The following is a 57671-nucleotide window of genomic DNA, read 5'->3' as shown; positions in this document are numbered from 1 at the left end:
TTCGGGCGTTTTTCCAGTGGAATCTGCTTACACAGCTTTTCGGACAGCGTCGCACAGTACACCGCCTGCAGCCAGTATGGGGTGCCGCCACGCGGGCCGTTGGCCGGTACATTCAGCATCTGGCCCATGGCGGTACCCAATGCCATGTTTACCACCAGCTCAAAACCCAACACCCGGGATACGGCATCCTCAATGGAGCTGACTTCACCCGGCGCGGCATAGTAAGGCGATGCTGCCCAGCTCATCACCTGAGCCGACAGACTTGGATCGACGCGGACCACATCCACCAGATCCTCAATTTCGGCATCCGGGTCGGAGCGCAACATCAAAATCTTCTGGGTGGTTGGCGACATGGATGGCAGGCCGAGGGTATCTTCCAGACGCTGCTGGATACGCAGCTTGGTGAACTTCTTCACCGCACTGGTAATCACCGCTTCGTCCTCCCCCTGAGGTGCCTGCAGCGCAATCTCGGCGGGTGCAGTTGCCAACTTGCCGTGTTTCGCGTCTTTCAGCAGATCGGCACCCACCTCCCAGCGAGTGGAGGAGAACGGCTCATTCACCTGCAGCGTTGGATACTGCAGGCAGCCCTCATCCACCAGCAGCGGCAGCTGGGCCAGCTTGCGGAAACCATTGGCGGTCTGCACCGCTTCCTGACCGAAGAAACGCTCTGCATCTGCCCCCTTTACCGGTTGCAGCTGACGTCCCGTCAGTTTCCAGACATTGGCCAGATTAAGCAGGGTTGTGGCCGGTAACAGCGCCAGAACCTTGCCTTCCTTATCATGCATCAACACCAGACGCGCCAGACTGCCGTCTTGTCCCTCCGGTGCTGCTTGAACGCCTAAAGACAATGTTTTATCTCCAGCTAGGATTTATGTCTTGTAATCCATCCGGCTAATCCTCACCAGACAGAGCTACGAGTACCGGGAGAACAGGATTCCCGATCTATATATGACAAAGTGTTCGTTAACGCCTAACCTACCGTAAATACATAGCTTTCAGCAACGTATGCTGTGCTTTTTTAGCCATTTCCAGGAGGGAATCATGATCCGCCTGCTCTTTTTCTGCTTTTTAATTGTTTCCTCCCCGGTCTGGGCGCTAAACGAGGACCAGGCACCGGAATCAGCCACCGGTGAGCAACACAGCGAGGCAATTCAGGCACAGCAGTTTATGGCCGTCACTGCACACCCGCTGGCTACCGAAGTGGGCTACAAGATCCTCAAGAGTGGTGGCAGTGCAGCCGACGCGGCTGTGGCGATCCAGGCAATGCTGACCCTGGTCGAACCCCAGTCCTCCGGCATCGGGGGCGGCGCCTTCATGCTCTACTGGGATAACGAAAATAAACAGCTCTACGCCTACGACGGCCGTGAGACCGCCCCGTCCACCGCCGACGAAAACCTGTTTATCAAACCCGACGGCGATCCGATGAACTGGTACGACGCCCTGGTAGGTGGGCGCTCGGTGGGAACGCCGGGTGTACTGAAGATGCTGGAACTGGCACACATCAAACACGGTAAAACCCCGTGGCACCTGCTCTACGTCGATACGGTGAAGCAAGCCCGCAAGGGTTTTGAGGTCGGCCCTCGCCTGCACCAGCTGATCAAATCCCGCATCAACCCGGGTTTGGACCGCTACGTGGCGGCCCGCAAGTATTTCTTCACGCCCGAAGGCGAACCACTGCCTGTGGGCACCCTGCTGAAGAACCCGGTTCTGGCCAATTCGCTGGCCGGCATTGCCCGTAGCGGTGTCGGTTATTTTTACCTTGGCCCTCTGGCACGACAGATCATCAACTCGGTGCAGGCCGCTGACGACAACCCCGGCCACCTGAGCCTGGATGACCTGGCCGACTACCGCGCCCAGGAGCGAGATCCGATCTGCCTGCCCTACCAGCGCTACAAGGTGTGTGGTTTCCCACCACCGACCTCCGGCGGGGTGACTGTGCTGCAGATCCTGAAGCTGCTGGAAAATCAACCACTGGCCGAACTTGACCCACAGGGCGCCCAGTTCAATCATCTCTTCACCCAGGCGTCCCGCCTGGCTTACGCTGACCGCGCCCGTTACCTGGCCGATGCAGACTTTGTCGACGTGCCGGTTGAAGGTCTGCTGGACGAAACCTACCTGGAACGTCGTCGCCAGCTGATCAGCCCGGCCATGGACAGCGGCAAAGCCACCGCCGGTAATCCTCAGTCCGCGCCGGCACGACAGGACGACCAGTCGCCGGAACTGCCCTCCACCAGCCACTTCGTGGTCGTCGACAAGTGGGGGAACGCTGTCTCCATGACCACCAGTATCGAGATGGCGTTTGGCTCCACCCTGATGGCGGGCGGTTTCCTGCTCAACAACCAACTGACCGACTTCTCCTTTGTTGCCGAGAAGGACGGCGAACTGATCGCCAACCGCGTGCAGGCGGGTAAACGCCCGCGCAGCTCCATGTCGCCGTTTATGGTGTTTGATAAGAACGATCAGTTGATCGCCGCGATCGGCTCACCGGGTGGCAGCCGCATTATCAACTACGTGGCACAAAGCCTGCTAGTCAGCCTCAACCACAATCTGCCATTGCAACAGGTGGTGAACCTGCCTCATATCAGCAACCGCAACAGCACCACCGAGCTGGAAGAGAATAGCGGCGCCGCAGCGCTGGCGCCGGAACTGGAAGCGATGGGCCACACGGTAAACGTGCGCGACCTGAACAGCGGCCTGCACGGTATGCACAAGGATAAAAACGGTGTCTGGCACAGCGCCGTGGATAAACGCCGCGAAGGCAGTGCCAAAGGGAACTAAGGGATGGGGTACGCAGGTAGCAATGGCTACCTGCGCTGCCTAGTTGTTGGGATCTTAAGGACGAATGATCTTATTCACGGTTTTCAGAACACGGATCTTCTTCATCACCCGCGCCAGATGGATACGGTCTTTCACCAGCAGCTCCATATGCACCTTGGCCAGCTTGCCTTCGTGATCTTCGATGTCGATCTCTTGCAGATCCGCGCCCATTGAGGTTGCCACGGTGGCCAGCTCAGCGATAATGCCTCGGTGGGATTCCACCTGACAGGTCAGCTCCGCCACAAACTCATCCTTCAGGCCATCAAACCACTCCAGGTAGATACACTTACCCGGATCATCCCGCAGGTGGCCGATATTGCGGCATGCGGTGCGGTGGATCACCAATCCCTTACCGGCACTGATGTGACCGATGATCTCGTCTCCCGGCAGTGGACGGCAACACTTAGCATACTGCAGCACCATGCCTTCGGTCCCTTTGATCGACAACGGACTGCCGTGCTGGTCGCCAGCCTCTTCGTCCGATTCCGGACGCAGACGACGGGCCACCACGTACGCCTGGCGGTTGCCCATGCCGATATCTTCCAGCAGGTCGTCGAGCGATTTGAAACCCGCTTCGTCCAGCAGCTCCAACAACTTGGCCTGGTCAATCTCGTCTGCATTGGAACCGTACTTGCTGAGGAACTGGTTCAGCAGGCGACGCCCCAGGTCGATCGATTCGTGACGCTGCTGGTTCTTCAGGAAGTGGCGGATTGCGGTACGCGCCTTACCGGTCATCACGAAGTTCAGCCAGGCCATGTTTGGCTGGGCACTTGGCGTAGTGATGATCTCGACGGTCTGGCCGTTCTCCAGACGTTGAGACAGTGGCGCCAGACGGCGGTCGATACGGCAGGATACGCAGGAGTTACCGATATCGGTGTGTACCGCGTAGGCGAAGTCGACGGCAGTGGAACCGGCAGGCAGCTCAAGAATACGGCCTTTAGGTGTGAACACGTAGACTTCGTCGGGGAACAGGTCCTCTTTTACGCTTTCGATAAACTCCATGGAGTTACCGGCACGCTGCTGCATCTCCAGCAGGCCCTGTACCCACTTGCGGGCACGCTTGTAGGAGCCCACGGCGCTGTCGGAGTTGTCCGAGTCACCATACACCTTGTAGTGGCTGTGTTCCGCCACACCTTGACTGGCCACCGCATCCATCTCTTTGGTACGGATCTGCACCTCGATGGTGATGTTCTTGGCGCCAAACAGGTCGGTGTGCAGGGACTGGTAGCCGTTGGATTTCGGGATGGCGATGTAATCTTTAAAGCGGTTCAGCACCGGCTTGTAGAGGTTGTGTACCGCACCCAGTACGCGGTAGCAGTCATCTACGCTGTCGGTCACCACGCGAAACGCAAACACGTCCATGATCTCGGCGAACGACTTGTTCTGGGATTTCATCTTACTGTAGATACTGTAGAGGTGTTTCTCACGGCCGGAGACGGTGCCTTTCAGACCTTCCTGGCGCAGGCGTTGCTCGATCGTCTCCTGGATGGAGCTGATGATGTCCTTGCGCTGACCACGGGCCTGCACCACCGCACGACGAATGTACTTGGCACGCATCGGGTAATGCGCCTGGAACGCCAGGTCTTCCAGTTCCACCTGCAGATCACGCATCCCCAGACGACCGGCGATCGGCGCGTAGATATCCAGGGTTTCCTTGGCAATTCGACGCTGCTTATCCGGACGCATGGCCCCCAGGGTACGCATGTTATGCAGGCGGTCCGCCAGCTTCACCAGGATAACGCGGATATCCTCCGCCATCGCCAGCACCATCTTCTGGAAGTTGCTGGCTTGGGCTTCCGCCTTGGATTCAAACTCCAGGTGGGTCAGCTTGGACACACCGTCCACGATATCGGCCACCGACTCACCAAACTGGGAGTGAACCCCTTCGTAGGTCACTTCGGTGTCTTCGATCACATCGTGCAGCATCGCCGCCATCAGGCTCTGATGGTCGAGGTGCATGGTAGCTAGAATGCTGGCGGCTGCCAGGGGATGAGTGACGTACGCTTCGCCACTTTTGCGGCGTTGGCCATCATGGGCCTGCTCAGCGTAGAAATAGGCACGACGCACCTGCTGGATCTGTTGCTGATCCAGATACTCAGTTAAGCGTTCAGAAAGTGCGTCGATGGTCGGCATCACCCCTCCAAAATACTACCGTCAATGCTGAAAAGCACTTATTTGTCCGATAGTTGGAATGATGCCGTATAAAGCGGAGTTGGGGAAGAGTTAGTCTTCTTCAACTTCGTCCAGAACAGTTTTGTCGACGTGGCCTTCTGCAATTTCACGCAGAGCAACAACAGTTGGCTTGTCGTTTTCCCACTCAACTTTTGGTTCTTTACCACCGGTAGCCAGCTGACGTGCGCGTTTCGCAGCGACCATCACCAGCTCAAAGCGGTTATCTACATTATCCAGGCAATCTTCAACGGTTACGCGAGCCATGTTCAACCTCTAGTCAGGGGTTTTTCGAAAGACCGAGCATTCTACTGTTCAGATATTAGGCTGACAAGAGGCTCTGCAGCAATTCCTGATGTTTCTCAGCCTGTCGATCCTGCACCAAACGGCGACTCAGGAACACGGATGCCAGCTCGTTCAGCGCGGTATCGAAGTCATCGTTGATAATCAGGTAGTCGTATTCGCCATAGTGGCTCATTTCACCCACGGCCTGGGACATACGGTGATCGATCACGTCCTGGCTATCAGTACCACGGCCGGTCAGACGGCGGCGCAGCTCTTCCTGCGACGGTGGCAGGATAAAGACGGAGAGGCAGTCCGGCATCAGACGGCGTACCTGCTGGGCACCCTGCCAGTCAATTTCCAGAATCACGTCGTTGCCCTGTGCCAGTTGGTCCTCAACCCACAGCTGAGAAGTGCCGTACTTGTTGGTAAACACCTCGGCGTGCTCCAGGAAAGCACCCGCTTCGATCATGCTGTTGAACTGATCCATATCGACAAAGTTGTAGTCCTTGCCATCCACTTCGCCCGGACGCATGTCACGGGTGGTGTGGGACACAGAGACCAGCACACGGTTGTCACGCTCCAGCAGCGCCTTTACCAGACTGGTTTTACCGGCACCGGACGGGGCCGACACTACATACAGAGTACCTTTATCGCTCATATCGTTGCTCAATTGTTCGCGGGGCTTCAAGGCCGCAGGTTGCAAAGGGGGTATTATACAAATCTGGCCAGGCTTTGTTGGGGTTTATCACTCGGAAAACGCCCACCCTACACCTGACGTTAATGCTTCCAACTCTGCAATAAACGTACCCCGATAGCTCAACAAAACCCTCTTATCCCATTTCACCTTCCGGCTCTAAATTAATAGCCACCAATCCACTCGCCTTTTATCGGAGTTCCCTCCTATTTTCGCTAATGCGTGCACTAGTGTTTGATTTGGTCAAGTTGAAACGGGCACTGGTTTAAGCTGCTTCCACTACAGCAAGTGGCCATGGTGCTTGACCTAATTGGTACCTACGCAAGTTATGTTAGTTCTCCACCATTAGGCGGGCTAATTTGGCAAAAATAGAGCTCTTGCTACTGTCTCCACTCTTGAGCATGTCAAGTGTGAAGCTATTGAGATAGACCCCGGTCAACGGGTGGTGAAATACATCTAAAGTATCGCCCTGTGCATCCCAGATTAGAAGGTTCTCCACTAGGTTGGGTCTCGCCATGGACGGGTTAGCTGGCTGAGAGTCGCTTACCAGCACATACAACCCGTCGTCGTGCGGCTGCAGGTACGTATGGTGATGCTTCATCTTCTGCGACTTGGTCAGCGGATCGTGTATCGAACGGCCAGGTGACATTAGGTAAGGCAGCACATTTTGATCCGCCTTGGCCGAGCGTGTGATGGTGTAATCGCTGAACTTCACTCCATCGCGTTCAGCCTGCCCCTTTTCCTGCTCCTGGTAAGAGTACAAGTCCACCACATCAAGGTGGCTTGGGCCAATCAAGCGTGGCACGCGCACACTGTTGTAGGTGGTGAGCAAAACATCCGCAGAATGGTCATAAAGGTAAAAACTATTGTTGAACAGTTTATCCAGCCTCTCCAATGCAGGGTGTTCAACCGCCAGCCAGTCCAAGTCCCCCTCGGTTACCCCGGCATTGACCACGCTCAGTAGGTTGCTGTCCGTCGATAGCTCGATATGACCAAGCAATGTGGAGCCGTTGTCCGTCGAGCGAACTGCAAACGCTGTATAGCGACCCTTAGTTAGGTTAGGCAGAGGGATATGACGCTGTGTGAGCACGCTCTCTTTGAACCATAATTCGGTTTTGGTACGGCGGATCTTGCTATTCACCAAGTTGAACGCAGACTTCAGACGACTTCGGGGCTTTGCCAGATCGGCAGTATATTGTTCCGGATTGGCGTTAGACAGCTCTTCGATGTAATTGATCGCATCCAGTAACTTGCTGTCAACATTCATGCCTTGCAGGGCCACGGGCAGCGGCTTCTGCTTTAGCCACCCATGCAGGCGATCCAGTTTAAGCTGGGTGTAGGTATCCCAGCGCAAACCGGGTAGTTTCCGGTCAATATCATACACTGCAAAGAAGTTACCATACTCGGCAGCGCCATCGTCTAGTTGGCGGATGCTGTTACTGGCCTCATCTTCCACTGGATTGAGCACCAAGATCGAGGTGTTGGCCGGCAGATCGGAGAAACTTGTTTTCTGTGCCCGCTCCAATGAGGCCATGGGCCACAACTGATAACCGGGCAGCTGCGCAGCCAGGGCGTCGAAAAAATAGGCCTCTTGTGTGGCGCTGAAATCTACACCGTTATTCACCACCAGCAGTGTATTGGCCAGTTGCTGATCTAGGCCGGTGACAAATTGGTTAACCTCATGGGTGGCCTGGAACGGGATCGGCGTATGAGGGATCTCCAGTTCAGTGAGACGTTCGACCACGGCATTCATCACCACATTGTAGGTGTATGCCTGGCATTCGCCATAACCGCTACGTTCGCGGAAGAACTCCAGCTTACTGTCACGGGCATCGAGCTTGCGTCGGGCTTTTACCCTGCCACTATCGGTGTTGAACCACACCTTGTCATAATCTAGCGATAGGTGCAGCTCTTCAGCAGGCTCAACCAGGAACTTGCGCTTGTGCAGTGTGAACGCCAGTTCACGCTGCTCTGAGGCAAATACATCAAGCTCAAAAGCCTCCATCACCCCGGTACCACTTTTCTTAGCGATCGGTTGGCTCAGACGGGCATTGAGGTACATCACCGCGTTGAAGTACACCGGCGACACTGAGAAGCGATCAGTAGCTTGCTCCAGAAGTATCATCTTCAGGTGCAGACTGAACAAACCCTGGATCAGCCGTGTGAGGCTTTGTTCGTTGGCAGCCAGCTTCTGACACAACTGTTCAATGCGTGTCGACAGCGAGAGGTGGGCCGAAGTGTGCCTTGCAGCTGCCGGTGCCAGGTAAAAATATACGTGATGACCGCTGGGTAGGCGGTGCAGCTCATACTTCACGTCGTCTTGGGCATTGAGTCCCAGTGTCTGGCGTAAGCTCGCTTTCACCTCACTATGAACTCGTGAATGGAAATCTTGGCGTTTTTCTTTGCGCTCCTTGTTGAAGCGCTGCAATCCAAAGTCAATCGCATATAGATTGGAGATCGGCGCCAGCAAACGGCGGATGGTGGCCAGCGGCGCCTCTTCGAGCTGGATCAGATTGGTGCGAGCAACTGGGGTATCGGTCAGTGTGTGTAGGTTGGGGAACATAATCCTTAGTCCTCAGGGCGGCCCGTAGGCCGCCGGTTATCCTTAGGTTACCGTCCGAGCAGGGTGTCCAGCATCGGGTTGATGTGCAGGGTGGTGTCCAGCCTGGACTTGTCCTGACGTCGACGACGCTCGCGATCCAGTGGCTGATAATACTTGTGATCGGCCTGAAGCAGATTGAGGTAGTGGATGGTGTGATCAACATTCTCTTGCCACATCAGATTGTTCGGATTCTGGCTGTAGGCCGCGTTCAGGTAGACAAACTTGATGCGCTGGTAGCGACCGGCCAACGCCACGCGCACTTGTTCCTGTCCTGCCTGGTCTGCAGCTTGGCTGGCGATGTCACGGATCTGGCGGATCTTGTTATCGCTCTTCTCTAGGGTGTCTTCCGCCCGCGTCAAATCGTCCAGCTTGGTTGCCCAGCGTTTGACGTCAACACAGACCAGATCATCGCCCACCTCGATGAAACGGTCAAAGAATTCGTACACCAACGGCTCCAGGCGCTCAAAGACCTGCATGTCGTCGAGCGGCTGCACCCCGTAATGCGCCAGCACCCTGTCAAACAGGTATTCGCCAACATTACCTTTGAGTAACGGCACCAGCTTAGGATGCGGTACCACCCTGGCAAACGCTGTTTTCTGGATATCGGCACATTCTCGCATCAGATCACCCACCAGGTTTCCAAGGGTGAAATCGACATCTTTACTGTACTGCGGGAAGATGGTCAGTTCTGGGCGGTATTCACGCGCCCCGCCGGCAAAGTCGGACAAGGCTGAGTAATCAGGGTGAGCCAATCCATCTGGGCCGCGCTTGTGGCACAGCAGGATCGACTGGTTGCCCTGTTGGCGCGAGATGAACAAAGCGTCATGGATGGCCTGCATCTGACGGTTGGCAGCATAAAGAGGATGCAACTGCAACTTCTCCAGCCAACGCTCAGGATTGGCGAAAGAGTCACGATCACGGAACAGGTTACAAAGATCCAAGAATTCAAAGCCGCCGCCACGCACGCGATTCATCCAGTCGGTCTTCAGGACACGCTTGTGGACAGCGTCAATGCGACGACCGTTAGCCAATACCGATTGCTCAAATGTACGACGAACCTCTGGGCTGTCGAAAGAATGGTTCAAGCTAAGCTCTTCACAGAATTCTTTGAGGCGGTAGTTGAGCAGGGACATGCTCTCCAACACCACCTCGTTACCGGCGTCCTCGCTTAATCCTGCAAACTGGAACGCCACGTTGTGGATCACATCGCTGGGCAGGAAGATCTCAGTGTTTAGCAAAGTGTCACGGCGCTCAACCCTACCCACCGCCTGCACAATTACCTTGAACAAGCTCATACCATGCTCAGCCATCAGCAAACGATAGTTGTCACCTTGGGCAAAGTTGACGCTGAAGTCGGCCATCTTGTGGTCGACAATGTCATCCGCGAAGTGTTTGAGCACGCTGACGTAGTTGGGCAGAGTATTGAGGTTGGCGCCGTTGCCCATTACCTCGCTGTAAAACGACGAATTGATCAACACTAGGCGCTGGAAGTCGACATCTAGGCGCGGCATGTTTGCATCATCGATATCTCCATCGTGGTACTTGACGAAGTAATTGAGGCCAGTGCCTGCGCTGTTATAAGTGCTCATGAACACCAGCACGCTGTTGTCATCCTGGATATAGGTTTCCTGTTTTATGTCCTCGACATTGGCCAGTGGCGAGTCAAAGAAGACCAGACGGATGGTGTGCCCCCCCTGAAACGGAGTAAAGGTCAGGAGTTGGTCATGCTGCTTTTCATGCTTGCCGTCGCACTTGGAACTCATGCCGTACTGTTTGCGCCAGGCGGCCTGATGCTGACGGTAGGCGCGGGCAAAGGCGTTTTTAAAGCCGCCGGAGAGCGACAGGATCAGGCTGTTCTTGCCTTCGTAAGCGGCAAGTAGCAACGCCTCCAACTCTCGACAATGCTGGCGCTGCTTGTAGGGGTTGCTCAGAGCGTATTCCAGTGGCTCACGCAGCGCGCTGAAGATATCGTCGTACACCTTCCGGAAGGTCTCGCTGCGCTGGTAAGTATCGGTTAGCGTAGGCAGCTCGGCATCAAAGACCTTGAAGTGAGCGTCACGGATGCGGGCCCGCAGTTCACGAAGCTCCTTGAGCATGCTGATATCCGCTGGCTCGCGTTCGACTACGCGGTAGTCCAAATCGTGGGCGTAACGCTGCAGAAAATGACGGCTGAAGTTGCCGTTTTTGGTGTGGCTGAAGCCACTGGTGGCACTTAGACCGATCACCTTATTTTCAGTGCCGGTCAGCAGGCGCAGCAACATAGCTTCAGGCAACTCTTTCACCAAATCCATCTCGAATGCCAAGATCACGGTGCGCTCTGCACCCTTGTTGACGTAATTCAGCTCCGCCACTGGGGTCATGGTGAACACGGTTTTCGGTTGCAGGTAGGTATAGAAATGGTCAATCAGTAAGTTTTCATCAGTTGTGCGGTCAAAGATGTGGCGAACTTCACCAGCGACGTTGTTGGCGGCGTCGACAAACTGACCCAACGGGGTGTTCTGGCTACTTGCGTTATCTTGCCCACCGTTCTTCACCCAGCGCTTGAAGTGGCGGTTGGTGATCTGAGCGCAGGCAGCCAAGATGGCTGAGACCAGCTGGAACAGATCATGTAAAGTGGGGTTGGTATCGCTAGTGTCGCCCTCGACCTCGTAATACAACTCGGTGCGGGTGACGTCGCCCTCGCTGTTGCGCATGCGGATACGCTTGAGCCCCTCTTCGTTGACATACATCTTGGCGTTGAAGCTGAACACGTTACGGGTGATTGAAATGATGCGCTCCGCAGCGTCACCATTGACCTCAAACGCCCCCAGCTGGTCACGGAACATTTCCAGAACCGAACCCAGGGTAGTACCGGGTGACAGCTCGCACTTATCGGCCAGCAGCCCGCGAAGGGCGGTGATAAACTTTACCTTCTCCTGCTCGAAGGTCGTTTGCTCTTCGTGAGGCTTCCCCCGGCGCTCCAAACTAAGAACCGCGTTGTAAATGCGCCCAATGACCGAAAACACATGCGCCAAGTTGTTTTCTTGCTTGACCAGCGAGACGTGACAGCTTTCTTCGAGGCGAGTATAGGCTTCGTGCAGTTCGTCAACCACCACGGTGAAACGGATGTTGTTGCGGCGAAAAGGACAATCCGGATTGCGCTTGAAGTGCTCATTGCGCAGGTAGTCGACCTGCACTGCGTGGCTTTCCGCTGCCACGGAGCTGATCTGTGGTTCTTCCGGCTTAATCTTGCCACCAATCAACAGATCGAAGCCCACTGACTGAAAGAGCATGCCTTCACCCCGTTGGCGTGGCGCCAAACGGTAGGTCGAGGTGTCGAACTTGTTTGTTGTCATCAGCAGTACCGAAGGACGGAGCTGACAGACCTCGAACGGTAGTACCTGTTTGATGAGCTCGAAGTAGACCTCATGCGTGCTCATATTCGGTGGCATCTTGCCCTCGGCCAGGGCCTGTACGGTGTTGCGCAGGCGCTCGCGGCGCGCCTGGATCCCGCGGCTAACGTAGTCGCGGATTGGATTTTCAGAGCTATTGACCTGGAACAACGCCTTACAGGCAGATTCGATAGTGGAACGAAGACTGTTGCGGTAGTTCTTGAGCTGATCTTCCGCCATCTCCTTATCGTGGGTCGCGTCCAACGTGCCATAGGCAGAAAGGTGTTCTATCTGCTCTTTACAACGGTCGATCTGGGTCATTAAGTAGTTGAGAGAGCGCATCGCGGACTTGATGTAGGTGCTATTCCGCCCTCCCTCGTACCACTGGCTATAACGCTCACGGTTCTTCAGGCCAGAGGCCCAGTCCACAAAGTCGAGATCAGCGATGTCCTTGCGTGCCACCACACAGATGAGTTCACCGCCGGCGGCCAGGATCTTGTCTTTTTGGCTACGTTCGAGGTCAATTTGCGACTTCTGTGGCGACATGAACATCAGGTTGGTGAAGCCGCCCTCTGGGAACAGGTAGTCTGGTACCTGAGTTTCAGCAAAGCGTTCGATGTACTCGACATAGCCCTGGATGACGCCGTAGCTTTTACCGAAACCGGTGCCGTCGGAGCTGAAGATCACCTCTGCGCCGTCGCGCTCGTGCACATGGTACAACAGTGAGGCACGGGCGCGACAGAAATTGATGTCCTCAACTAGTTTGGCAGTCGGGGTTTGCTTCATGATCAGGTCGCTAAGGCCGTGGCTAACAGGTGCAGATTCGACTCGCTCACACTGGCGGTAGCGGTTGATGACCAGCTGATTGTGCTCAATGAGCACCTTTTCCACCTGCATCGGCACCAAAAACAAAGCTGCAGCGATCTCACCGATGGCGTCGGACAGCGGCTGGTGCGTGTCGCTAGCGGAAAATTGGTGCAATACCGCATTCACAGTCTCAGGATTCAACGCTCGCTTGAGCGCAGGCAATGTTACTGTGTAGTCATACAACGCCAGGTCGTCCACTAGCAAGCAGCGAAAACGTTGCTGGTTGGCGTCACCCGTTGGGCGACTGGCCATGGCCAGTATTTTGGCATCCTTGAGACGAAACAGTAGCGCCGCGGCATCCCGATGTGGCGAATTGAAGTCAGCATGTAGCTGCTGGCTGAAGGCCATGCCGGCATCCAGCCGGTTGTGTTTGACCAGCTCTGAAAAGCGCTGGCGTAGAAGGGTAAGGAGTTTGATATCTTCTTCGAGCGTCCATCTCATGATTTTCTCCGATACTCTTTTATTAAATTACGCCAAGTGATGTTCATTACTTCCTGCTCAGAGCCCCCAATGGCCGACTGCAAAGACTCCAGTAATGAATTGAAACGTAAGGCCTTTTTTGTTTCACAGCCAGTCTTGTAGCAAAATTCTGTTTTGAAATTGCGCCAGTTGTGATTTTCCTGTTTTCGCTCTACACGGCCAATAGCTTGTAAAAAAACATAGAACTTCGACTTGAGCTTTGAGTACTCCGTAGATTCAAAGTAGACAATAAATTTCCTGCTTGAGGGATATGCTTGGCGACAGGCTTCAGCCAATTGCGCATTGGAAAGAGTATAATTTCGGTGTGATTTCAACCGAACCGACAAATTCTGAACGAAAAGGGGATTGATATCGCACTGATTAGGGAATGAAAACCGCAATCCATTGTACGTATTAAACCCCCAAGCCACAGCAAGGTGATACCGAAGGGAGTGTAGTTTTATACCAACGCCCTTTTTTTTAAGCGTGGAAAGTAAAGATGAGCTAAAGCGGGAAAGCTCACTTACTGTTTTGATTTGCATTGGTCTATCCAACGCCAGATGAGCTTGGTTAAATCATCTGGCGATAACCAGATGCTATTGTTCATTGGAGGGTTCAGCCAAGCACTGCGGGTCTCACCCGGACGCGACCATTATGGCGGCAGTCGGCCAAATGCTACAAAATCTCAAAAGCAATCACAAGCCTGAAAGGGGAGAACGAGGAGCCTGGTTAGCGATGAGAAGTAGACACGGATTGGTATCATCGCATATGTCATCACTTCACCCTGAACAACAGGAAACAAGTGAGAGTGTTCAAATACAAAAAGCCCCTTAATATAGGGGCTTAATGATGCAGGTGGTCAGTTGAAAGCTGCAGAAATCTTTATTCTATATTCTGGATCTGCTCACGCATCTGTTCGATCAGCACCTTCAGCTCCACCGCGCACTGGGTGGTTTCAGCCACGATCGATTTGGAAGAGAGTGTGTTGGCTTCGCGGTTCAGTTCCTGCATCAGGAAGTCGAGGCGACGACCGATCGGGCCTTTCTGGTTCAGCACACGGCGCACTTCCTGCACGTGGGTGTTGAGACGGTCCATCTCTTCATCCACATCCGCTTTCTGCGCCAGGATCACCATCTCCTGCTCCAGGCGGCCTTCATCCAAGTCTTCTTTCAGCTCTTCCAGACGGCTGCGCAGGTTGTCGCGCTGGGCCTGCAGGATCTCCGGCAGTTTGCTGCGCACTTCAACTACGATCTCGGCAATCGCGGCCAGACGCTGTTCGATCAGGCCGTTCAGCTCTTTACCTTCGCGTTCGCGACCGGCGATCAGGTCATCCAGCGCGGTACCAAACAGCTTCAGGGCTTCCGTTTTTACCTGATCCATATCGATCTGGGCATCCTGCAGAACCCCTGGCCAGCGCAATACATCCAGCGGGTTCATCGGCTGGGTGTTACCGGACAGAGACAGCGCCGCCACTTCATCTGCAGCCGCAATCAGCTCCTTGGCAAACTCGGTATTGACGGTCAGCTGCTGGGCCTGGGCTTCCGGGTGGAAACGCAGGGTGCATTCCACCTTGCCGCGGCTCAGTTTCTTACGCAGTTGCTCACGCAACGAGCCTTCCAGGTCACGCAGGCTCTCCGGCAGACGCAGGTGAGGTTCCAGGTAACGATGGTTAACAGAACGAATCTCCCAGATCAGGGAACCCCAGGCATGCTCGGCTTCCTGCCGGGCAAAAGCAGTCATACTACGTGTCATATGGCTCTATCTCGATTAAAATGCAGGCTTCATTCTAACAGCCAAGCGTGCATGGCTGCCAACGGCGGTGTACGAAAATCAAGCAACGGTGATTAACAGGTATGAGCTCAAGCATCTCTGAACAGCTGCAAAACCTCGGTTTGAACAAGATCCGCCCGAGTGGTCGTGAACCGGACCAGATGCGTGAGGTGAAAATCACCCGCAACTTCACCTGCCATGCAGAAGGCTCTGTATTGGTTGAGTTTGGTAACACCAAAGTGATCTGTACTGCATCTGTCGACCGTGGCGTTCCACGCTTCCTGCGCGGCAGCGGCAGCGGTTGGGTAACTGCAGAATACGGCATGCTACCTCGTTCCACCGGCAGCCGTTGCGACCGTGAAGCGGCACGCGGCAAACAGGGTGGTCGTACAGTAGAGATCCAGCGTCTGATCGGCCGCAGTCTGCGTGCGGCACTGGACCTGAACAAGCTGGGTGAAAACACCATCACCATCGACTGCGACGTCATCCAGGCAGACGGTGGTACCCGTACCGCATCCATCACCGGCGCATACGTGGCACTGGTTGATGCAATCAATGTGCTGAAGCAGGACAAGAACGGAGCCATGAAAGGAAACCCGCTGAAACACGCAATCGCAGCTGTTTCCGTAGGGATCTACGAAGGTGAGCCGGTGCTGGACCTGGACTACGCGGAAGACTCCAAAGCAGAAACCGACATGAACGTGATCATGACCGGTCACGGTGGTTTCATCGAAGTACAGGGTACTGCAGAAGGCGCACCGTACACTCAGGATGAGCTGAACAAGATGCTGGATCTGGCCCAGAAAGGTATCCGTGAGCTGGCAGAGATGCAGCGTAAGGCGCTGGCAGAATAAGCCAATGCCGGACACAAAAAAGGGAGCTGATCAGCTCCCTTTTTTATTGCCTGAAATAGGTCAAATCAGATATCGATCGCGTAATCGATGATCACCGGCGCGTGCTCGCTGAACATCTGGTCACGGTATACCTGTACCGACTTCACGGTCTTGCGCAGGTTCGCAGTGGTGATCTGATAATCCAGACGCGCACCTTCGTTCAGCACGCGGGCACGGTTGTAGTCCGGCCACCAGGTGTACTGACGCTCGGCTTTATTGATCTCGCGGAACGCATCCACGTATCCCATCTCACCGACAATCTCTTCCATCCACTCGCGCTCGTTCGGCAGGAAACCGGACACGCTCTGGTTGACGTACCAGTTACTCAGGTCGACTGGCTTGTGGGCCACGTTGTATGTGCCACAGAAGATGAAGTCACGACGCTTACGCAGGGTTTTCTTCATGTGGCCGAGGAAGTGCTCCATGTACTCCTCTTTTACCGCCTGCGCCTCTTCACTGGCCAGACCGGATGGGATGCTCAGGGAGGAGACACTTACCTTGTCGAAGTCTGCCTGGATAAAGCGACCGTGGAAGTCACACAGTTCGAAGCCCAGGCCGGTCATGATCGCTTTTGGGACATGGCGGGTATAGATTGCCACCCCGCTGTAGCCGTCTTCGAATGCATCAAAAAAGTACGGGTAATAACCTTCCGGGTGGTACAGCTCGTCGTCGAGCTGATATTCCTTCGCACGCAGGTCCTGCAAACAAATGACGTCAGCGTCCTGCTGGACCATCCAGTCAAAAAAACCGTTTTTTGCAGCCTGTTCAATACCCTGAGTATTGAATGTGATAACACGCATAGATTAAGGATTCCTGTTACAAACAGCGCGCAATGAGAAGATTACAATTAAACGCGAATTGTATAGCGAAGTAAGACAAATTGAAATTTTCTTACCAAATTTGTCGGATATTCGGTCCATGATGGGCAAAAGTCTGCTCATTCGCTCTTACAACAAATTTCTGCTGCACTGCACAAAATAACATATCCCGACTTTAGTCGCATCCATTCTGATCTCTGGTATATTGCGCCAGATCAGTCCAATTTCAAGCCATGCACGCAGATGGTGCCAGGGACACTCCACTGGTAAAATCTGCAGCTGACATTAATCACCTGGCCGGAGAGACACATGCAGGATTACCAGCGCGAATTTATCGAATTTGCTATCGAACAGAACGTACTGCGCTTTGGAGAGTTCACCCTGAAGTCCGGGCGTATCAGCCCATACTTCTTCAACGCAGGCCTGTTCAACAGCGGTGTGGCGCTGGCGAAGCTGGGTCGCTTCTACGCTGCCGCAATCGAAGAAGCTGGCGTGTCCTTTGACGTTCTGCTGGGCCCTGCGTACAAAGGCATCCCGCTGGCAGCTACTACGGCTGTAGCGATGGCCGATCAGTACGGCAAAGATATTCCTTACGTATTCAACCGCAAGGAGAAGAAAGACCACGGTGAAGGCGGCAACCTGGTAGGGGCACCACTGGAAGGTGGCGTCATGATCATCGACGACGTAATCACCGCCGGCACCGCAATCCGCGAAGTAATGGAGATCATCGATGAAGCGGGTGCCAAACCGGCGGCAACCGTGATCGCCCTGAACCGTCAGGAGAAAGGCAAAGGTGAGCTGTCTGCGATTCAGGAAGTTGAGCGTGACTACAAGATGCCGGTGATCAGCATCGTGAGCCTGAACGACCTGATCGAGTACCTGGAAGAGAAAGGCGATATGGCGGATGAGCTGGCTGCAATCCGCAAATACCGCGAAGAATACGGCGTTTAAGCAAACGCGCTGATAAAGCTACGGGTTAGGGACGCACCGTCCTGACCCGTATCTGCCGGGACGCAGAATCCAACGTATCTGCGTTGCCGCCACACCGCCCTAGCGACGTTATGGTTGTGTAATCGACACCGCCAATTGGCGTTACGGTACAGGTCACATTCGCCGTACACCCTCGAATTCCGGCCGCATTAAAACTATACGTCGTATTCGCGCTATTAGTTGCCGCACAACCACCGTTCACCTGCGGGTGGATCAGCTTACTCAACTCCAGCTGGACGCCACTTTCTGCCGCCTGCATTGCACGTGTCGACTGAAACCCCTGTACAACAGACCGCTGGCCAAGTGTCAGCATCGACGCCATACCTGCTGCCAGCAATGCGCCAACCGTAATCATAAAGATCACGGTCACCAGGCCAAGCCCCTGCTGGGACTTAAGGGATTTGCTATCAGGGCGCATTTCTCACCTGTACCACATGCTGGATACGTACACTCTCTCCCGCGTCGCTCACTTGCAGATCAAACACCACCAACGCATTGCGTTGTAGGCTGATCTCCAGTGAGGCGAACGCCGGATTAGGGAACGCCGCTACAGTCGTAATATCCGTCGCCAAAAGCGCACGATTGGGCTCGGAGCTTGGTAAATCAGCGAGCATGGGTTGGTCGGTATAAAAATCTGACCCGCCATCAAAATAGTTTTCATAGCGGTAGAGATCACCGGTGCCAGTGTTCAGACAGTAACTCACCGGAGAGCCCACGATAAAGAATCGGGATGCAGGTGACTCAGTGGGGAATTGGTGGTTTCCATTTAAAGCTACAGTAATCTCCGTAGCTAATGCCTGATCAGCCGCAAACTGTGCAGGATTGCCCAGTTGCGCAATCATGGTGCTGGCCCCTACGGAGTACAGATTCGTTCCTGTAATTGGATATACAGCCACATAGAGAGGATCTCCGCTGATCGTACCTGCCCCCAGTGGAATGGCACTAAACGTGTTGCTTGCGGTTGCTACCGGCAGGTCATCATAGCTCGACGCACCCAGCACCGGAATGTACTCGATGCAACTGGCATTCGCATCGTTGCTAATGCGCACCGAGTTGGGCAACGCGTTGCGCAACTCACGTCCAATACGCTCAATGGCGAGCTGAGTGACATCTGCCATATTCTGGCGCCTGGAGGTATCCACATACCCCTCCGCAAAATTGGCGATAAACCGCACTGACGCCAGCGACATAATGCTAAGCAGCACAATCACAATCACCAACTCAACCAAGGTAAAACCGCTGACTTTCTTCATCAGTAGTTCCCTTTGTAGGCGGTAAACACAACGGGATTGGCGCCGCTCGCCGCATGCGGCGTGACCGTAACGGTTATCCGCTTCACCATCTGGTTGGTGACAATCTCCGTCGTATCGTAGGCAACAGCCACACTGACACCGTAGTTTGCATACGGGTTGTTATTGCCAGCAAAGATATCATCCAGCAGCGAAAGCGGGACTTCATTGAGACCATGATAGTCGTCCACATCATCGTAGTTTTCCCGGGTTTCGCCCTCACTGCCAAAACTAGCCTCTGCCGTGCATTGTGGCATTACCGCGCCATCAAAGGTGGTGGCGCCATCGTTGCTGCAGGGCAGCAAGCCATCGCTGGAGCTGTTTTCATCAAAACGCTTGGTCAGTATCTCTTCAATATAGGTCTGACCGATATAAGCGGTTTTTGCCTGCCAGGTGACATCACCGCTATGCTGCGCCGTGATGCTCCAGCCGTAAACAATTGCCACCAAGGCAATTGCCGTGATGGTGATGGTGATCACCAGCTCAACCAGCGTAAACCCGGCGTTAGCGGCACGTGCCTGCATAGGCAAATCCTGTCAGAGAGATACAAAGCTGCTGGCCGTTGGCGGTCAACTGCATACTGCTATTGAGCGCGCCGGTAGAATCGCCATCGTCAGCCAGGATCAGGTTACCGGACGGGTCGTAGCGTAGCGTCAATGTGTCGTTCAGGGCGAGGTTACCGGCGATGGTGCCGCCTGCAGAGAGGTTTGCACTGTAAGCTATGACCTGATCGGACGCGAGAGTTTCGCTCGTCTGTTGAGCCGAGTTGATATCTATGGCATACAGCCAGTTTTCAGCCGCACTGCGATTTAAGCGCCACTCAACGGTAGCCGAATTATGAGAAAGCGCGGTACGTTGCGCCAGACGGAGGGAAGTGAGAAGCGTGTCACGGAAGACCCGATCACGATAGGTATCAAACGTGGCAAAACGGGGGAAGGCTACCGCACTGAGAATACCCAGTAGCACCAGCACGGCAACCATCTCAATCAGGGTAAAGCCTCTTAATGTTAATCGAGAGGCTTTATCTAATCGATTCAGATCCATTAAGGAGTGCTGATATCGACCGCACCGCTTGCTGGGGTGTAGGTAATGGTGTGGTTAGCTGCTGCGTTGTACGTGTACACACAGTTACTATCATCTGCAGACCAGGTAACGATATAGTCAGATCCAGCAGCAGTAGCAACAGATGGCGCACCGTTCTGGAGAACATTCTGCCAAACAGTGACACAAGACGCCGCATCCGTAGCTGCCGGGTACATGTTGTTGTTAACGGTTACGTTAGTGCCATCATAATTCACGGTACCACCTGCCGCAGTCTCATCAACAACCGCCTGCGCTTTTACCAAACCGGCAGCGGAACGCAGCGCACCACCGGTGCCATTCACAGACGCTGCGTGCGCGTCATCCGTCACATTCAGGAATCGAGGCAGTGCAACAGCGGCAAGAATACCAAGCAGCGCAATCACTACTACTAATTCAACAATTGTAAAACCTGCTTGTTTTTTCATGGTTTTCTCCACTAAACCTAGGCAATTTCGTTAGTCTGCCATGCGCTGAATGAAGCGTGCATGACATAGATCCATAGTCCCTTTAATAATCCGAAATCCAGCTTGCTCAGGCGCTGTCCCGAATCCTTTTGACGTACTCTATCAGCTTCCCATCAAACGCCGCTAGCCCCTCTAACAGGTTTTGCTGACCGGTAACAAATTAACCACCTTTTATTGCAGTACTCAGCTCCCACAACGGCAGGAAGACACCCAATGCCAGTACCAACACCATGGCTCCGATGATCATAATCATGATCGGTTCAATGGCGGTGGCGAGATTTTTCAGGTCGTAATCGACCTCCTCTTCATAGAAGTCCGCCGCTTCCGCCAACATTTGATCCACCTGACCGGTTTCTTCACCCACCGCCAGCATCTGCATCACCAATGGGCTAAACATGCCGGTACGTGCGGCGGCCTGTGCGAACGATTCACCACGCTCGATACCCTGGCGCATACCGGCCACCTTGCGGCCGATGTATTTGTTGCCAACTGCACGGGAAACCACCATCAGCCCCTGCTCGATCGGCACACCCGCTTTCATCACCATACTGAAGGTCCGGGTGAAACGCCCCAGCACCACCCGGTAAAAGATACTGCCTACCAACGGGAAACGCAGTTTAGTCTGATCCCAGCTCAGCTCACCGGCTTCGGTCTTCTTCCAGCGCTTGAACAGGATAAACCCACCGATCAAGCAGGCGAGCATCCCGTGCCACCAGTTGACCATAAAATCGGACACGCCGATCAGGACTTCCGTCTGCCAGGGGATATCGCCCCCCAGGCTTTCAAAAACGGACTTAAAGGCTGGAATCACAAAGATATTGATCACCACCATCGCCACAGCAATGGTAAAAAACACAAACATCGGATAGCGGGTCGCCTGCTTGACGTTTTTGACCGTATTACGCTCCAGCTCCAGATAAGCGGCCATCTGGGCAAAGGCCGCATCCAGGCGACCGGTGTTTTCGCCCACATGCACGATGCTGGTGTAGAGGTCGTTAAAGATCTTGGGATGCTTGTTCATCGCCGCCGACAGGGTATTACCCTTGTCCAGGTCATCCGACAGGTCATTCACCGCGTCCTTCAGCATCTGGTTGCGCAGGCTGCCAGCAAGTCCACGCATCGCGCGTGTGAGCGGCACACCGGCTTTGGTCAGGCTGTACATCTGACGACTGAACATGATCAGTTCATCAATGCGGACCTTCTCCAGAAACTTCAGCCTGATCTCTTTACTACCCAGGCTGTCCTCTTTCTTAACCTGGGTAACGGAAGTGATATTGATTGGAGTGATGCCATCGGCAAGCAGCTGGGATGCAGCCTGACTGCGTCCATCCGCTTCCACGCGACCGCTTACTTTCACGCCCGCTTTATTTCGGCCTTCATACTGAAAAAACGGCATTCAGGCTTACTCCAGCTCCAGCTTGATGGTGCCTGTAACCGGCGTGGCTTCCGGCGCCTGCTGCAAGGTAGGCGATACGGTTTTCACCTGCTTCGCCTCTTCCTGCGCTTTCGCCAGGCTTGCCTCATTAAACTTGGTCTCGTCCAGCTGCTCGGTCACCCGGAAAACCTCATCCAGTGTGATCACCCCCTTAGAGGCCAGATCCAATGCACTGTATACCAGTGGTTTGTATCGCTCGTCAGCATAGGCGGCGGCGGTAAAAGCCGAGCTGTCATTGCGACGCAGGGCATCCGCCATGCCGTCATTTAGCTCAAGCAACTCGAAGATACCGATCCGCCCCTTGTACCCTGTGTTGTTGCAGTAGGTACACCCACGCCCTTTTTTGAATTCACCTTCGCTAAGCCCAAGTTTTGGCAGATGCGCGGCCAACCAGGCATTCTCCTGCGGTGACGGGCGGTAAAGACTGGAGCAGTTGTTACACACTTTCCGCACCAGGCGCTGTGCCAGAATGGCGCGGATGGCTGACGCCGCCAGGTACCCCTCAATACCGATATCCACCAGACGCATGGCACTGGAGACGGCATCGTTGGTGTGCAATGTGGACAATACAAAGTGGCCGGTCATCGCGGCACGCAGAGAGATCTCGGCGGTTTCCCGGTCACGAATCTCACCCAGCAACAGCACATCCGGGTCCTGACGCAGGCAGGCACGCAAAACGCTGGCGAAGGTCAGGCCGATCTCGGGATGTACCTGAACCTGGTTGACGCGGGGTAACCGATACTCAACCGGATCCTCTACGGTGATGATCTTCTTGTCGAAACTGTTCAGCTCGTTCAACGCACCGTACAACGTAGTCGTCTTACCGCTACCGGTCGGGCCGGTTACCAACACAATACCGTGCGGTTCGCGAATCAGGCGCCTCAAACGAGTCAGCATCTCTTCCGGCATGCCCGCCTTATCCAGCCCCACCAGCCCCGCCGATTGATCCAGCAAGCGCATCACCACGGATTCACCGTGCTGGATCGGCAGGGTGGAGATACGGATATCGATACTGCGGCCTTTCACGTTCATGTTGAAGCGGCCATCCTGTGGCAACCGCTTCTCGGAGATGTTCAGGTGCGCCATCAGCTTCAGGCGCAATACCAACGCTGAAGCGATCCTGTTTTCTTTCATAACGTGTTCATGCAGCGTGCCATCCACACGCTGGCGAATACGCAGGACATGCTCGTCCGGCTCGATATGGATATCGGATGCACCGATCTGCACCGCATCTTCAAACAGGCTTTTCAGCAACTTAACGACCGGGACATCCTGCTCATCGTTGGCGGTCATCTGCGCCAGGTCAAAAGCGTCTTCAGCGATCTCGTCATTCAACTGGTCGGCCAACACCTCAATGTCGGAGGTACGGCGATACACCAGATCAAGCGACTGTAACAACTGGCTTTCGGAGACAACTGCCACATCCACCGGTTTCGGCAACAGGCGCTGCAATTCATCGAAGGCAAAGATGTCCATCGGATCGCTCATCCCTACCACAAAAGAGTCGGTATCCTCTTTCAGTACGATGGCGCGAAAACGGCGTGCGTGGGTCTCAGACAGGCGCAGTACGTCCTGCTGATTAAAGGAATAGTGGGCCAGATCCACCATCGGGATCTTCAGCTGTTTGGAGAGAAACTCAAGAAAGTGTTTTTCTTCCACCAGCCCCATCGTCACAAGGGTTTTACCCAGTTTCTGACGGGTCTTTTTCTGTTGGGCGAGTGCTTCCATCAGCTGTGCTTCGGTAAGCACACCTTCCTGGACCAGCATATCGCCTATACGTAATCGTGTTTTGGGTGCAGCCACTACGCCGAACCTCCTACCTCTCCGCCAGCTGAGACAGCCGCTGAGTTACATAACGCTTCAGATTATCTTCGATGCCTGGCACCTGCAGGCTGCTTTCATAGGCTTGGCGCGATTCATCCGGTCGCGCCGCAAGCTCCAGAGAGTAACCGAGCCCCACCCACAGACGGGCTTGCCCACTGTCATACTGCAGCAATTGATAATATACATTTACGGCATCATCTGCCCGCCCCTGCTGCTGCAGCGCGGCGGCAAGAATCTCATGATACTCCGCATCCAGTTTGATTGCAGGCGGCGCGCGTTGGAGCAACGCCACAGCAGCTGCACTATCATTATTCATCAGTAAGGTACGCGCCTTCACTTTCTTTAACCCGCTGTGTAAGGGCGCTGTCGCCAGACCGGCATCGGCAACATCTGCAGCCTGGATCACATCCCCACCCGCCAGATACAGACTCGCCAGCATGGCCTGGCTGTCGGGCGCGTACGCCCCCTGCTCTACCTGAGACGCTAGCAACCGCTGCGCTTCAGTTACCTTATTCTGTTGCAGCAATTTACGCGCGTTCACCACGGCTTGGCTATCGGTCAGGCCGCGTACGTCTTTCGATGGTTTCGCCGCACCCTTCGCCGGAGCCGTCTGCACCGGCCCGGTTTCCTGTGCCTTGGCTAACCCCTTGGTACTTGCCGCCTTTTGAGTGGTTTCTATGGCAGCATCGGGCTTAGGCTTGGCTTGTGCCTCGGCGGCAGCAGCATTGACCGGAACAGGTTCAGACCTCGCCTTTCTCTCAGTTTTTTCCACGACCGCCGGTTTTTTCTCTGACAACAGTTGTGCCGGCGCATCCGCTGTCACCGGACTCTCCTCCGGCTCTGGTTCGCTCAACCACACCGCCAACTCAATCTGCCTGGCGTCCGGTTGCAGCAATTCAAACCGGGCATCCCGCACAGCTTTCAGATCAAGCAACAGCTGCCCTCGGTCTGCCACGAGGTTAAAGTCGCTTATGACGCTTTTTTCTGGCAACGGCAAGGTATTGGTCAAATGAGCATTGGGTAACGCAATCACCATAGACGCTCGGGTCTGGTTGATCAGCTGTACCTGCGCCGGCGCACTGAAGCGCATAACAAGTACTCCGCCTCGATCCATGTTGCGCCAACTGACCTGTTCCAGACGTAATTCCGGCTTCGCTGGTGAGGCTGTTTTTACTGGTATGTCGGCAGCCGGCGTCACGGTTACGGGTTGCCCGGCCTGTTCCGCACCCTGAGACAGGGGGCGCCACTGCATCCAGGCCAATGTAAGAAAGCCGATAAGCAGCGCAACAACAACCAGCCACAGTGGCCAGTTTAATCGCCGGCCTGCACGCTCTGCTGTGCGTGTCTCTACAGACTGCACGGAGACGCCATCCGATACCGCAGTCCGACTCTGCCCGCGCTTTTCCAAGTCGCGCAGCATGTCATTGACCAGGCTCACGGCTGCATACCCACAATCATCACGCCCCAGGTAATCATCGCAATCGCCATCACAGCCACCACGGCAGACAGCCACTGTTTAATGAGAGAGGCGCAAGGCAATGCTACCCCCTCCGTGTCCTCGATCGCGCGCACCACATGCAGTACTTTGACCTTTTCATCCCCCTTTCCATAGGCTGACATAAGCGCCTTGTGACTCAGCACATTCACCAACCTGGGAATTCCTCCCGCTGCTCGGGCGATCAGGTCGCAGGCGTCGCGTTCAAATGACGGCTTGCCAACGTACCCCGCCGCTTGCATGCGCCAGTGGATATAAGCACGCACCTCATCAGGTTCCAGTTTCTTCAATCTGTAACTGAATGTTATGCGTTGCGTCAGTTGACGCAGAGAGTACTGGTTTAGTTTCTTATCCAGCTCTGGCTGGCCAAACAACACCACCTGAAACAGCTTTTCTGACTCAGTTTCCAAATTGGTCAGCAAGCGTAATGCTTCGATGGTCTCATCCGGCATCGCCTGCGCTTCATCCACCAGCACCACCACCCGCTTCCCATGTTGGGCGTGCTCGATCAATCGTCGAGTGAGCAGCTGCAACAAATCTTGGTTCGATTTTTCCGGGGTATAGATCCCCAGCTCATTTGCTACAGCACAATGGAATTCAGCGGGATTCAGGTTTGAGTTAGGTATATACGCGGTGACAAACTGGCTCTCATCGAGCGAGTTGAGCAGCTTTCGACACAACAGTGTCTTGCCGGTACCCACCTCGCCTACAACTTTGATGAAACCGTCCCCGCTGTGCAGTGCAACCAGCATCAGATTGAGGGCTTCCTGATGGCTGGTCAGATTTAAAAAGAAACGGGTGTTCGGGGTCAGTGTGAACGGTAACTCGCGCAGCCCGAAATGCTCAGCATACATTCACGGCCTCTCAATCACTGTTGTGTGCTTTCTACGCGCAAACGCTGGAAGGAACGCAAGCTACGCTCTAACTCCGCTTGCCAACTGTCATTGTCAGCCAGCACCGGACGCAGCAGGATTACCAGCTCTGTTTTACTGCCCACAGAGCGGCGCTGAGTGAACAGGTTGCCGACACCCGGCAGCTCACCCAGGAACGGTGTCCGTTCATTCTGATCTTCATTTTCAGACTTCATCAGACCACCGATGACGATAACCTGACCACTGTTGGCTCGCACGATGCTATCTGATTCACGAATGGAGCTGAACGCCAGCGGCAGGGACAGATCATCACTGCCGATATTGATCTGTTTCTGCTGATCTTCCACTTCAGACACGGTTGGATGAATATGCAGGACAATCCCACCTTCCTCACTGATCTGCGGTGTCACATCCAGTGCGATGCCGGAGAAGAACGGTGTCAGCTCTACACTCGGGGTAGTGGTAGTGGACGTCCCGGTTGTGGTCGTAGTTTCCACTTCGGTGACGAAGAACTCATCGGTACCCACCTTGATAACCGCTTTTTGGTTGTTGATGGTGGATACGCGCGGGCTGGACAGCACCTGTACATCACCCTGTCGCCCCAGCAGCTCGATCACGGCTGTAAAGTCGTTCAACGCAAATGTTGATCGGAAGATCCCACCCAAGCCGTCCGCGGTGATTGAAGACGCGACTTGGCTCAGGGTCACTGTTTTTCCAGAAGCAGAACTGCCTGGCTGTCCCAATGCAGTCCAGTTTACGCCCGCCTGATACTTGTCATTCAGGGTGATCTCGAGGATCTTCGCCTCAATCACCACCTGGCGATGCAGGCTCAGCTCCGCCTTATTCAGATATTCACGTACGGTGTGCAACTCGCTTGGCAAGGCACGCACAATGATCATCCCTGTCTGCGGCATTACAACCACACGGCGGTCATCCCCGGTGATCAGCGTATCCAGGGTCTGTTTGAGGTTGACCCAAAAGTTGGCCGAGGTTTTGGTACTGATGCGGGTGCCCACACTGGTGGAGGATGAACTGGAGCTGCTGTCGGTATCACTGCTGCCAGAACCTGAATCCGATGAGGTCGCATCACGCACAGAGCCCGCGCTCACCAATGTATCGGATACGCCTTCGCGCGCTATATCCAGATAGTTCAGCTGAAAAATCTCGGTCTGAAGCTTGGCCGGCACCACCTGGTAAAGCTTGCCACTTCTGCGATACTCGTAGCCATACACTTCGCGCATCGCCTGCATCACTTCGTCTACGGTGACATCTTTCAACTTCAGGTTCACCGTACCTTCAACATCACGGTGCACAATCATGTTGTAGTCGGTACCCTGCACCAGCCCCATAAAGAAATCATGGGCACTGAGGCCATCAGCCACAACATCAAAGCGCTCTTCGCCTGGCTGGCTCAGCGTCTGAATATCCAGCGGTGGCACCAGCGGCGGAGGCGCAACAGCAGCCGCTTCGGAGTGTGCTTGTTCTTCAGCCTCGATCTGCTGCTGGACATTGATCGCCTCCTCAAGCGCCGCAATGCTCTCATCGGTGACCGCAGTGTCGTTCATCGAATCAAGTGAGGAACAACCCGATACGGTGACTCCGACGCTCAGCGCCAACACACTCATCAATCGTTTCATGGTCAGTTCCGTTTCCTATCACTCAGTTCTTTCTTAAACCCGGCTTGTTTACCGATCGTCAGCAATCGTGTCTGGTCACCAACCCGTAAACGCACCCCTTGCGTAGTGATTGACAGCACCCTCGCGCCGTCAACTCTGCTACCTGGTGTCACCTGTTTGCCGTTAATTACGGCGACTTTGCGCTGCTCCCCCACCATCAGGTAGGTAAGTGCATAATGGCGCTTCACAATTTTCGCCGAATTCACCACCGGCTTATATTCGGTCGGTCGGGTTGGATCACCCGGCAAACTGTTTGCCGAAAGCGGCATAGTAGCCAAGGCCATCAGCCCCAAAATCAGATTACGCACCAAGCCAGTTCTCCTCTGTACTCAGCGTATGTACACGCAAGCGGATCGACGCGTTCGGATAATCTTCCGCAGTAAACTGCAATCGATCCCAGAAGAATCCCTGGTGCAGTGCCTCCAGCCCCTTCAGGTATTGGTACAGCGCTTCATAACTGCCTTCCAACTGCACCTCAAACGGGTGGATATAGATTACCGCGTCCTGCATTGCTTTGGCGCGCTCACGCTCGGCGGCCTCTGCGGTCAGCTTGATCGCAGGCACGTTTGCACCTTCCTTTTCCGGACTCAGTACCAGCGGCTCTACCGGCAGGCTCAGAGCCTCAACCAGTTTCAGATCGTTTTCCGGCCCCAACACGGAATAAAGCAAACCCAACATCTGCTCCGGCCCAACCAGGTTGCGGGCAAAGCGTTCCACTTCATTGTCCAGCGCATCCAACCGGCTCACCAGCGCCTTCAGTTGCTTATGCGCTTTGGCGTTTGGATCCGGCAGGTCTGCATCCTGCAACATACGCAACATACGCTCCTGCGTGTTCACGGAACGCTCAAGGGAGGTAATCTGATCTTCAACCCCCTGCATACGGTCAAGCGCAGGCTCCAACACCATCACAAACAGCAACATCACCGGGATAACCAGCGCGGTAAAGAACAGCAAGGCCTTCTCACGTCGGCTCAGCTTATCCCAAGCTGCATCCACCCTGCGCCAAGCGTTACGGCTCATTGATCCCTCCGGTGGTCACAAAGCCCATCACCTTGAATTTGTGGTCTTTACTCTCTTTGGCGATGGAGAAATCAGCAATGCGAATCGCGCGATACGCATCCGTTTCACCCAGATCACGCAACAACAAAGGCACATCACTCGCCGTACGCGCGATACCAGTTAACTCGACCTGGCTTTGCGCTAAATGGAGATCAAAGTCGGTAATCCACACTCCGCTGCGGCTCACTTGCGCCAACCCATACATATAAGGTGAGAATCCACGCCCAGAAACACCTGGCTGCATTTGACTCAGCATTGCGGACAGTTCCTGCTTCTCCGCTATCAGTTGACGAATGCGATCCTGCTCCTGAAGTATTGCCGGATCAGGGCGCAGTTCTTTACGCTGTTTTTCCAGCAATGCAATCTGGCTGGGTAACGCAGTGTTCTTATCCTGCAGTGCCTGCAATCTGGATACGCGTGAGTCAGCGTATTGGGTAAAACCCCAGGAAGCAAAGGCAGCAACCAGCGTAATAAGCACCACCATCAAAATAACGGACGGCAGAGACCATATATCTCTGGCGGCCGAGACCTTGGGCGTATAAAGGTTTATCTGCTGCTTCATTTAGTCGCATTTCCCTGCTGCGCAGAAAGCTCACGGTACGCCGCGACTATCGCCAACAAACAACGCTGCTGGATTTCTACATCGAGAGGCTTACGGCTTGTCACCACGGACGCCAGATCGAGAGCTTCTACCTCCAGCGGCAGATTGCTGCGAAGCTCCGTGATCAACGGGGTCTCCCCAAACTGCATCGGCAATATGACCAGCTTTACACACGGCGGCTTACCCACCTGGCTTTCGTAGTAATCCAGCGAACGCTGCAACTCCAGAACCGCAGAACTCGCCGCTTGGTGTGGGTTTCGATCAGCCAGATTAACGTCGTAGGACAATGAACGGGTGAAATAGATCGCCTGCTGGGAGAGAAGGCTCACACTGCTGGAGGGTGAGCCCAGGTGGAATACCACCAAGCCGGATTCTTCATCCGCCATATCCTTGGTGATGTTCAGCAATGCAGTTTCCGGTACGTCAATCACGGCAGGGGTTAGCCCTAGCTCCTCAATCCAGGACGCCAGGCGCTCTGTTTGCGACTGTTCAGCTACAACCGCGTATACCATGCGAGACCGGCCACGGTATGCATCCTCGGGCAATTCGATGTAATCGATTTTGGAGTGTTCGATGTCAAACCCAACCAGATCTTTTACACGCCAACGCAACGCATCGGCCATCTCCTCATCCGGTACATCGGGCGCATCCACCAACAGTAATTGATAGCCCCCCTGATCCAGCAGGCCTACTGTGTTTGATCCTGACAAGCCAAGTGCATCAATCCGATCCCGCAACAGCTTGATATCGGTAAATGGAGCAGGCGTTTCTATAAACTCGCACGCAACTAATTCAGGCTTTTTACCGCTGGTCACATGAGCCAGAGCCACACCGCCATCCACTAACGCCAAGGCCGTCAGGCCTTTGACCTTGCCCTTCTTTTTCAGAAATGGAAAGTTAGCTGCAATCTGCTTTACATCCATCTAGCGACCGCCCGAAGAATTCTTGTGTGTGCCCTAATCTACCGATCTTTACACCCATTCAGCAAGTACAACAAACAAGTGTTTTGATTCTTATCGGCTATCCCCGGAAAAGATTGATGTTTTAAAGAGTTATCCTCACCAGATCACGCATATTCGAGGCCTGATCACACAAAAACACAGCCCCTTGAAGCCTCGATAACACATCCGCACCACACCGGTCTGTTCACACAACATACAAGGCTTCGAAAAAAGTAAGTTTTTCTGCTTTTCCCCGTTGACAGAGGCAAGCCAAACCTTTTTAATACGCACCCACGTTACGACGTTGCCCAGATAGCTCAGTCGGTAGAGCAGGGGATTGAAAATCCCCGTGTCGGTGGTTCGATTCCGCCTCTGGGCACCACTTAAGAGCCTCGCGAGTTTATAGAACTGCGGGGCTTTTTTGTGCCTGCAGTCAACTTACCCTCGGCACCATTTCTTCTACACCTCCGCCGCTCTCTCCCCAAACTATTTCGCTGCCCCAACGTAGAAGCCCACGCTCACAAAAGCTCGCGTTGTATTAGCCAACCTACTTGCGATAAACTGTACAACTTTTAACCACAAGGTCACTCTTACGCTCATATGCTGAAAAAGGCACTAACGCTTCTCTCCATTTCGATTGCTTCCTGTTTCTCGCTACTGCTGCTTTCCATGGTCGTATTAAAGTGGGTGGATGTCCCAACGTCTGCGTTTATGATCGCCCACAACCTAAACAGTCTCATGGACAACCAGCTTGAACCTGTACGGTACGAATGGGTGGATCTGGAAGAAATTCCCGCCAGCGTTCAGGCTGCAGTGATTGCGTCGGAAGATCAGAAGTTCCCGGTCCACTACGGTATCGATGTCGAGGCCACCCAGGAGGCCATCTCCAATGCCTTGAATGGCAGAAAAGGCCGGGGCGGCAGTACGATTACTCAGCAGGTCGTGAAGAACTTATACCTTTGGGAAGGACGCAGCTACCTGCGCAAGGCCCTGGAGATTCCGTTGGCGATGCTACTGGAGCAGGTGTGGGACAAGAACCGGATCCTTGAGGTCTACCTGAACATTGCCCAGTTCGGGCCAAGGGATTTTGGTGTAAAGCGCGGCGCCCTGTATCAGCTCAATAAACCCATTGAAACGATCAGTCGACGCGAGGGCATTCTTCTGGCATCCGTGCTGCCCGCCCCAACCAAGTACAAAGCCCGCTACCCAAGTCGTCGCCTGGCCAATAAGCAGGCACGCATTCTGCGTCATCTCAGCCGCTACGATGGCGACCTGTACCTGCAAGCCCTCAACCCATCCTGAGCCCTGCAACAGCGAAGGCCTCACCTCGTTCCAAAACACCTGATATGATGAATATCAGGGCTGTTGCCCTGAAACGACGCATAGCAGCAGGGACATCCATGCAACAACTCTCCGAAATCCTGAATATTGACGCCGACAATCAGCACCTGTTGGAGTTACTCTCCAACCTCTGTCAGGGTTCGATTGCGGTGGATGCCCAATGCCGCATCGCCTGGATCAGTGATCAGTATCGTCAGCTGATGGGGCTCTCTCAGGAGGCGAATCTAATCGGCCAGGATATTGAAGCGGTGTTGCCAACCACCCAGATGCCAAGGGTGGTAAAGAGCGGCAAGCCTGTTTTTGTGGACCTTATGTCTATCAATGGCCGCTGGTGTCTGGTTACCCGCCTCCCCCTAAAGAACGCCAACAAAGAGATCATGGGCGCCTTGGGTTTTGTCTTCTACGACGACCTGGACAGCCTGCAGCCCCTGTTCGACAAGTTCGCCCGTCTCCGCCGTCAGTTTGAATCGGAAAACCTGATCCGTCCGTCCAAGTATGCGCTGGATGACCTGCTGGGCGAGTCAGATCCGATCAACAAACTGAAACGCCAGGCGCTACGCGCTGCACAGCTGGATACTACACTGCTGCTCTTGGGCGAAACTGGCACCGGCAAAGAGCTGCTGGCCCAGGGCATTCACCACGCCTCCCCACGACGGCACGGACCTTTTGTTGGCATCAATATGGGCGCCCTGCCCGAATCACTGGTCGAAGCGGAACTGTTTGGCACCGCCCCCGGTGCTTATACCGGTGCCGACCGCAAAGGCCGTAAGGGCAAGATCCAATTGGCCAACGGCGGCACCCTGTTCCTGGATGAGATCGCAGAGATGCCGTTACCAATGCAAAGCAAGCTGCTGCGTGTTTTGCAGGAGCGCGAGGTGGAGGCACTCGGTTCAAACCGACTGGAAAAAGTGGACGTGCGAGTAATCGCAGCGACTGCAAAAGATCTACGCGCGCTGGTTGATACCGGCGAGTTTCGCGCAGATCTGTATTACCGCCTTAACGTTCTGCCGATTCGCCTGCCGCCGCTGCGAGAGCGCAATGGCGATGTCCTAACCCTGAGTGAACGCCTGCTAACGCAGGTCCAGAAGGATACCCAACTCGCTCCTTTGCCACTCTCCCAAGCAGCCCGGAATTGGTTGTTGACCTATCACTGGCCTGGCAATGTGCGAGAGCTGCGTAACCGACTGGAACGCGCTTGCGTCATGGCGGAAGGCGATCAGATTGAACCCGCTGATTTGGGTGCACTGGACGACCTACCAACGGATACAACAACAGCACCGCCAGTTAAGGCGGAAAGTTTAAGCGATCAGCGCCTGCAGGCGGAACGCATTGCCCTGGAAAACGCACTGGCAGAAAACGGGGGTAATAAAACGGCTGCGGCACGCCAACTCGGCATCTCCCGCGCAACCTTTTACGAGCGCCTAAAGCGTTGTAACTTATCCTAGCCACCCAATTGCCGTCTGGATTGTTTTACAAACCATAAGACACATGTCTTATTAATCATACACAGTTAGCCAGCGCACCTCACTACAGCCGCCCGGCTATATTATTAACCAACTGTTTTATATATCTTTTTGAATTTATGGCGTATCCCTTGCTGCAGCACTGTTGACCAACAATAAAAAGAACAGGCAGGCAGAAGCATGAGCGAACAGATCATATCCGCAGCACAGGCAGCCCAGCTGATACCGGATGGCGCCACCGTGGCGACCGCAGGCTTTATTGGAATCGGTTTTGCCGAACACCTCGCCAAGGCTATCGAACAACGCTTTCTGAGCGATGGCCATCCTAAAGAGCTGGCTTTGATCTATGCGGCAGGCCAAGGCGACGCCAAGCAGAGGGGCCTCAACCACTTTGGTCATGAAGGCTTGGTACGTCGCGTGGTGGGTGGCCACTGGGGCCTCGCGCCAACACTGGGCAAACTGGCGTTGGATAACAAGATCGAAGCCTACAACCTGCCGCAGGGGGTGATCTGTCATCTGTTCCGCGATATCGCAGCAGGTAAAAAAGGCACCCTTACCCATGTTGGCCTCAACACCTTTGTCGATCCACACTATGAGGGTGGCAAGATCAACACCATCTCAACAGAGGATGTGGTTGAGCGCGTCGAGATCATGGGCGAGGAACAACTGTTCTACAAGGCCTTCCCAATTGATGTGGCCCTGCTGCGTGGTACCACAGCGGACCGTGCCGGGAACATCTCAATGGAACGTGAAGCCCTGCCGCTGGAAGCGCTGGCAATCGCCCAAGCGGTTAAGAACAGCGGTGGCCGGGTGTTTGTTCAGGTCGAGCGCGTCACCGATCAGCACCACCTTACGCCAGACCGTATCCGTATCCCGGGTATCTTGGTTGATCATGTGATCGTCGCGCCTTCTGAAGACCATCAACAGACATTCTCCGAACCCTTTAATCCGGCCTACTGTGGTGACATTCGCGAATCCAAGAGCGCGGTACAACCTGCGCCGTTAACTGCACGTAAAATCATTGGCCGCCGCGCCTTGATGGAGCTGCGTAAAGGTTCTGTGGTGAATCTGGGGATCGGCATGCCCGAAGAGGTCGCCCAGGTCGCTGCGGAAGAAGGTCGCCTAGGAGAGTTTACGCTTACTGTCGAGCCTGGTGGGATAGGTGGTAAACCGGCAAGCGGACTGAGTTTTGGCGCCGTGAGTAATGCCGACGCCATTATCGACCAACCCGCCCAGTTCGATTTCTATGATGGAGGCGGCTTGGATCAGGCGTTTCTGGGTCTCGCGGAAACCTGCCCCGAAGGGCACGTAAACGTCAGTCGTTTTGGCAGCAAGTTGGCTGGCGCGGGCGGATTTATCAATATCACCCAAAACACCAGAGACCTATATTTCCTTGGCACTTTTACCTCCGGCCCACAGGAGCTTGAGATACAGGATCATTCAATCAAGGTGGCCAGCAACGGTCCGATGCGCAAGTTCCTCAAGTCTGTACAACAAATCACCTTTAACGGTGACGCGGCAGTACGCAACGGGCAACGCGTGTTGTTTATCACCGAACGTGCCGTCTTCCGCCTGACTCCAGAGGGCTTGAAACTGATAGAGATCGCGCCCGGCATCAACCTGCAGAAAGACATCTTGGATCAGATGGATTTCAAGCCGATCATCGACGATGACCTGGATCTGATGGACCCTCGCCTTTTCCATGACGGCCCGATGAATCTTGAACACCGTGGCAGCATGCCCATCAAGCACATGCGCAACCTGTTCCGTAATCTGCTCAATAGTCAGCACGATGACAGCCCTGAAACCGCTTTTGCATCCCCAGCAGCCTGAGCTGCTGGGCTTTGGCTTCAATCTCTGACGTTGAAGCCTTCCTCCGTACCCACCTTCGGTCGTGCGAGCGTCATTTCTTTGCGTCGGGTACGGAGTTTTTTTACGAAGTCATCGGTCCAAGTACGAAGAGAGATCGTTAAGGCTATTTCGAGAGCGCGACATATTCACTTCGATATGAAGTAAAACCTATACATATACCACTAGACACACTCAACTTTTCTCGGATTTTCGACACAAAAAAGCCTCCACCAAATGGGGAGGCTTTCTTAAAGGCTATTAGACTTTTTCCTCTACGCTGGCGTAGCACCACCGGAGTAGAGGTCTTCTAACTCAGGCGGCGTCACGCTCGCGACACCTGAACCACTGTCTCCGGCGAACATAAAGTCGCTTTCGCTTAAAACACCGCTATCAAACAGGACGGTAAGCGAGCCATCAATGCCACTTACCCCCAATGCGCCCAGGTCAAACTCAGCCATATTGGAACTGTCATTAACCATGACGTTGTCTGCTGTTAGCTGCTGATAATCGATGCCCAAAGCGGACAGATCAATCTTGTCCAATCCCACTTCGAATCCAGCAATCGTTACATCTACGTTAATTCCGTCACCCATTAGATCAACAAAGCCAGTGATATCGGCATCAGAATCACCACTGATCAGCACATCACCGCCGTCATTTTGATCAACCAGGAAGTAATCGTTACCGCTACCGCCCTGCAGATTATTCTGGACACCTGCCAAACTGGTAAGCACATCATCACCCTCCTGCCCGGAGAGATTATTGATGGAGCCACCATTAGCAAACAGAGCATCATTTCCTCGACCACCCGCGATGGAGTTTGAAGAACCGCCCTCTCCGCTCACAATATCGGCACCATTACCACCCTGGAACTGATCCGACAAATCACTCAGCATCAGCACACCGTCTTCAACGGTATAGGTACGATCTGCAAACTGCAGCTCCTCTACCTGAACAATATCCACGCCGTCAGAGCCATCTGCCGGGCTTTGCATAACAGTCAGAACACCACCGGTATCAGAGAACTGTTCACCTTCAAAGGACAACAGACGGTTGTAAAGATCAACCTGGAAGTCACTCATCATGGTGATGACATAGTCATCGGCATTACCGCTAAACTGAGCGGTATCGTAACCTTCCCCACCAATTAGCAGGTCGTTGCCATCACCACCGCTGAGGGTGTTGTGCAGTCCATCACCAAAGAGCTTATCATCCCCTTGGTACCCGTTGAGATTGCCTTCATCGAAGGTAGCTTTCAGCGTCTCATCATCTACAAGACCACTATCTTCGCGTGGAGCATTATCTTCAAGCTGAGCGTTGTTGAATTCAGTTTCAGTCACAGAAATGACCGTAGCGTCACTGTCAATTGCATCTGCCACCGCTACAGAGAAGTACTGTTCAGTCTGCGAATCCTGATCTAAGGTACGGATAAACAGCTGACCGTTTTCGTCAACCTTAACATCCAGTGGCACCCCCTGAACCTCTTGGGAATGAAGAACACTGCCATCTGTACGATCGACAATTGCAAGACCTGTTGTATTCAGGGCGAACTCACCTGTTTCCTCGAACGTCTGCATACTACCCACGCCCATCAAGACAAAGGCGTAGTTCATATTGCCATCAGCAGTTTCGAAGAATACTTCGGCGTCCGTCACGCCAATAGGGATAGTCGGGCTGCTGTACATAGCGGTTTTAGAAAGCAGGGCCTCTCCCATTGGCAACGCCACATCCGTTGAGATGCCATTAAGGCCATCGAATGCCATTACTCCCACTTTCAGCTCATCACTGTTTAGCGGGTTCTCTTCGATCAGCAACAATGTTCCATAATCAATATCCTTGATCATATGCGCATTGTCATTCAACTCAACAATGGAGAAGGCACTCTCATCAGGTGTCACCGTTAATCCGCTTGGCAACTCCTCCAGATCCGCTTCATTGAATACAAACAACGTTTCACGGAATGTTGGTGTGGATCCTTCATTGAAGGTTATGGTTTCCAGAATGAACATCGCACCATCACCCGGCCCCCAATAAGGTCCGTCGATCATCGCACCATCGGCCTGCAGAACAGAATCCAAGCCTGAGAAATCGATTGTAACGCCACCAATATCGGCGCTCAGCGGTAATTCCGAGCTTTCCACATCAATGGTCACAGTAGCGCTTGAAGTGCTGTGAGCATCATCAACCTGATCACTGATGCTGTACACCACTGTATCCTGACCCACAAAACCTGCATTTGGGGTATAAACCAGCTTGCCTTCCGCATTGATATGGGCAGTACCGTTGGACGGTTGCTGTGTAATGGCCAGCGTGTCTTCCAGCAGCCAGTCCGTACCTTGATAGTCATTCACCAATATATCAACAATACGATCACCACCGTCCTGGAACATATTGGCATAGTCGTCTACAGCCTGATGAACCGGCACAACCTCAATGTCTACACGTATAGGGTCAGATACCTCCCCTACAGCGTTTTGCACCGTGTAATAGAAGGTATCCGTTCCCGTGAAGTCAGCCATTGGGGCTGTGTACTCCACATCCCAGGTTTCATTTTGGCCATCGTTATCGAGATCCTTGGCAACCAGCTCAACCTCACCACCTTGGGCAGTCGTAAAGCTAATCCCATCAGACTCGTCTTCATCAAATAATATCGCCGTCGAATCAACAACATCACCATCGTTCTGGAACACTTCGATTGGAAGGTTATCTGCGCCTGCACGCACAAAGAATTGGTCATCTGCGCCAAATGGAGCAGTGCTGTTGTATGCACTCAAGGCGTCGTCGAACTGTTGCACAGATATAGCAGTAACAGCGCCCGCCCCATCGACCTGATAGTAGTTGAAGGCATCTGAAGACTTATCTTGGTTCATCAGGTACAGATTGCCATCAAACTCACGTGGAATGGCATCAAAGTTGGACAAGCTACCCGAGAACGTTCCCGAAAGCTCTGCAGTCCAGGCAATAGAACCATCGCTGTTCAGCTGAACCACGTGCATTGAGTTCTCTTTACCATAGGCGAACTCATGCGATTTGAAGCCACGCATCAGCAGTACCGCACCGGAGTCATCGGTATCCACCAGCTTCGGAGCATAGTACAGCGCACTACCATCCTCCGAGGTCTGTGGTAAAAACGCAATCATGGCATCGTGAGACAAACCGGTATATGCATCGGTAACCACCAGATTGCCCTGATCATCCAGACTCAGCGCCTTAGCATCGTACTGCCAGCCTGTGTCTAAATCTTCCGAGTAACGGGTCAGCCATACGGAGTCATGCTCCCAGTTGGAGCCCAAACGCCAGGAATCGGACCCCAGATCCAGCGTAGTCTGTGATGTTTCGCTACCGGACTGATCAAAGTAACGAATCGTGTAGACCCCGTTATTGATCTCCATCTGGAAAGAAGTGCCATCCGCTTGATATCTTTCAATCACAGCACCGTCATGCACAGCGGCATACTGCTCTTGAGCTGCACTGAAGAGGTGGCTTCCACCTCCCCATACATCACCACCTGCACCAACAAGGAAATACTCTGTATTTCCAGAGTCCTTATCCTCCATCTGGAAGTACATAGTGCCATCATCAAGGCGTGGAACCATATCGAAGTTGGTTAAGCTCCCGCTGAAGGTGGCCCCCATCGGCTCGGAGGTCATCACTACCTGACCGGTCTTATCTACCACCAGAGTGTAGGATTCATTCAATTTGCCGGTTTCAAAGGTTGGGTCGGTAAAGCCACGCATCAAAATAACACTATCGTTTTCACCTGCTTCAACTAACTTCGCCGTGTAGTAGATAGGGCTTTCCCCTTCCGTAGATGGGAGGCTCCCCGTAATAGAGCTAATAGCAACGTCGTTAAGCTGATCCTCAATCTCAAAAGTTCCAGTGTTAGGATCAAATATAACCTCTTTGGCATACATGTAGTCGAAGCCATAAAGCTCCCGGATCAACATGAAACTACCTGGCTCCCAACCCTCACGCACATACCACTCGTAGCCTGCGCCATCAAATGAGCCGGAATAAATGGTGTCGCCAGCTTCATTCCTCACGCCAATATCAAACAACCTACTATCTTGGCTGGAAACAACGTATTCAAGACCATCTCCAATGGGCATCACCGTATATTGAAAACCAGTGTCCCAAGGACTATCAGGATATTGAGAGTTTGCTGTATTAAATGCTTCTTCACTAATGGAGTTTACAGTGGATCCGTCACCGCTGATGTTGTAATACACCGCAGACCCGTCAGACAAATCCTGCAATTGGATGTATAAGGAACCGTCGTAGTCTCGTGGTACAAGATCATAATCGGACAGGCTGCCATAATGGCTACCGACCATACTCTCGGTAATCCAGTTTACTGAGCCGTCACTGGCAATACTGGCAACATAAACATGGTTTTGTTTGTCGTAAAAGTCTTCATCTGTAGCGCTGCGAATCGACATGATGACGCTACCGTCATCACCAACTTCGACCGGCCTTAACGAGTAGATCAGGGGTTCATTCGTATCTGTAGTGGCTGGCAACTGATCGGTGACCGTGCTCCAGACAAAACCGGTTAACAGATCGGTAACCTGGAAGGATTGTGTATCAGAATTGAAGGCAACCTGTTTAACGCCGGATACAATATCGCCATCTACGTTTTCTTCCCAGTGGCGTAACAGGAATGAGCCTGGCTCAAACCGTCCATCCACATTCCAGAATACACCACCAAGATCCAGCTCTGTTTCAGTGTAAGAGCCTGTTTCGGAGTCATAAGCACTAACAAAGTAACCTTCGAGTGAACCTTCAATCTCCAAGCGGCTGCCGTTTGGATAATCGATTTGCCGATAGTAGTGAGTATTGTAATATTGCTCTAACGCTTCATTGGCATCGATAGGCTCCCAAGCCTGCAAGGGATTGAGAGTAAAAGCCTCAGCATCAATACGGTATGCGGATATATCTTCAGGTGCCCCACCGTGGAACGCGTAGAGATAGCCGTCAAACGCCAGGAAGCCTTCGACATCGCCACCTGGAGGCGTATCAAAGACTGAAGTTCCCACTAATGTATCATTAGATCCCATGACCACAACGGCCGTTTTCCCGGCTTCAGGCAGTTGAACCGAAGCCACCATTCCATCCGAGGTATATTGAACCCGAATCCAGTCAGGCGTGCCGTACTCAGCGGGAATCCCACTGAAATCCAATAGGTCTTCCTCACCCAGCAGCTCTGCCAAACTATTTTGATTTTCCAGTGCAGGCGTCCTATCCCAATCCTGGATAAACCAGTGATCTGGATTCGATGGATCCTGGACTATAAAACCACCATCCATTGTGTCTTCCGCGAAGGAATGATCCAAAACCTCTGCCGTGTCCAGGTTAATCAACCAGGTTTCCCGAACCTGCCCCCACTCATCCTGTGGTCCACGGGCACTCAGAATCACGCGCGTATCAGATATCTGCTCTATTGCGAAATGTTGCTGAGGCTCAATATCTACACCTGCTAGCGCCACATCCAAATTCGCGAGAGCCCCATCAACAACCTCTGCCTTCCAGAAATCTACGGTACCCTCAGTGTTGGACGTAACCCAGTAAAGTTCCTCCATGATCTGCGCGTCATGCACATATCCATAGAACTCAAGCTGCATCTCACCTGATGGCCAGGCGACAGCTTGTCCGCTGCTGTCGAGCAGTATTAGCGATTGACTAAAGTTAGATGCAAGCTCTTCATCAACCGACGGCACTTTGTCCAGCAGAATTAAGCGAGATCCATCATTACCCCATTCAAGCGTAGAATAAGAGAACGCTCCCAATGATGAGAGGTCGTACTCTTGCCCACCAAAGTTAACGTTTAACGAATCCTCGACACCACCAAAAAGAATATCTCTAAATTCCCAAGATACTTCACGAACTTCACCTGTGGCGATGTTCCATTGTGTCAATTCATACTGATCAGAGATTTCCAGATACACTATCTGATCTGGATTGAATGGCGATACCATTAACTGGTTGATTTCCCCTGCAATTGAAACAGGCACACCAGCTTGACCAGTATCTCCATCAACAACATTCACATAATTTGTAGCGGCATCCTCATCTGTAGACGGGTTAAATGCAAACGTAGCAATGGCCCAATTTCCATCTATCAAAGACATCGACTCAATGCCGGTGATAAAGCCTTCCGGAGGATTAGGATATAACTCATTCGGAGTTATCGAGAACAACTCTGTAGCTGAGTCGTCTGCAACTACTCCATCCTTGGTAAAGCTATATTCAAATACCGAAACACCCTCACCGGATAGATCTTGTAAATAGAAACTAGACCCTCCTGCGCTACCCTCAGCTCCGAAATCGACAGAACGGAGCAGGGGTTGCCCCTGACGGCTGATAACCTGCTCGATATAACCACCAGCACCATCAGCGGAGAATAAGTGCCATGTTTCGTAACCTATCGGATCAATATCTACATCTGAAAAATGATCCAGAATAATCAGGGCCGAACCATCTTCGGCATTATAGATTACGTTCAAAACTTCCGTTTCATAGCCGTCAACAGCAGCACGGTAATCGATTACTTGGATCGATCCATCTGGCAACTGGAGTGTCGCTATAGAATCTGGAGCAAGATGATCCCAGCGCGCCTCCCAATACGCAGATGGGTATATTTCCGCCGCAGATTCATCCATAAAGTTCAGTTGATAGGATTCGTCTACGATCCAACCACTATTAATTTCCCCAGTAATGCGTGCGAAAGTATTACCATCTGCATCCTGATAGATACCTTCCGTCAGCTCTCCACCCGGATTGAACATCACTGAGCGAGTTGAACCATCACTGCTGAGTTCAATTACAGAAACCGTATCCAGAGTATGTCCCGAAGCCTCCGCCGCAAAAGCAATCAAATACCCAGTTCCATCTGCTGTCGCACCGATGTAGGTTGGGAATGTGTCCTCAGCACCAGAGATGGTTGGAGTTAGACTATTCAGCTCAGCTTGGGTAAGAACAACCTCAAAGCTCGATTCAAATCCCGTGGCACTGTAGTCCAAAGAAACAACTTCACCTGAATCAGTATTCAGGAAAAACGCCTTTCCAGTGGCGGCCGTATTAAGATATTCAAGGTTTCCATTTTGCGGTAAGTGAATCATATCAACCGCATTTTTATCGCTATCTACGACGACTAGTAGTTCATCGTTTACGTACTCAGGGCTGTAAACTTCGGCCTGTACAAGAACCAATGTATTTCCTTCCCGATCAAAAGAAACCTTATCGGTGCGGGTTACATCAAAAGTAAGTACCGCTTCTGAGAGCTGGTTTGACAGATCAACCGAATAACGATCTTCCTGATCCATTGAATAAACGTCGTAGATAAAGCTCATAGTATTCCCTCTAAACCTGAAGAATCAGCGCTCACTGAACGCATTTTCCTTAATCTTCAGAACCGGCTTCAGGATGTATTCCAGTACGGTTCTGCGTCCGGTAATAAAATCCACCTGGGCCTGCATACCCGGCATGATCGGGTAGCTTTCGCCATAGGCGTCCAATGTAGAACGCGAGGTTTCAACCCGCGCGACGTAGTAGGTGGTGCCATCCTGCTCAGTGAGCGCATCAGGACTCATCGTCACAACGCGGCCATCTATGGCGCCAAAGCGTGAAAAATCGTAAGCGGTAATTTTGACCCGCGCCGGTTGATTCGGCGCCACGAAGGCGATGTCTTTCGGCAATACCTTGGCCTCAACCACCAGCTTGTCTTCCAGTGGAACAATTTCGAAAATGGGTTTGGCGCGTTCGATTACGCCACCGATGGTGCTGATCAGTACCTGGTTCACTACACCGTTGATCGGCGAGCGAATTTCGGTTCGTCTAAGCTTTTCGGACAATGACGGCAGGCTGTTTTCCAGCCTTGCCAGCTGGGTATTTACATCATTTAGCTCTTCCAGCGCTTTGACCCGGTAGTTCTGGTGTTCACTCTGGATCTGCTCTTCGGTTTCGCGGATCGCATCCTGGGTTTTACTGATGTTCAAACTCGCTTTATCACTATCCCCCTGGGTACGGATCACCTCCTGCTCCAGGCGAATCAGCTCCAGCTCTGGTTCAATCCCCTGTGCCACCAGCGGACGCATGATTTTGAGTTCTCGACGGGAAAGCTTTAGCACCTGCTGCAACTTTTTCAGTTCTGCACGGAAAGAAGCCAGATCCTGTCGTCGCTGCTCTAGCTGACTGCTCAACTGACGCAGGCGCCCTTCCAATGCTTGCTTGCGGCCGTTAAACAGTTGCGCTTCCCGTGCTACCAATGTCTCTGGAATTTCAGAAAATTCAGCGACATTAAAATCCAGGGATTGTTCTCTGGACTCGGCTTCCAAGCGCACACGAGACGCTGTTAAAGCAAGTCGCTCGTCATCGGTTTTGCGGTATTCCGAACGACTGTCCACGTCATCAATCAACGCCAGTAGCTGACCTTCAGATACATGGTCGCCCAGCTTGACGTGTAGCTCCTTCAGGATGCCACCGTCGTAGCTCTGGACGGTTTTGATCTTGGTAGACGGAATGACTTTGCCATCTCCGCGGGTGACCTCGTCGATCTCAACGATCGCAGCCCAAGTGATCATCGCGGTCATAAAGATGACGATGCTGTAGAAGATCGCATAGTTCAGCGTCTGATTACGCAGGAGCATGGGCAGCCTCCTCCTGACGACTGGTTGCCGCTTTCATTACCTGATCCTTCGGTCCATCACCAACCAAGCGCCCTTCATCCAGCACCAGAACACGATCAACTACGGCTAGCACGCTGGATCGGTGTGTTGTCACTACAACAGTGCGCCCTTCGCTGTACTGCTTCAGGTTGCGCAGAATCTGCAGCTCTGTTGTCATGTCCATCGAGCTGGTTGGCTCATCCAGCATTAGCATTGAGGGATGACTTACCATCGCCCGCGCCAATGCAATAGCCTGACGTTGGCCGCCAGAAAGACTGCTTCCTTTCTCTGCCAGCACACTGTCATACCCCTGCGGCATTTTGCCGATGAAGTTATGTGCACCCGATACTTGCGCTGCCATTAATACTTGTTCATCACTGGCCTGACGTGCCCCTACAGCGATGTTCTGGCGGATAGTGCCACTGAACAGGAACGATTCCTGAAGCACGGTGCCGATACGTTCGGCCAGATCCAGCTTATGCAGTTGCCGTATGTCGGTATCGTCAATCAGAATTTGTCCTTCAGTGGGCTCAAGTAGACCCAACATCATCTTCAGGACTGTGGATTTGCCTGATCCGATACGGCCAAGCAATGCCACGTGTTCTCCCGGACGGATCACAAATGACAGATCCTTCACCACGTAGTCGCTGTTTTCGTCGTAACGGAAACCTACATTTCGAAACTCGATCCGGCCTTTAAGGGATTCACGGGTCAGGCTGACCTCGTGGTTGATCGCATGGCGCTGCTTAAACAGATCATTCAGCCCACGATACGAGGTGATGGAATAGTGGATTCGGGTCATCAAATTGGAAAGCTGCGCCAACGGCGCCACAATACGACCCGAAATAATCACACAGGCCACCAAGGCCCCCATGGACAGCTCAGCCTCAGCAATCAGAAAGACGCCGTAGAACACCAGAGCGACCTGCATGATCTGTTGTGAAGATCCAGTCACATGGCTGGCAAATTGCGTCAGTGAGCGGGACTTAAGGTTGGTCTGCGAGTGATGCTCTACGCTCTCAACCCAGCGCCTCTTAAGAAAAGAGGTTGCGGGCAACGTACGTACGGTTTCCAGGCCAGAGACTGTCTCCACTAATACAGATTGCTTGCTCTGACCATCCTTGTAGGAATCTTTGGAGTGGCGCGCCAACAGTGGCTGCAACCCAATCCCCACCAACAGCACCAACGGCACCAATACAGCAGGCACCAATACGATATCGCCCCCTATGGCATACACCACGCACATAAACAAAAGGATAAAAGGCAGATCCACCACGGCAGCGACTGTGGCCGATGCGAACATATCCTTCAGCCCCTCAAACTCCCGCAACGTATTGGAGAAAGCCCCGGTGGACATACGACCGGTCTGGAAACGCCCGGCAACCAGATTGTCGAACATATCAGAGGCTATTCGTTTATCGATGCGGGCGCCGGCTTGGTCGATAAACACCGCCCGCAGGGTTTTGAGGATAAAGTCGAATAGGATGACGATCCCCACACCAAGCGTCAGTGCCAGTAATGAATCCGTTGCATTGTTAGGAATCACTCGATCGTAAACGGTCATCACGAACACCGATGACGCCAGAGCGAACAGGTTGATGAAAACTGCTGCGATAATGACCTGACTGTAAGCGAGTCGATTATCGAGCAATGCCCCCCAGAACCAGTGATTTGAAAGCGTGCTTTTAATAGCGCCATCACCGTGGCGAATATTGCGCTTGGTGAGCCGGAAGCAAACACGGAATCCACCATGCAACGCCTCAGCCTGTTCCTGCTCAGCATCCTGCCAATCGACAAACTGTAGATGGCCATCTTTACTGACGGCAACAAACACCTCGCCACTAAACGGCTCGCCACAGGCATCCAGCAGGAAGTGTTTGCGCAACACCTCCTCCAATAACACATCGGTGACTGGCTGGTCCGCATCGGGGCGCAACAGCTCGAAGAAGTTGGCTTCACTCAGTTCAAAGAAAGACGCTAGCTTGCGGACCGCCTCTTCAAGGCCATCCAGCAGAATCAGCGTTTCGTTTTGCGGCTGTTTGTTACTGCTCATTACTTAACAACTTAAATTGGTATCGGGCGGCCAACAGATCCAGCGTTGCCTGCAACGCTTTCAGTTCATAATCAGACGCAACTTTTTCGTAGTCATAGATATCCCGCAGACGACCTCGGGAATATGTCAGCTGAGTACGCGCCAGAGCAGCAGCCTGCCATTTAGCTTCAGCCAGTTCCGCATAGAGTTCGGATTGCTGCTGGGCGGTATGCCAGCTGGTGATGGTTTTTTGCAACTTGCGACGCGTCTCTTCACGGGCAAGCTGCAGGTTGTACATCTGTTCGGTCACCGCATACTGCTGTTCTTTGACGATCAGTTGCTTGCGCCCACCCTGATAGGCGTTGTAACTCAATTCCAGCGTGGTAAAGAGTTCGTATTCGCGGTTGTCTTCCTGATAGGACACCTTGAAATCGAGTGCTGGCCAGCGCTCGCTTCGCTGGCTTTCAAGCAGGGCCTGTGACGCAGCAAGGCGCTGCTTTTCAGCTAGCACATTGGCACTAGAATCTTCCAGGCCCGCAGCCACACGCTCAGGCGCAGCAGCAAACTGTGGCAACGTAGTAACGTCCGGAAGTTCGCCGTACTGCTGCTGAAAGTCAGATGCAACACGCGACAATTCAAGCTGTACCGCGCGCTGCTCCAGCTCGTTGGCCTTGATCTCTGACTGGATATAGTCCAGTTCCAGACGAGCCCCTGCACCACTACGGTATTTCCGTTGCAGATCCTGTTCATGATCGGTCAAGCTTGTGAGACGCAGCTGCATCAGCTCCAGCTCTTTCTGCAAACGGAGGTACTCGAAATAGTCTGCTATGACCTGTTCGCTGATTTCCACAACAGACGCTTCGTTGTCTCGAACCTGCGCGTGATGTTCCTGCTTAGCCACTTCGACACGATGCTCCACCCGCCCCCAGTCATACAAAGGCAATGTGGCTGTGACATAAGCACTCAGGTCGCTGTAGTCCTCATCTGCATGTCCGGCCGGGCGATGCTTGACGCCACCCTGAATGCTCAGATCATCGTAGGTATCTTCAATCTCGACCTGAACAGCAGTGCTATGAAGACGGTTGGGTAACGCCTGAAACGCAACACTGTGCTGGACCTTCGCCTGGACAAATTGCTCAAAGGCTGCATCCTCGATCTGCGCACCCTCATGCAGATCAACCACACCGGCACTCGCGTGAGGAACAGCGGCTGCGCTCAGGCCGCCCCAAAGCAGCCCGTAACGCAGATATCGATTCAGACAGATCACTCGACAACCCCGGAATTGTTCAGATCATCGAGATAGTTCAGCACGTTGTCATCAACCGAGCTGTTGCCTTCATCCAGATTGATCACATCGGTCCAGTCGAAGCTGGCGCTATCAACAGCAGAGGCTACAATCTGGCCTGTTACCTGAGCCCCTGCCTCAGTGGTCAAACCACTCAGATCGATCATGAAGCCTTCAGTAACGGATGCAATGTTCAGATCACCCATGGATAGCAGGCTGCCATCTGCAGTGCGCAGCTGGCTGAGGTCGATGCTGTCACCTTCGGTCTTATTGAAGTCGAGGATCACCGCGTCGATGTTCAGGGCGTTGCTGCCCACACCCGCTACCGCCAGTACATCGGCGCCGGAACCTCCGTGGATTACATCATCAGGATCAAGCACCGAGCTATCGGACGCGGTCAGTACCACCAGATCATCACCACTGCCCCCGGAAATACTGTTACCAGCAGAGGCCACGTAGACAGTGTTATCCCCTTCGTCACCGATCAGGCTGGCATTGCTTCCTTGAGCGATCGCTACACCCATCGGCAGTTCAGATGCCGGTACCTGAAGGTTGAACTCCACAACCGCTGGAGCCAGATCACCATCCAGCACATCCGTCGCAGAGACCCGCACAATGTAATCACCTACCTCAGCGGCACCTTCAGCCACACTGAACGCACCGGTTAGCGCGTCAAAGGTCAGCCACTGCGGCAGTGCGATCGCCAGACCGTCCACAACAACTTCGGCGCTCAGATCGAAGTCACTGTCTACATCGGCGAACAGATCTTCCGGCAGCATGAAGTCCAGTGCTTCCGCTTGCTGCAAGACGATGTCGTCCGGTGCCGCGCCCGCCATTTCGGGGGCATCATCCACACCGGCGACATCAATAGTGATGTCGAAACTGTTGCCATCGGTCGCTGTTACGGTGAAGGTTTCAACGACTTCAGACTGACTATTCAGTTCCTGAGCGGATGCCTGATCCAGCGTGTAGGTCCAAACACCTCCGGCGATCGCCAATGTGCCGTAGATTCCAGCCTGAGTTGAATCTGTAAAGGTCGGGTTATCAGCCTCATCCGGATCGGAAATGCTCAGACCACCTGTTGCAGTAACCGAATCATCTTCTGTCACAAAACCAACCGATTGAGCGTCTATAACTGATGCATCGTCAGTACCGGTAATGGAGAGGGTGATCTGCTGTTCAGTACCATCGCTGGCCACGATCAGCAGTTGGTCACTGACAACCTGACCCTGATTCAGGCTCTGCACGGCGGACTGATCAAGGCTATAAGTCCAGGCACCGCTCACCAGCTCCAGTGAACCATAACTACCGGTCACACTCTGGTCTTCGAAGGTCGGGTTATTCCCTTCGTCCACATCACTGATGCCCAGTACGCCGGTTGCAGTAACCGCCGGTTCCCCCTCATTTCCTTCAACCAGAACCCCACTGAAATCGCCGGTCACAACTGGCGCATCGTCCACCGCAGTCACTGTGATATTCACGGTACCTTCGGTTTCCCCATCCTTGCCGTCAAAGGCCACGTAGGTGAAGCTATCAGCACCGTTAAAGTTTTCAGCCGGGGTATAGGTGTAGGTACCGTCGATGTTCAGCACCAGCGTACCGTTTGCGGGCTGGGTAACACTTTTAATAGTCAGCGTATCAAGATCCACATCGCTGTCGTTATCCAGCAGGTTCGCTGCGGTAAAAGTCAGGGCTTCATCTTCGTTGGTTGTCAGTGCGTCATCCTGAGTGACCGGTGCATCGTTCTGTTCGTGCACGGTGATGGTAACCGTTGCGGTCGCTTCATTACCCCGGTCATCCACCACGGTATAGGTGAAGCTGTCGGTGCCGTTGAAGTCGCCGGTTGGCGTATATACCAGACCCGCTTCCGTGCTTTCCAGAATGCCGTTTACCGGCTCCGTAGCAATGCCGTTGAAGGTTACGGCGCCTTCTGCATCGGAGTCATTGGCGACCAGCTCTGACGGCAAGATTGTCACTTCGCGCCCTTCACTGGTCGCAACCTCATCATCAAGCGCCACAGGATTATCACCGGTACCGGTCACGCTGATGCGAATCACCTGCTCGGTACCATCCGTCGCGGTCAGAGTAACGGTATCGTCTGCGGTCTGATCCTGATGCAAGAACTGAACTGCTGACTGGTCAAGGGTGTAGATCCAGGTACCCGCCTCCAAAACCAAATTACCGTACGTGCCCACAACTTCTGTGTCTTCAAACACAGGAGTGTCATCAGCGTCCACGTCACTAATTGCAATCGAGCCACTCGCCGTAACCGGCGCATCGCCCTCATCTCCTTCGGTCACACCACCGGTTAAGCTGCCGGTCACAACAGATGCGTCGTCGGTGCCGCTGATCTGAATAGTGATCTGCTGCTCGGTACCGTCTGTGGCCACAACCGTGATCACGTCATCCACCTGGTCCCCAGCATCCAGGTCCTGCACCGCTTCCTGATCAAGTGCATAGAGCCAGTCCCCGAGGTTATTAACCATCAGCGAGCCATAGATGCCCGCAATCTCTGCCCCGGCTTCTATCGCCATCATTGGCGTATCATCACCGTCGACATCGATGATCATCAGTGAACCGGATGCGTAGCCGTCTTCAGAGTCCAGATCACCTTCGGTGACGGCACCCGTGATGTCACCGCTGATGACCGCCAGATCATCGGTACCGGTGATATTCAACGTCACCTGCTGTGCAGTGCCGTCAGATGCTGTCAGCGTGAAGATATCCTGCACCTGATCACCCGCATCCAGACCCTGTACGTTGGACTGATTCAGGGTATAGGTCCAGTCGATGCCGGTGAGTTCGAAGACGCCATAGTTACCTTCAAGTGCAACATCGGAAAAGGCGGGCGTGTCATCTCCATCCACGTCCTGAATATCCAGCGTACCTGTAGCGGTCAGCGGCTGGTCGCTCAGATCACCTTCGGCCACATCAGCGCTAAATTCACCAAGCAGTTTCGGATCATCATCGCTACCGGTAATGGCGATGGTGATGGTGGCCGGAGTACCGTCTGACGCCGTCAGCATCAGGGCATCGGTCACCTCATCTCCTGCATCAAGGTGCTGCACCAGGTCTTGGTCCAGCACGTACTCCCACAGACCGTCGGCCAACGTCAGAACACCGTAAGTCCCTGTCAGCTGGGTGTTGGGAAATACCGGATTATCCTGCTGGTCAACATCGCTTATGCTTAGGGTGCCTTTGGCAGAGACGGGCGCATCATCGATATTACCCTCTGCAACAACGCCAGAAAGCTCACCGGATACAACCGACGCGTCGTTCACCGGCGTGACATTGATTGTCACTGTCACCGGCGCACCTTCATCCTCGCCGTCACTTACCACATAGGTAAAGCTGTCTATGCCATTGAAATTTGCAACAGGTACATAGCTGAAGGAGCCATTGTCATACCGTGTAAGGGTACCGTTGGAAGGTTGAGTGAAGCTGCTAATCTCAAGAATATCGTTTTCGATATCCTGGTCATTCCCCAGCAGCTGCAGCGCCTCGAAGTCGAGCTGACCATCTTCGGCAACAGTGAACTGATCAGGCTGTGCAACCGGTACATCGTTCACAGAAGTAACGGTCATCTGCACCTGACCAGATGTGTTGGCACGGCCATCGGTTACGACATAGGTAATGCTATCTTCACCGTGATAGTTTGAATCTGGACGATATATCAGCGTCTGCCCATCGTCAGAAAGCACTACTTCGCCATGTTGTGCCGAAGCAGACTTAAGCCACAGAGCATCGTTCTCTACATCAAAGTCGTTAGCCAACAGATCAGACAGGGAAATCTCGGTATCTTCATTGGTCAATGCTGTTTCATTGTTAACTTGCGGTGCATCGTTGACCGCCACCACATAGATACCTGACGTACGGGAAAGTTGTGCAACTGTCTCTCCGTCCAGACTGATCTCGGCTTCTACCGTGAAACTGAAATCGTCAGCACTGTCAGTGGGTGGGACAACAACCAGGGTGGCCAACTGTTCTGGCGTGAGCGTGTAAACGCCTGACTCAGCCGTAAGTGTGGTTTCTCCTGCTTTGAGCTGTACACCATCCGCTAGTCCGCTCAACTGCAGGGTTTCAACCTCCATATCGCTGTGATATTGCAGCGTTACCGTTAGCTCTACCGGTTCATCCTCAGTCCCAGTTACAGGTTTAAGCTTCAGTACAGGAGTTGGCAGTACGGTGAGTACGGTCATCTGTTCTGCGGTCGCGACATCACCGTTGTTTTCTGTGGCAAATGCCTTAAAGCTCAACGAATAGTCTTGCGCTATCAATTCGTCAGGCAGCGTCAATGTCAGTACACCTAATTGGTCAGCGTTGAGCAGGTAAGTTCCTGCTCCGACACTCTGGCCAGCAGAAAGCGTCGCGCCCTCAGGTAGTCCACTCAGCAATACTGTCAGTGTCTCAGAACCGCCATCGTCGTTATTCAGTACGATGCCAGAAAGATCCAGCGATGTTTCCTGACCCGCAACGAGCTTCAGTGCTGAAAACCCAGGTACAGTCGGAGTCTGTGCTTCAAGTTGAATCGTTTCTGGGAGGTCAATGTTAGCCGATGCACTGGCCACCGAGGTGTAACCGTCAAAGGAGTAGGCGTTGACCGTAATACTGCCTGCTTGAGCAGACTGATTAACTGTAAATTGCAGTGTTGTTGCTTCGGCAGAGGATACATACCAGGATAAGCCATCGGTGTAGCCGGCGCTCAATTCAATACCTTGCGGAAGACCTGTTACCTCTATGATCAGAGATTCGTTACTATCCGGAGTGCTTGCATTGATCGGTAGATCATATGTTTCACCCGCAAGTAATGTAGCAGGCAAACTAATAGCATCCAGATCTATAACGGGTGTATCAGCTACTGCCTTCACTACCACGTTAATCGTTTCCGAAGCCTCTGCCTGAGTATCTGCCACTGCAGAGACGGCGCTGACCTCAAGGCTAAAGTTTCCAGAGTAATGTTCTACCGTGCTCAGAGAGAGGCTGCCGTCGTTAATTGCGGCAATATGATCAGGGTCGCTAAACGTCACTGCACCATCTGTCAGTACCTGCTCAACACCATCCAGCTTCAACACCGCACCTGCTGGTACACCTGAAATAGACAACGAGAGTGTCTCTTCCGCTGTCGGAGCCACCGCACTGACATCAATCGCCAGATCAATCTGAGTATCTTCATCGACCAGAATCTGATTTGTCACGAACAGATCTGGTTGGTCAGCCACAGGGGCAATATTCAGAGAAACTGGAATAATGGCACTAACAGCGAGCTCGCCCGTTGTTAGGTTGGAGGAGAATGCCATTATCTCAAGATCAAGATTACCGCTAAAGTTTTCATTCGGAATAAACTGTAAGTCCGACAAACCGTTGCTGGCAGGGATAAAGTATACCGATTCACCATTAAGGGTTTCGATAAATCCTACATTCAGTTTGCCATTTTCCACTCCACTGACTGTTACAAAGCTCAGACCACTGGCGGTTACATTCAACCCCAGGTCAACCGCAGTATCTTCGACTCCCAGAATAGTCTGACTGTCTAGTGCAATTTCAGGCGCGTTAACATTTGGATCTGCAAGGTAGTGACGCAACGCCACATCGGCGATATTCAGCGTGCCGCCGTCCAGGCTTAATGAGCCGGTGCGCAACACTACGTTCCCACCAATCTCCTGGCCCGCAGCATTCATAGCTAGGTCGATAGACTGTACATTCAAGTCCGCTAAGGTTAGTAACTCCCCGGCATCGCTAACACCATCCTGATTCAGGTCTTGCCAAACAGAGATACCTTCCAACTCACTACCGGAAATAACATTGTCACTGTTCTCATCCAGAGAAGCCAAGGCTGCAGAGGCCGATGTAAATGGTACGCTGTCGTCACCGTTAGCGCCGCCGCTAAACCAGTCAGAAAATACTTCCCGACCGTTGTCGATAACGCCATTGCCACTCAAGTCCTTCACCAGAAGACCATCGTCTGCGCCAACCCAACCGGTTTTGGTGGCAGTGCCCTCGCCGTCGAAGTCGAACTGAATTGAGTTGGTATTTACATCTGTCAGCTCGAAGCCGTCACCGTCCAAGTCTACAACCAACGGGTCAGACAAAACTGACGCTTCAACGGTCGACGCTACATTGCCGCTTGCAGATTCAGGGGAGTCTTCGTTACGGGCAACCGCTACGAAACTCAAGTTTTCCAGAGTTCCGCCAGCCGTTGTTTTGATCTTATATTGTTGAGTCCATTCGCCGCTGTCCTCACTGGTCTCCTGCAAACCTTCGAAAATATAAAGTACATTATTCGGGTCAAAGGAGCCTGCTTCAACGAACTCTCCATCGCCGTTCTGATACAGAACACGGGCATCAGAAGGCAGACCTGTAATATAGGTATAAAGCTGTGTTGTGTTGCCGGACTCGGTAACGGTTACGGTAAATACCGTTGCATCCTGTTCATCTGGAACCACTGCAACAGTTGGTTCCTGCGGTGGCAGAATGACTTGCACGCCGATATCGGTATTGGTGACCGCTGCAGCAGTGCCATCCTCAGCTATAAACTGAGCGCTCAGCGTGAACGATGCGGCGATATTCTCGGGAATGGACATCGTCACAGTTTGCAGCTGATCCAGAGTCAACTGCCATCCAAGTTCCGCATCCAGAGTACCTGCACTAAACGAGACACCGTCTGGGTAGCCCGTCAGATATACAGATACAACATCGTCTGCCCCCACATTAGCCAAGCTGGTCAGTTCAAGGGAGGTTGTATCGCCTGGATCGACCACTAGATCATCAAAGGTGGCACTCACCGCACTCGCTACTGGATCAACAACTATCGTTAACGTGCCGCTTACCTCAGCAGTATCATTCGTACTTAGTTCAACAGCTGTCGCGGTAACTGTCAGAGAGAATGTACCGTCCTGCCCTTCAGATGGTACAAAACTCAATCCTTCAAGATCATCTGACGTCACACGATAAGTCCCGACTTCGTTCACTGCGGAAGTACGAACCCCATTTGTCAGATAAGCACCTACAGGAACACCCGATATTTCAATCGTCAGCTGCTCGGAGTTATCCAAATCCGTTAGCTGTGCGTTAATCGCTTCGGAAAGATCAACCGGGCTTCCTTCACCTGAGGCATCAGGATTGCTGAGAGACAGTTCCGGGGTATCCGCTACTGGTGGAGTCATTGTCACCGACAATGGTTGCCCAGTAATGCTTTCGGATTTTACACCGCCGTGCGCGGCGTAAGCCTCTACACCAATAGACAACGAAACATCCGCATCATCAGATACGTTCAGCTTCAGCCCGCTTAGATCGCTGCTGTTTAGTAGGTAAATACCTGGAGCGGCAGCGAGCCCTTTATTCAGGTAAGTATTTTCAGGTACGGTCACCAGTACGAATTGAGTTTCTCCTACAACAGAAGGACTCAATTCGATGACCAGGTCCAATTGATTCTCTGAACTCTGCTCTGCTTCCAGATTTAGGATTTGAGGGGCTTTAAAAACATCAACTTCAATTAATACCGAATTGTCTGAGACGGCCAGACCATCCGTTACCTTAAACGTAAGAGTTTCAGTACCGGTAAATCCAGCATTAGGCGTGTATACATAACTCAACCCATCAATCACAACCGAGCCATGTTCAAGAGATTCGGTTAGAACGAGCTTCAAGCCATCCCCATCAACATCAGCCGCACCAGGTATCGTACCGGATACGGTATTACCGGAAATGACCGTTTTTTCCAGAGACGCAGCTCCCAAGTCTGGCGCTGCATTACTTAATGTAGGGTTTTCAACTTGGCCATTGTTCCCGAGTTCCTGCGATATAGATAACAACTTGGCACTCAGTGCTGCATCACCGTCTGTACCGCCCGGCTGCGTGGTGAGCAGGTCGTTCAGATCATCCAGTTCAATCTCATAACGACCCGCTATCATTTCAAGCGCTTGATCAAGATCCTCCCCCGCGGTACTTACGATATGTGTAATCGGGTTAATCTGCGCCTCACCCGCACGCTCGATAATCTCCTGTGATAACTGATAAACGCCAGCGAAAGCCAGATCGCCTTGGCCGTCGCCATCAGTATCTACTTGGCCGCCCAACGCGACGAGCACAGCGGTCTCCGTCGGTGCTTCAGCTATCTGATATTGGCCATTTTCATCTGTTGTGGTGAAAATCTCGCCAGCATCCAGAGCCTGGTTATTATTTACATCCCAGAATACAGTTGCCCCCACTACGGGGTCATCGACAACTGCACCGCTGATCAACGACGCGGGGGATGTAGCATCGGTGATTGCCGTCGCAATTTTTATAATGCCACCGCCGCCACCGCCGCCACCGCCACCGACAGCAGCACCGACACCCAGCCCTGCCAGTATTACTTGGCCCAAGCCGACACTGGTAGCAACCTCGGAGCTAGATGCCATAGAAACCTGATACAGATCCAGCTGCGCTGGATTAAAAGCATCCTCAGCAACCAGCTCCTGATAAGTACGCCCGTACAGTTCGGGATGAGCCGCTTTATAGGACTGAACCAAACCAATACCATTCAATGGCTCAGACATCGAACGCAGTATGCTCGTAACATCTTTAGAACCCTCAAATGAAGATTCAGATGAGACTACCGATTTTGCGACCGTGATCGATTCAGAAAATTGTGGTTCGGAAGATAATGCTTGATAGAACTTGGAAAAATTGGCGTATTCGTAATCAGAGAACGAAACACCGGCTATCTGTGCCTCTGTGACTAAGGCATTATGCAGTGACGTGATATAGGAAACATTCAGCGTACCGTTATTCAGAAGCGCTATTTCAGGGTTGATGTACAGAGCACTGAATGAATAGCCTCCGTCACTCACTACTTCTACGACCAGAGGCTGCCCGGTAACGATCGCTCCGTCTGCTAATACAGCTTTGAAATTGTGTCCATTCACTTCCACTTCTGTTGGGATTACCTTCCCGGCCTGCTTCAAAGTCACGCCGGCAACATTGCCTGCAGACGTGTCCAGGGTCCCCGTTAGCGAAAGTGATTCAGCTTGAGCTGATTCCAACAGCACACCTTGTGCAAGAAGAGACAAAAGCAAGGCGCTGCCTCTGTGTGCCTGACGGATAGAACGTGAGCGCGATACAGATCCACGAGGAAGACGATTGGCATCCATGTTGTAATCTCCTGACGGCTTGCACGATGAAGCCGGCCTTCTTGGTCGAAGGGAATTAAGTAATATTTACAGATCGCCCTATAAAAAAAGCGCGCACGAAACCCGCGCTCTATTTACAGAGCGATCTCTTGGGGAGGGTTATAAACAGCGACAAAACGAATCCTTTTGAGGAATTCAAAGTCCGATTTTTGGAAACCTTTCCCTGTCATTTCTGAAATGTATGACAGGCTCCCATCAATTAAAGGCGCGACATCCAGCTGCACCGGGGTAATTTTTTATCACATGGCCAACAACTGAACAAGCTTTCGTTAGTTGAGGCCATGTAATAAATCAAGATATTACCCAACAATTTAATAAAAGTTCATGTCCACTCTATGACATGATGTTCTCGCCTGCATCGACATAGATCAGGTTACCGGTCATGCGTTTACCCATATCACTGATCAGGAATGCCACCAGGTTTCCTACATCTTCCGGTGTAGCCAGCTGATGCAGTGGGGAGCGCTCTATAGCATGTTCCATCAGCTGATCAAACTGGTCGATGCCGGATGCTGCACGGGTTGGCATGGGGCCAGGCGAGATCGAGTGCACACGGATATTCTTCTCACCCAACTCTGCCGCTAGGTAACGGGTTGAGCTCTCCAGTGCAGCTTTGATCGGGCCCATCATGTTGTAGTGCTCTACGACCTTTTCAGCGCCGTAGTAGCTCATGGTCACCAACGTGCCGCCGTCCTTCATCAACTGCTCGGAACGCTTCGCCATGCGAATGAAAGAGTGACAGGAGATATCCATCGCCTTACAGAACCCCTCTGAGGTGCTGTCAGTCAGACGACCGTGCAGCTCACCCAGTGGCGACCAGGCTACCGAGTGGATGACGAAGTCCAGCTTACCCCAGGTGCGCTCGATGGTCTCAAACAACTCCTCCATCTCCGCTTCTGAGCTTACATCCAGCGGCAAGATCAGCTCTGCACCCAGTCGATCCGCCAGTGGGCCCATATAGTTGAGCGCCTTTTCGTTCAGATAGGTAACACAGAGATCCGCCCCCAACTCACGCAATGCCTTGGCACAGCCGTACGCAATACTTTTATCGTTTGCAATGCCTACAACCAAACCTTTACGGCCTTCCAGCGACAGCTTGTTACTCATGAGTAAATACCTATTGATGTGTTTCAGATACCGCGAGCCTAGACAGACTCTGTGACAGCGGCGTTAACGCAGATGCAGCAAAAGCAGCGTTTTGACTGCAGATCACTATAACGTCATGGAGAGCTAGGAATTTAAGCGCCCGATGATATTTATTTTGCAGTCGCAAAACCGGACAGTCCTACCAAAAACGCATAAAAAAACCCCGGTCCATCGGACCGGGGTTCCTTTGATTAGGTGCTTGGCGATGACCTACTCTCACATGGGGAAGCCCCACACTACCATCGG

35 protein-coding genes and 1 tRNA gene (1 of these 36 running past the window's edge) are annotated in these 57671 nt (G+C 53.1%); 7 read left to right on the top strand and 29 right to left on the bottom strand.

Features of this window, described 5'->3' with window-relative positions:
* Positions 1-848, bottom strand: partial view of an HDOD domain-containing protein gene (locus QKW35_RS11915; RefSeq protein WP_282353345.1) — the 5' portion only. 466 nt of this gene lie to the left of the window's left edge; 848 of the gene's 1314 nt are visible here — the first part of the coding sequence; its start codon is at positions 846-848; the stop codon falls past the left edge of the window.
* Between the two features lie 193 nt (positions 849-1041).
* On the opposite strand from QKW35_RS11915, the gene ggt reads away from it, so the two are divergent.
* Positions 1042-2778, top strand: a complete 1737-nt coding sequence (gene ggt / locus QKW35_RS11910; RefSeq protein ID WP_282353344.1) for a gamma-glutamyltransferase — start codon at positions 1042-1044, stop codon at positions 2776-2778.
* A gap of 54 nt (positions 2779-2832) precedes the next feature.
* Here ggt and spoT read toward each other — a convergent pair whose 3' ends face one another.
* The 7 genes from spoT to QKW35_RS11875 form a co-directional block, all read right to left on the bottom strand.
* The gene (spoT, locus tag QKW35_RS11905; RefSeq protein WP_282353343.1) at positions 2833-4950 is read right to left on the bottom strand and encodes a bifunctional GTP diphosphokinase/guanosine-3',5'-bis pyrophosphate 3'-pyrophosphohydrolase; all 2118 of its coding nucleotides are present in this window, start codon (positions 4948-4950) and stop codon (positions 2833-2835) included.
* A 90-nt stretch (positions 4951-5040) separates the two neighbouring features.
* Entirely contained in the window at positions 5041-5253 is a 213-nt protein-coding gene (gene rpoZ / locus QKW35_RS11900) for a DNA-directed RNA polymerase subunit omega (protein ID WP_282353342.1), read from the bottom strand.
* Positions 5254-5308: 55 nt separating this feature from the next.
* The gene (gmk, locus tag QKW35_RS11895) at positions 5309-5929 is read right to left on the bottom strand and encodes a guanylate kinase (protein WP_282353341.1); all 621 of its coding nucleotides are present in this window, start codon (positions 5927-5929) and stop codon (positions 5309-5311) included.
* Between the two features lie 367 nt (positions 5930-6296).
* A complete protein-coding gene (locus QKW35_RS11890) occupies positions 6297-8528 on the bottom strand; it encodes a hypothetical protein (protein WP_282353340.1) in 2232 nt (743 codons plus the stop codon).
* Positions 8529-8575: 47 nt separating this feature from the next.
* On the bottom strand, positions 8576-13246 hold the full coding sequence (locus tag QKW35_RS11885) for a hypothetical protein (RefSeq protein WP_282353339.1): 4671 nt from the start codon (positions 13244-13246) through the stop codon (positions 8576-8578).
* Positions 13243-13806 (bottom strand): hypothetical protein, encoded by a 564-nt coding sequence (locus tag QKW35_RS11880; protein ID WP_282353337.1) that lies wholly within the window; start codon positions 13804-13806, stop codon positions 13243-13245. The genes QKW35_RS11885 and QKW35_RS11880 overlap by 4 nt, the downstream gene beginning before the upstream one ends.
* Positions 13807-14146: 340 nt before the next feature.
* On the bottom strand, positions 14147-15016 hold the full coding sequence (locus QKW35_RS11875; protein ID WP_282353336.1) for a YicC/YloC family endoribonuclease: 870 nt from the start codon (positions 15014-15016) through the stop codon (positions 14147-14149).
* Between the two features lie 101 nt (positions 15017-15117).
* Here QKW35_RS11875 and rph point away from each other — a divergent pair, with 101 nt between their 5' ends.
* A complete protein-coding gene (gene rph / locus QKW35_RS11870; RefSeq protein ID WP_282353334.1) occupies positions 15118-15888 on the top strand; it encodes a ribonuclease PH in 771 nt (256 codons plus the stop codon).
* A 65-nt stretch (positions 15889-15953) separates the two neighbouring features.
* Here the strand turns inward: rph and QKW35_RS11865 are convergent, their stop codons facing one another.
* Complete coding sequence (locus tag QKW35_RS11865) at positions 15954-16727, bottom strand: exodeoxyribonuclease III (RefSeq protein ID WP_282353333.1); 774 nt, start codon at positions 16725-16727, stop codon at positions 15954-15956.
* A gap of 327 nt (positions 16728-17054) precedes the next feature.
* Here QKW35_RS11865 and pyrE point away from each other — a divergent pair, with 327 nt between their 5' ends.
* Positions 17055-17696 carry an orotate phosphoribosyltransferase gene (gene pyrE / locus QKW35_RS11860; protein ID WP_282353332.1) on the top strand — a complete coding sequence of 214 codons (642 nt, stop codon included), beginning with the start codon at positions 17055-17057 and terminating at the stop codon, positions 17694-17696.
* 25 nt (positions 17697-17721) lie between these two features.
* Here pyrE and QKW35_RS11855 read toward each other — a convergent pair whose 3' ends face one another.
* The 14 genes from QKW35_RS11855 to QKW35_RS11790 all read right to left on the bottom strand — a co-directional run bounded on the left by QKW35_RS11855 (position 17722) and on the right by QKW35_RS11790 (position 30456).
* Positions 17722-18153 carry a hypothetical protein gene (locus QKW35_RS11855; RefSeq protein WP_282353331.1) on the bottom strand — a complete coding sequence of 144 codons (432 nt, stop codon included), beginning with the start codon at positions 18151-18153 and terminating at the stop codon, positions 17722-17724.
* Positions 18143-18988: a PilW family protein gene (locus tag QKW35_RS11850; RefSeq protein ID WP_282353330.1), complete on the bottom strand. Its 846-nt coding sequence runs from the start codon at positions 18986-18988 to the stop codon at positions 18143-18145. Before QKW35_RS11850 ends, QKW35_RS11855 begins: the two co-directional genes overlap by 11 nt.
* Positions 18988-19548 carry a type IV pilus modification PilV family protein gene (locus QKW35_RS11845; RefSeq protein ID WP_282353329.1) on the bottom strand — a complete coding sequence of 187 codons (561 nt, stop codon included), beginning with the start codon at positions 19546-19548 and terminating at the stop codon, positions 18988-18990. The genes QKW35_RS11850 and QKW35_RS11845 overlap by 1 nt, the downstream gene beginning before the upstream one ends.
* Positions 19529-20068 (bottom strand): pilus assembly FimT family protein, encoded by a 540-nt coding sequence (locus tag QKW35_RS11840; protein WP_282353327.1) that lies wholly within the window; start codon positions 20066-20068, stop codon positions 19529-19531. Before QKW35_RS11840 ends, QKW35_RS11845 begins: the two co-directional genes overlap by 20 nt.
* Positions 20068-20532: a prepilin-type N-terminal cleavage/methylation domain-containing protein gene (locus QKW35_RS11835; RefSeq protein ID WP_282353325.1), complete on the bottom strand. Its 465-nt coding sequence runs from the start codon at positions 20530-20532 to the stop codon at positions 20068-20070. Before QKW35_RS11835 ends, QKW35_RS11840 begins: the two co-directional genes overlap by 1 nt.
* Positions 20533-20731: 199 nt before the next feature.
* On the bottom strand, positions 20732-21967 hold the full coding sequence (locus QKW35_RS11830; protein ID WP_282353323.1) for a type II secretion system F family protein: 1236 nt from the start codon (positions 21965-21967) through the stop codon (positions 20732-20734).
* 6 nt (positions 21968-21973) lie between these two features.
* Positions 21974-23809: a GspE/PulE family protein gene (locus QKW35_RS11825; protein ID WP_282353322.1), complete on the bottom strand. Its 1836-nt coding sequence runs from the start codon at positions 23807-23809 to the stop codon at positions 21974-21976.
* A 13-nt stretch (positions 23810-23822) separates the two neighbouring features.
* A complete protein-coding gene (locus QKW35_RS11820) occupies positions 23823-25268 on the bottom strand; it encodes a tetratricopeptide repeat protein (RefSeq protein ID WP_282353321.1) in 1446 nt (481 codons plus the stop codon).
* On the bottom strand, positions 25265-26179 hold the full coding sequence (locus QKW35_RS11815) for an ExeA family protein (RefSeq protein ID WP_282353320.1): 915 nt from the start codon (positions 26177-26179) through the stop codon (positions 25265-25267). Before QKW35_RS11815 ends, QKW35_RS11820 begins: the two co-directional genes overlap by 4 nt.
* A gap of 14 nt (positions 26180-26193) precedes the next feature.
* A complete protein-coding gene (mshL, locus tag QKW35_RS11810; RefSeq protein ID WP_282353319.1) occupies positions 26194-27834 on the bottom strand; it encodes a pilus (MSHA type) biogenesis protein MshL in 1641 nt (546 codons plus the stop codon).
* A gap of 2 nt (positions 27835-27836) precedes the next feature.
* Positions 27837-28181: a hypothetical protein gene (locus QKW35_RS11805; protein ID WP_282353318.1), complete on the bottom strand. Its 345-nt coding sequence runs from the start codon at positions 28179-28181 to the stop codon at positions 27837-27839.
* Positions 28174-28893, bottom strand: coding sequence for a type II secretion system protein GspM (gspM, locus tag QKW35_RS11800; RefSeq protein WP_282353317.1), 720 nt, complete (start codon positions 28891-28893; stop codon positions 28174-28176). Before gspM ends, QKW35_RS11805 begins: the two co-directional genes overlap by 8 nt.
* The gene (locus QKW35_RS11795; protein WP_282353316.1) at positions 28883-29494 is read right to left on the bottom strand and encodes a PilN domain-containing protein; all 612 of its coding nucleotides are present in this window, start codon (positions 29492-29494) and stop codon (positions 28883-28885) included. The genes gspM and QKW35_RS11795 overlap by 11 nt, the downstream gene beginning before the upstream one ends.
* Complete coding sequence (locus QKW35_RS11790; protein ID WP_282353315.1) at positions 29491-30456, bottom strand: hypothetical protein; 966 nt, start codon at positions 30454-30456, stop codon at positions 29491-29493. Before QKW35_RS11790 ends, QKW35_RS11795 begins: the two co-directional genes overlap by 4 nt.
* 324 nt (positions 30457-30780) lie before the next feature.
* Here QKW35_RS11790 and QKW35_RS11785 point away from each other — a divergent pair.
* The 4 genes from QKW35_RS11785 (at position 30781) to QKW35_RS11770 (ending at position 35111) form a co-directional block, all read left to right on the top strand.
* A tRNA-Phe gene (locus QKW35_RS11785) sits at positions 30781-30856 on the top strand.
* 218 nt (positions 30857-31074) lie between these two features.
* Positions 31075-31776 carry a monofunctional biosynthetic peptidoglycan transglycosylase gene (gene mtgA / locus QKW35_RS11780; protein ID WP_282353314.1) on the top strand — a complete coding sequence of 234 codons (702 nt, stop codon included), beginning with the start codon at positions 31075-31077 and terminating at the stop codon, positions 31774-31776.
* A gap of 98 nt (positions 31777-31874) precedes the next feature.
* Positions 31875-33260 (top strand): sigma-54 interaction domain-containing protein, encoded by a 1386-nt coding sequence (locus QKW35_RS11775; protein ID WP_282353313.1) that lies wholly within the window; start codon positions 31875-31877, stop codon positions 33258-33260.
* 198 nt (positions 33261-33458) lie between these two features.
* Positions 33459-35111, top strand: coding sequence for an acyl CoA:acetate/3-ketoacid CoA transferase (locus tag QKW35_RS11770; protein ID WP_282353312.1), 1653 nt, complete (start codon positions 33459-33461; stop codon positions 35109-35111).
* Positions 35112-35401: 290 nt separating this feature from the next.
* Here QKW35_RS11770 and QKW35_RS11765 read toward each other — a convergent pair whose 3' ends face one another.
* The 6 genes from QKW35_RS11765 to fabI form a co-directional block, all read right to left on the bottom strand.
* Positions 35402-42478 (bottom strand): Ig-like domain-containing protein, encoded by a 7077-nt coding sequence (locus QKW35_RS11765; protein ID WP_282353311.1) that lies wholly within the window; start codon positions 42476-42478, stop codon positions 35402-35404.
* A gap of 24 nt (positions 42479-42502) precedes the next feature.
* Positions 42503-43774 (bottom strand): HlyD family type I secretion periplasmic adaptor subunit, encoded by a 1272-nt coding sequence (locus tag QKW35_RS11760; protein ID WP_282353310.1) that lies wholly within the window; start codon positions 43772-43774, stop codon positions 42503-42505.
* Complete coding sequence (locus QKW35_RS11755) at positions 43761-45845, bottom strand: type I secretion system permease/ATPase (RefSeq protein ID WP_282353309.1); 2085 nt, start codon at positions 45843-45845, stop codon at positions 43761-43763. Before QKW35_RS11755 ends, QKW35_RS11760 begins: the two co-directional genes overlap by 14 nt.
* The gene (locus QKW35_RS11750) at positions 45835-47091 is read right to left on the bottom strand and encodes a TolC family protein (protein ID WP_282353308.1); all 1257 of its coding nucleotides are present in this window, start codon (positions 47089-47091) and stop codon (positions 45835-45837) included. Before QKW35_RS11750 ends, QKW35_RS11755 begins: the two co-directional genes overlap by 11 nt.
* Entirely contained in the window at positions 47088-55646 is an 8559-nt protein-coding gene (locus tag QKW35_RS11745) for a VCBS domain-containing protein (RefSeq protein WP_282353307.1), read from the bottom strand. Before QKW35_RS11745 ends, QKW35_RS11750 begins: the two co-directional genes overlap by 4 nt.
* Positions 55647-56612: 966 nt before the next feature.
* The gene (gene fabI / locus QKW35_RS11740) at positions 56613-57386 is read right to left on the bottom strand and encodes an enoyl-ACP reductase FabI (RefSeq protein ID WP_282353306.1); all 774 of its coding nucleotides are present in this window, start codon (positions 57384-57386) and stop codon (positions 56613-56615) included.
* Between the last annotated feature and the right edge of the window lie 285 nt (positions 57387-57671).

It is taken from the genome of Pontibacterium granulatum (assembly GCF_029961155.1).
In the GTDB taxonomy this organism is placed as follows: Bacteria; Pseudomonadota; Gammaproteobacteria; order Pseudomonadales; family Balneatricaceae; genus Pontibacterium; species Pontibacterium granulatum.
Note: the sequence above shows the minus strand (reverse complement) of the source record. Positions and strands in the feature narration are given on the sequence as shown.

What these genes read in the sequence shown, in the direction of transcription:
- ggt (WP_282353344.1), top strand. Translation starts at nt 1,042, where the DNA reads ATGATCCGCCTGCTCTTTTTCTGCTTTTTAATTGTTTCCTCCCCGGTC.
- spoT (WP_282353343.1), bottom strand. Translation starts at nt 4,950, where the DNA reads ATGCCGACCATCGACGCACTTTCTGAACGCTTAACTGAGTATCTGGAT.
- rpoZ (WP_282353342.1), bottom strand. Translation starts at nt 5,253, where the DNA reads ATGGCTCGCGTAACCGTTGAAGATTGCCTGGATAATGTAGATAACCGC.
- gmk (WP_282353341.1), bottom strand. Translation starts at nt 5,929, where the DNA reads ATGAGCGATAAAGGTACTCTGTATGTAGTGTCGGCCCCGTCCGGTGCC.
- QKW35_RS11890 (WP_282353340.1), bottom strand. Translation starts at nt 8,528, where the DNA reads ATGTTCCCCAACCTACACACACTGACCGATACCCCAGTTGCTCGCACC.
- QKW35_RS11885 (WP_282353339.1), bottom strand. Translation starts at nt 13,246, where the DNA reads ATGAGATGGACGCTCGAAGAAGATATCAAACTCCTTACCCTTCTACGC.
- QKW35_RS11880 (WP_282353337.1), bottom strand. Translation starts at nt 13,806, where the DNA reads ATGCAAATCAAAACAGTAAGTGAGCTTTCCCGCTTTAGCTCATCTTTA.
- QKW35_RS11875 (WP_282353336.1), bottom strand. Translation starts at nt 15,016, where the DNA reads ATGACACGTAGTATGACTGCTTTTGCCCGGCAGGAAGCCGAGCATGCC.
- rph (WP_282353334.1), top strand. Translation starts at nt 15,118, where the DNA reads ATGAGCTCAAGCATCTCTGAACAGCTGCAAAACCTCGGTTTGAACAAG.
- QKW35_RS11865 (WP_282353333.1), bottom strand. Translation starts at nt 16,727, where the DNA reads ATGCGTGTTATCACATTCAATACTCAGGGTATTGAACAGGCTGCAAAA.
- pyrE (WP_282353332.1), top strand. Translation starts at nt 17,055, where the DNA reads ATGCAGGATTACCAGCGCGAATTTATCGAATTTGCTATCGAACAGAAC.
- QKW35_RS11855 (WP_282353331.1), bottom strand. Translation starts at nt 18,153, where the DNA reads ATGCGCCCTGATAGCAAATCCCTTAAGTCCCAGCAGGGGCTTGGCCTG.
- QKW35_RS11850 (WP_282353330.1), bottom strand. Translation starts at nt 18,988, where the DNA reads ATGAAGAAAGTCAGCGGTTTTACCTTGGTTGAGTTGGTGATTGTGATT.
- QKW35_RS11845 (WP_282353329.1), bottom strand. Translation starts at nt 19,548, where the DNA reads ATGCAGGCACGTGCCGCTAACGCCGGGTTTACGCTGGTTGAGCTGGTG.
- QKW35_RS11840 (WP_282353327.1), bottom strand. Translation starts at nt 20,068, where the DNA reads ATGGATCTGAATCGATTAGATAAAGCCTCTCGATTAACATTAAGAGGC.
- QKW35_RS11835 (WP_282353325.1), bottom strand. Translation starts at nt 20,532, where the DNA reads ATGAAAAAACAAGCAGGTTTTACAATTGTTGAATTAGTAGTAGTGATT.
- QKW35_RS11830 (WP_282353323.1), bottom strand. Translation starts at nt 21,967, where the DNA reads ATGCCGTTTTTTCAGTATGAAGGCCGAAATAAAGCGGGCGTGAAAGTA.
- QKW35_RS11815 (WP_282353320.1), bottom strand. Translation starts at nt 26,179, where the DNA reads ATGTATGCTGAGCATTTCGGGCTGCGCGAGTTACCGTTCACACTGACC.
- mshL (WP_282353319.1), bottom strand. Translation starts at nt 27,834, where the DNA reads ATGAAACGATTGATGAGTGTGTTGGCGCTGAGCGTCGGAGTCACCGTA.
- gspM (WP_282353317.1), bottom strand. Translation starts at nt 28,893, where the DNA reads ATGAGCCGTAACGCTTGGCGCAGGGTGGATGCAGCTTGGGATAAGCTG.
- QKW35_RS11795 (WP_282353316.1), bottom strand. Translation starts at nt 29,494, where the DNA reads ATGAAGCAGCAGATAAACCTTTATACGCCCAAGGTCTCGGCCGCCAGA.
- QKW35_RS11790 (WP_282353315.1), bottom strand. Translation starts at nt 30,456, where the DNA reads ATGGATGTAAAGCAGATTGCAGCTAACTTTCCATTTCTGAAAAAGAAG.
- mtgA (WP_282353314.1), top strand. Translation starts at nt 31,075, where the DNA reads ATGCTGAAAAAGGCACTAACGCTTCTCTCCATTTCGATTGCTTCCTGT.
- QKW35_RS11775 (WP_282353313.1), top strand. Translation starts at nt 31,875, where the DNA reads ATGCAACAACTCTCCGAAATCCTGAATATTGACGCCGACAATCAGCAC.
- QKW35_RS11770 (WP_282353312.1), top strand. Translation starts at nt 33,459, where the DNA reads ATGAGCGAACAGATCATATCCGCAGCACAGGCAGCCCAGCTGATACCG.
- QKW35_RS11765 (WP_282353311.1), bottom strand. Translation starts at nt 42,478, where the DNA reads ATGAGCTTTATCTACGACGTTTATTCAATGGATCAGGAAGATCGTTAT.
- QKW35_RS11760 (WP_282353310.1), bottom strand. Translation starts at nt 43,774, where the DNA reads ATGCTCCTGCGTAATCAGACGCTGAACTATGCGATCTTCTACAGCATC.
- QKW35_RS11755 (WP_282353309.1), bottom strand. Translation starts at nt 45,845, where the DNA reads ATGAGCAGTAACAAACAGCCGCAAAACGAAACGCTGATTCTGCTGGAT.
- QKW35_RS11745 (WP_282353307.1), bottom strand. Translation starts at nt 55,646, where the DNA reads ATGTCTGAGCCATTGAATGGTATTGGTTTGGTTCAGTCCTATAAAGCG.
- fabI (WP_282353306.1), bottom strand. Translation starts at nt 57,386, where the DNA reads ATGAGTAACAAGCTGTCGCTGGAAGGCCGTAAAGGTTTGGTTGTAGGC.